This is a genomic window from Pseudomonas sp. (assembly GCF_035554175.1).
Classification (GTDB): domain Bacteria; phylum Pseudomonadota; class Gammaproteobacteria; order Pseudomonadales; family Pseudomonadaceae; genus Aquipseudomonas.
This window is the reverse complement of the sequence record NZ_DATMIV010000002.1, coordinates 1-56,982: the sequence shown is the minus strand read 5'-3', so window position 1 is coordinate 56,982 and position 56,982 is coordinate 1. Positions and strand designations below refer to the sequence as shown.

51 protein-coding genes (1 of these 51 only partly in view) are annotated in these 56,982 nt (G+C 60.9%); 26 read left to right on the top strand and 25 right to left on the bottom strand.

Annotated features, from left to right (window positions below):
• A protein-coding gene (gene cobF, locus VNV36_RS01135) for a precorrin-6A synthase (deacetylating) (protein ID WP_325715443.1) crosses the window boundary here: on the top strand, positions 1 to 539 show its 3' portion. The gene continues 217 nt to the left of window position 1, outside the view; only the last 539 of its 756 coding nucleotides appear in the window; the start codon falls outside the window, past its left edge; its stop codon occupies positions 537 to 539.
• 218 nt (positions 540 to 757) lie between these two features.
• Here cobF and VNV36_RS01130 read toward each other — a convergent pair whose 3' ends face one another.
• Genes VNV36_RS01130 through VNV36_RS01120 form a run of 3 tightly spaced genes read right to left on the bottom strand, consistent with a single transcriptional unit; the run spans position 758 to position 3,336 of the window.
• Positions 758 to 1,939, bottom strand: a complete 1,182-nt coding sequence (locus tag VNV36_RS01130; RefSeq protein WP_325715441.1) for an acetyl-CoA C-acetyltransferase — start codon at positions 1,937 to 1,939, stop codon at positions 758 to 760.
• 11 nt (positions 1,940 to 1,950) lie between these two features.
• A complete protein-coding gene (locus VNV36_RS01125) occupies positions 1,951 to 2,616 on the bottom strand; it encodes a CoA transferase subunit B (protein ID WP_325715439.1) in 666 nt (221 codons plus the stop codon).
• Between the two features lie 21 nt (positions 2,617 to 2,637).
• Complete coding sequence (locus tag VNV36_RS01120) at positions 2,638 to 3,336, bottom strand: CoA transferase subunit A (protein ID WP_042609530.1); 699 nt, start codon at positions 3,334 to 3,336, stop codon at positions 2,638 to 2,640.
• Between the two features lie 263 nt (positions 3,337 to 3,599).
• On the opposite strand from VNV36_RS01120, the gene VNV36_RS01115 reads away from it, so the two are divergent.
• Positions 3,600 to 4,535: a LysR family transcriptional regulator gene (locus VNV36_RS01115; RefSeq protein WP_325715436.1), complete on the top strand. Its 936-nt coding sequence runs from the start codon at positions 3,600 to 3,602 to the stop codon at positions 4,533 to 4,535.
• 44 nt (positions 4,536 to 4,579) lie between these two features.
• Here VNV36_RS01115 and VNV36_RS01110 read toward each other — a convergent pair whose 3' ends face one another.
• From VNV36_RS01110 to VNV36_RS01100, 3 genes are read right to left on the bottom strand one after another with little or no spacing between them, the layout of a single operon-like run.
• Positions 4,580 to 5,197 (bottom strand): DNA-3-methyladenine glycosylase family protein, encoded by a 618-nt coding sequence (locus tag VNV36_RS01110; protein ID WP_325715434.1) that lies wholly within the window; start codon positions 5,195 to 5,197, stop codon positions 4,580 to 4,582.
• Complete coding sequence (locus VNV36_RS01105) at positions 5,190 to 5,996, bottom strand: isocitrate lyase/PEP mutase family protein (RefSeq protein WP_325715432.1); 807 nt, start codon at positions 5,994 to 5,996, stop codon at positions 5,190 to 5,192. The genes VNV36_RS01110 and VNV36_RS01105 overlap by 8 nt, the downstream gene beginning before the upstream one ends.
• Before the next feature lie 33 nt (positions 5,997 to 6,029).
• Positions 6,030 to 7,112, bottom strand: a complete 1,083-nt coding sequence (locus VNV36_RS01100) for a bifunctional transcriptional activator/DNA repair enzyme AdaA (RefSeq protein ID WP_325715430.1) — start codon at positions 7,110 to 7,112, stop codon at positions 6,030 to 6,032.
• 108 nt (positions 7,113 to 7,220) lie between these two features.
• Here VNV36_RS01100 and VNV36_RS01095 point away from each other — a divergent pair, with 108 nt between their 5' ends.
• On the top strand, positions 7,221 to 7,652 hold the full coding sequence (locus tag VNV36_RS01095; RefSeq protein ID WP_325715429.1) for a VOC family protein: 432 nt from the start codon (positions 7,221 to 7,223) through the stop codon (positions 7,650 to 7,652).
• Here the strand turns inward: VNV36_RS01095 and VNV36_RS01090 are convergent.
• Complete coding sequence (locus VNV36_RS01090; protein WP_325715427.1) at positions 7,634 to 8,779, bottom strand: carboxylate-amine ligase; 1,146 nt, start codon at positions 8,777 to 8,779, stop codon at positions 7,634 to 7,636. The two genes, VNV36_RS01095 and VNV36_RS01090, sit on opposite strands and share 19 nt — an antisense overlap.
• A gap of 132 nt (positions 8,780 to 8,911) precedes the next feature.
• Here VNV36_RS01090 and VNV36_RS01085 point away from each other — a divergent pair, with 132 nt between their 5' ends.
• The 4 genes from VNV36_RS01085 to VNV36_RS01070 all read left to right on the top strand — a co-directional run bounded on the left by VNV36_RS01085 (position 8,912) and on the right by VNV36_RS01070 (position 13,135).
• Positions 8,912 to 9,190 (top strand): hypothetical protein, encoded by a 279-nt coding sequence (locus tag VNV36_RS01085; protein WP_325715426.1) that lies wholly within the window; start codon positions 8,912 to 8,914, stop codon positions 9,188 to 9,190.
• 194 nt (positions 9,191 to 9,384) lie between these two features.
• Positions 9,385 to 9,990, top strand: coding sequence for a biliverdin-producing heme oxygenase (locus VNV36_RS01080; protein WP_325715424.1), 606 nt, complete (start codon positions 9,385 to 9,387; stop codon positions 9,988 to 9,990).
• Positions 9,987 to 12,224: an ATP-binding protein gene (locus VNV36_RS01075; RefSeq protein ID WP_325715422.1), complete on the top strand. Its 2,238-nt coding sequence runs from the start codon at positions 9,987 to 9,989 to the stop codon at positions 12,222 to 12,224. Before VNV36_RS01080 ends, VNV36_RS01075 begins: the two co-directional genes overlap by 4 nt.
• A gap of 323 nt (positions 12,225 to 12,547) precedes the next feature.
• On the top strand, positions 12,548 to 13,135 hold the full coding sequence (locus VNV36_RS01070; protein WP_325715420.1) for a LysE family translocator: 588 nt from the start codon (positions 12,548 to 12,550) through the stop codon (positions 13,133 to 13,135).
• Positions 13,136 to 13,271: 136 nt separating this feature from the next.
• Here the strand turns inward: VNV36_RS01070 and VNV36_RS01065 are convergent, their stop codons facing one another.
• Positions 13,272 to 14,105, bottom strand: a complete 834-nt coding sequence (locus VNV36_RS01065; RefSeq protein WP_325715481.1) for an AraC family transcriptional regulator — start codon at positions 14,103 to 14,105, stop codon at positions 13,272 to 13,274.
• A 34-nt stretch (positions 14,106 to 14,139) separates the two neighbouring features.
• The gene (locus VNV36_RS01060; protein ID WP_325715418.1) at positions 14,140 to 14,643 is read right to left on the bottom strand and encodes a VOC family protein; all 504 of its coding nucleotides are present in this window, start codon (positions 14,641 to 14,643) and stop codon (positions 14,140 to 14,142) included.
• 142 nt (positions 14,644 to 14,785) lie between these two features.
• On the opposite strand from VNV36_RS01060, the gene VNV36_RS01055 reads away from it, so the two are divergent.
• From VNV36_RS01055 to VNV36_RS01035, 5 genes are all read left to right on the top strand, one after another.
• Positions 14,786 to 15,178 carry a GFA family protein gene (locus tag VNV36_RS01055; protein ID WP_325715416.1) on the top strand — a complete coding sequence of 131 codons (393 nt, stop codon included), beginning with the start codon at positions 14,786 to 14,788 and terminating at the stop codon, positions 15,176 to 15,178.
• 180 nt (positions 15,179 to 15,358) lie between these two features.
• Positions 15,359 to 15,814, top strand: coding sequence for a (2Fe-2S)-binding protein (locus VNV36_RS01050; RefSeq protein WP_325715414.1), 456 nt, complete (start codon positions 15,359 to 15,361; stop codon positions 15,812 to 15,814).
• A gap of 21 nt (positions 15,815 to 15,835) precedes the next feature.
• Complete coding sequence (locus tag VNV36_RS01045) at positions 15,836 to 17,998, top strand: xanthine dehydrogenase family protein molybdopterin-binding subunit (RefSeq protein WP_325715412.1); 2,163 nt, start codon at positions 15,836 to 15,838, stop codon at positions 17,996 to 17,998.
• A 1-nt stretch (position 17,999) separates the two neighbouring features.
• Entirely contained in the window at positions 18,000 to 18,578 is a 579-nt protein-coding gene (locus VNV36_RS01040) for a hypothetical protein (protein ID WP_325715410.1), read from the top strand.
• 54 nt (positions 18,579 to 18,632) lie between these two features.
• Positions 18,633 to 19,595 (top strand): sensor domain-containing diguanylate cyclase, encoded by a 963-nt coding sequence (locus tag VNV36_RS01035; RefSeq protein ID WP_325715408.1) that lies wholly within the window; start codon positions 18,633 to 18,635, stop codon positions 19,593 to 19,595.
• 135 nt (positions 19,596 to 19,730) lie between these two features.
• Here the strand turns inward: VNV36_RS01035 and VNV36_RS01030 are convergent, their stop codons facing one another.
• The 9 genes from VNV36_RS01030 to gloB form a co-directional block, all read right to left on the bottom strand.
• On the bottom strand, positions 19,731 to 22,976 hold the full coding sequence (locus VNV36_RS01030) for a hypothetical protein (protein ID WP_325715407.1): 3,246 nt from the start codon (positions 22,974 to 22,976) through the stop codon (positions 19,731 to 19,733).
• A gap of 32 nt (positions 22,977 to 23,008) precedes the next feature.
• Positions 23,009 to 23,803 (bottom strand): enoyl-ACP reductase FabI, encoded by a 795-nt coding sequence (gene fabI / locus VNV36_RS01025; protein WP_003202751.1) that lies wholly within the window; start codon positions 23,801 to 23,803, stop codon positions 23,009 to 23,011.
• A 19-nt stretch (positions 23,804 to 23,822) separates the two neighbouring features.
• Positions 23,823 to 25,433, bottom strand: coding sequence for an ABC transporter ATP-binding protein (locus VNV36_RS01020; protein WP_325715405.1), 1,611 nt, complete (start codon positions 25,431 to 25,433; stop codon positions 23,823 to 23,825).
• A gap of 1 nt (position 25,434) precedes the next feature.
• Complete coding sequence (locus VNV36_RS01015) at positions 25,435 to 26,454, bottom strand: ABC transporter permease (protein ID WP_325715404.1); 1,020 nt, start codon at positions 26,452 to 26,454, stop codon at positions 25,435 to 25,437.
• A 1-nt stretch (position 26,455) separates the two neighbouring features.
• A complete protein-coding gene (locus VNV36_RS01010; protein ID WP_130909525.1) occupies positions 26,456 to 27,529 on the bottom strand; it encodes a microcin C ABC transporter permease YejB in 1,074 nt (357 codons plus the stop codon).
• A 4-nt stretch (positions 27,530 to 27,533) separates the two neighbouring features.
• On the bottom strand, positions 27,534 to 29,375 hold the full coding sequence (locus tag VNV36_RS01005) for an extracellular solute-binding protein (RefSeq protein ID WP_325715399.1): 1,842 nt from the start codon (positions 29,373 to 29,375) through the stop codon (positions 27,534 to 27,536).
• Complete coding sequence (locus VNV36_RS01000; RefSeq protein WP_325715397.1) at positions 29,372 to 31,204, bottom strand: extracellular solute-binding protein; 1,833 nt, start codon at positions 31,202 to 31,204, stop codon at positions 29,372 to 29,374. The genes VNV36_RS01005 and VNV36_RS01000 overlap by 4 nt, the downstream gene beginning before the upstream one ends.
• A gap of 173 nt (positions 31,205 to 31,377) precedes the next feature.
• On the bottom strand, positions 31,378 to 32,841 hold the full coding sequence (locus VNV36_RS00995) for a transglycosylase SLT domain-containing protein (RefSeq protein ID WP_325715395.1): 1,464 nt from the start codon (positions 32,839 to 32,841) through the stop codon (positions 31,378 to 31,380).
• Between the two features lie 99 nt (positions 32,842 to 32,940).
• Positions 32,941 to 33,708 (bottom strand): hydroxyacylglutathione hydrolase, encoded by a 768-nt coding sequence (gene gloB / locus VNV36_RS00990; RefSeq protein ID WP_325715393.1) that lies wholly within the window; start codon positions 33,706 to 33,708, stop codon positions 32,941 to 32,943.
• A 66-nt stretch (positions 33,709 to 33,774) separates the two neighbouring features.
• On the opposite strand from gloB, the gene VNV36_RS00985 reads away from it, so the two are divergent.
• The 4 genes from VNV36_RS00985 to VNV36_RS00970 all read left to right on the top strand — a co-directional run bounded on the left by VNV36_RS00985 (position 33,775) and on the right by VNV36_RS00970 (position 36,993).
• Positions 33,775 to 34,533 carry a class I SAM-dependent methyltransferase gene (locus VNV36_RS00985; RefSeq protein ID WP_325715391.1) on the top strand — a complete coding sequence of 253 codons (759 nt, stop codon included), beginning with the start codon at positions 33,775 to 33,777 and terminating at the stop codon, positions 34,531 to 34,533.
• Positions 34,534 to 34,624: 91 nt separating this feature from the next.
• On the top strand, positions 34,625 to 35,095 hold the full coding sequence (gene rnhA / locus VNV36_RS00980) for a ribonuclease HI (RefSeq protein WP_007910572.1): 471 nt from the start codon (positions 34,625 to 34,627) through the stop codon (positions 35,093 to 35,095).
• 206 nt (positions 35,096 to 35,301) lie between these two features.
• Positions 35,302 to 36,060, top strand: coding sequence for a DNA polymerase III subunit epsilon (gene dnaQ, locus VNV36_RS00975; RefSeq protein WP_325715387.1), 759 nt, complete (start codon positions 35,302 to 35,304; stop codon positions 36,058 to 36,060).
• Between the two features lie 318 nt (positions 36,061 to 36,378).
• Positions 36,379 to 36,993 (top strand): GNAT family N-acetyltransferase, encoded by a 615-nt coding sequence (locus tag VNV36_RS00970; protein WP_325715385.1) that lies wholly within the window; start codon positions 36,379 to 36,381, stop codon positions 36,991 to 36,993.
• Here the strand turns inward: VNV36_RS00970 and VNV36_RS00965 are convergent.
• Positions 36,959 to 37,852 (bottom strand): LysR family transcriptional regulator, encoded by an 894-nt coding sequence (locus tag VNV36_RS00965; protein WP_325715383.1) that lies wholly within the window; start codon positions 37,850 to 37,852, stop codon positions 36,959 to 36,961. The genes VNV36_RS00970 and VNV36_RS00965 overlap by 35 nt on opposite strands.
• An 85-nt stretch (positions 37,853 to 37,937) precedes the next feature.
• On the bottom strand, positions 37,938 to 38,174 hold the full coding sequence (locus VNV36_RS00960) for a hypothetical protein (protein WP_325715381.1): 237 nt from the start codon (positions 38,172 to 38,174) through the stop codon (positions 37,938 to 37,940).
• Positions 38,175 to 38,357: 183 nt separating this feature from the next.
• Between VNV36_RS00960 and VNV36_RS00955 the strand changes: the two genes are divergently transcribed.
• Both VNV36_RS00955 and VNV36_RS00950 read left to right on the top strand, forming a co-directional pair.
• Positions 38,358 to 38,915: an NADPH-dependent FMN reductase gene (locus VNV36_RS00955; RefSeq protein ID WP_325715379.1), complete on the top strand. Its 558-nt coding sequence runs from the start codon at positions 38,358 to 38,360 to the stop codon at positions 38,913 to 38,915.
• 148 nt (positions 38,916 to 39,063) lie between these two features.
• Positions 39,064 to 40,347, top strand: coding sequence for an arsenic transporter (locus tag VNV36_RS00950; protein ID WP_325715377.1), 1,284 nt, complete (start codon positions 39,064 to 39,066; stop codon positions 40,345 to 40,347).
• A gap of 86 nt (positions 40,348 to 40,433) precedes the next feature.
• Here the strand turns inward: VNV36_RS00950 and VNV36_RS00945 are convergent, their stop codons facing one another.
• Positions 40,434 to 41,384 carry a DUF1853 family protein gene (locus tag VNV36_RS00945; protein WP_325715375.1) on the bottom strand — a complete coding sequence of 317 codons (951 nt, stop codon included), beginning with the start codon at positions 41,382 to 41,384 and terminating at the stop codon, positions 40,434 to 40,436.
• Between the two features lie 114 nt (positions 41,385 to 41,498).
• On the opposite strand from VNV36_RS00945, the gene VNV36_RS00940 reads away from it, so the two are divergent.
• Genes VNV36_RS00940 through pepN form a run of 6 tightly spaced genes read left to right on the top strand, consistent with a single transcriptional unit; the run spans position 41,499 to position 48,016 of the window.
• A complete protein-coding gene (locus VNV36_RS00940) occupies positions 41,499 to 42,389 on the top strand; it encodes an NAD(+) kinase (RefSeq protein WP_041480619.1) in 891 nt (296 codons plus the stop codon).
• Positions 42,389 to 43,360: a metallophosphoesterase gene (locus VNV36_RS00935; RefSeq protein ID WP_325715371.1), complete on the top strand. Its 972-nt coding sequence runs from the start codon at positions 42,389 to 42,391 to the stop codon at positions 43,358 to 43,360. The genes VNV36_RS00940 and VNV36_RS00935 overlap by 1 nt, the downstream gene beginning before the upstream one ends.
• A complete protein-coding gene (locus VNV36_RS00930) occupies positions 43,357 to 44,226 on the top strand; it encodes a rhomboid family intramembrane serine protease (protein ID WP_325715369.1) in 870 nt (289 codons plus the stop codon). Before VNV36_RS00935 ends, VNV36_RS00930 begins: the two co-directional genes overlap by 4 nt.
• A 34-nt stretch (positions 44,227 to 44,260) precedes the next feature.
• Positions 44,261 to 44,521, top strand: coding sequence for a YeaC family protein (locus VNV36_RS00925; protein ID WP_007919229.1), 261 nt, complete (start codon positions 44,261 to 44,263; stop codon positions 44,519 to 44,521).
• The gene (locus VNV36_RS00920; protein ID WP_325715364.1) at positions 44,518 to 45,348 is read left to right on the top strand and encodes a DUF2797 domain-containing protein; all 831 of its coding nucleotides are present in this window, start codon (positions 44,518 to 44,520) and stop codon (positions 45,346 to 45,348) included. Before VNV36_RS00925 ends, VNV36_RS00920 begins: the two co-directional genes overlap by 4 nt.
• Before the next feature lie 10 nt (positions 45,349 to 45,358).
• A complete protein-coding gene (gene pepN / locus VNV36_RS00915) occupies positions 45,359 to 48,016 on the top strand; it encodes an aminopeptidase N (protein WP_325715362.1) in 2,658 nt (885 codons plus the stop codon).
• A gap of 169 nt (positions 48,017 to 48,185) precedes the next feature.
• Here pepN and katG read toward each other — a convergent pair whose 3' ends face one another.
• Both katG and VNV36_RS00905 read right to left on the bottom strand, forming a co-directional pair.
• Positions 48,186 to 50,459, bottom strand: a complete 2,274-nt coding sequence (gene katG / locus VNV36_RS00910; protein WP_325715360.1) for a catalase/peroxidase HPI — start codon at positions 50,457 to 50,459, stop codon at positions 48,186 to 48,188.
• A 253-nt stretch (positions 50,460 to 50,712) separates the two neighbouring features.
• Positions 50,713 to 52,923 carry an LTA synthase family protein gene (locus VNV36_RS00905; protein ID WP_325715358.1) on the bottom strand — a complete coding sequence of 737 codons (2,211 nt, stop codon included), beginning with the start codon at positions 52,921 to 52,923 and terminating at the stop codon, positions 50,713 to 50,715.
• Positions 52,924 to 53,252: 329 nt separating this feature from the next.
• Here VNV36_RS00905 and VNV36_RS00900 point away from each other — a divergent pair, with 329 nt between their 5' ends.
• Entirely contained in the window at positions 53,253 to 54,269 is a 1,017-nt protein-coding gene (locus VNV36_RS00900) for an ABC transporter substrate-binding protein (protein WP_325715356.1), read from the top strand.
• Between the two features lie 282 nt (positions 54,270 to 54,551).
• Here the strand turns inward: VNV36_RS00900 and VNV36_RS00895 are convergent, their stop codons facing one another.
• The gene (locus VNV36_RS00895; protein ID WP_325715354.1) at positions 54,552 to 55,031 is read right to left on the bottom strand and encodes a copper chaperone PCu(A)C; all 480 of its coding nucleotides are present in this window, start codon (positions 55,029 to 55,031) and stop codon (positions 54,552 to 54,554) included.
• Complete coding sequence (locus VNV36_RS00890) at positions 55,031 to 55,636, bottom strand: SCO family protein (RefSeq protein ID WP_325715352.1); 606 nt, start codon at positions 55,634 to 55,636, stop codon at positions 55,031 to 55,033. Before VNV36_RS00890 ends, VNV36_RS00895 begins: the two co-directional genes overlap by 1 nt.
• Before the next feature lie 273 nt (positions 55,637 to 55,909).
• Between VNV36_RS00890 and VNV36_RS00885 the strand changes: the two genes are divergently transcribed.
• A complete protein-coding gene (locus tag VNV36_RS00885) occupies positions 55,910 to 56,836 on the top strand; it encodes a Gfo/Idh/MocA family protein (protein WP_325715350.1) in 927 nt (308 codons plus the stop codon).
• Positions 56,837 to 56,982: the final 146 nt, after the last annotated feature.

Below are 56,982 nucleotides of genomic sequence, written 5' to 3'. Positions count from 1 at the left end.
GCGACGTCGACTACACGGCGAGTGTCGATGCGCTGAACCGCGCCAAGCAACAGACTTTCGAACGGCTGATCAATGATGAATTGTCCGACGGCCAGTGTGGCGGTTTGCTGATATGGGGCGATCCGATGTTGTACGACAGCACGCTGCGGATCCTTCAAGCGATTCAGGCGTCAGGTCGCTGTGCGTTCGAGTACGAGGTGATTCCCGGGATTACCAGCGTGCAGGCTTTGGCGGCGCAGCACAAAGTCCCGCTGAATACGATTGGCCGCAGCGTGGAAATCACCACGGGACGACGGCTGGCGGCGGGACGGGTGAGTGAGGCGGACAGCGTCGTGGTCATGCTCGATGCCGAGGATGCCTATCAGCGGGTGGCAGATCGGCAGACCGAGATATTCTGGGGAGCTTACCTGGGCACGCCGGACGAAATACTGATCAGCGGCCGATTGGCGGATGTCGCCGACGAAATCGAACGGGTGCGCAAAACGGCGCGGGCTGAACACGGGTGGATCATGGATACCTATCTGCTGCGCAAGCCTTAGCTTTTCGCTGGCTGATCCGGCCCTTTCGCGAGCAAGCTCGCTCCCACAGTGGCATGCATTGCAAAATGTGGGAGCGAGCTTGCTCGCGAAGGGGCCGGAATATCCAAAGCACATTCCGAATGAGCAAAAGAAACCCGGTCCACCGCAAGGCGCACCGGGTTTTTTGTTGCCAGCCAACAGCGGATGTCGTGGATCCGCCGCTGGCCTTGAACTCCGTATCAGGCCCGTTCCAGCGCCAGCGCCACACCCTGGCCGCCGCCAATGCACAAGGTCGCCAGACCTTTTTTCGCATCACGCTTGAGCATCTCGTGCAGCAATGTCACCAGCACGCGGCAGCCCGATGCACCGATCGGGTGACCGAGGGCGATGGCGCCGCCGTTGACGTTGACCTTGTCCAGATCCCATTGCAGGTCCTTGGCCACGGCCAGCGATTGCGCGGCGAATGCTTCGTTGGCTTCGATCAGATCGAGTTGACCGATATCCCAGCCGGCCTTGTCCAGGCAGCGGCGGGTGGCCGAGACCGGGCCGATGCCCATGATCGCCGGGTCGACGCCAGCGTTGGCGTATGCGGCAATGCTGGCCAGCACCGGCAGGCCCAGTGCTTTGGCTTTCTCGGCGCTCATCAGAATCACGGCGGCGGCGCCGTCGTTGAGCGAAGAGGCGTTGCCAGCGGTGACGCTACCGTCCTTTTTGAATGCCGGGCGCAGTTTCGCCAGGGATTCGGCGGTCGTGTCGCCGCGTGGCTGCTCGTCGACCTTGAACGCGACCGGATCACCCTTGCGCTGCGGGATCAGGATCGGGGTGATTTCATCGACGAAGCGCCCGGTCTCGATGGCAGCCGCGGCTTTCTGCTGAGAAGCGGCGGCAAAGGCGTCCTGCTGTTCGCGGCTGATCTCGTACTTGTCGACCAGATTTTCTGCGGTGATGCCCATGTGGTAATCGTTGAATGCGTCCCACAGGCCATCGCTGATCATGGTGTCGACGATCTGCGCGTGACCCATGCGCAAACCGGTGCGCGCGCCCGGCACGATGTAGTTGGCCAGACTCATGTTTTCCTGGCCGCCGGCGATGATCACCTCGGCGTCGCCGCAGCGGATCGCCTGCGCGCCCAGATGCAGGGCCTTGAGGCCCGACCCGCAGACCTTGTTCAGGGTCATTGCCGGCACCGCGTGGGGCAGGCCGGCCTTGATCGCGGCCTGACGCGCCGGGTTCTGCCCGGCACCGGCGGTCAACACCTGGCCCATGATCACTTCATCGACCTGCGCACCGTCCAGGCCGGTCTGTTCGAGCAACTGGCGGATCACCGCCGCGCCCAGATCAACCGCGGAGACATTGGCCAGGGAGCCCTGAAAACTGCCGATCGCGGTACGCGTGGCGGCAACAATGACGACGTCTTGCATTTTCGAACTCCTCACTCGGCAGCGAACTGCATTTCCGGTACGTGATCCGGGACGATCAGTTTACCAGCGGTTTTGGCGACGATTTCCTCGACGCTGACGCCAGGTGCGCGTTCCTTGAGGACAAAAGCGCCATTTTCGATTTCCAGATAGGCGAGGTCGGTCAGCACGCGCTTGATGCAACCGGCGCCGGTCAGCGGCAGGCTGCATTTGGCCAGCAGCTTGGACTCACCGTCCTTGGACGCGTGGGTCATGATCACGATGATGTTGTCGGCACCGGCCACCAGATCCATCGCGCCACCCATGCCCTTGACCAGTTTGCCGGGAATCATCCACGAGGCAATGTTGCCTTCGACGTCCACTTCGAACGCGCCGAGTACGGTCAGGTCGACGTGGCCGCCGCGGATCATCGCGAAGGATTCGGCGGAATTGAAGATCGACGCGCCGATTCGCGCGGTCACCGTTTGTTTACCGGCGTTGATCATGTCGGCATCAATGGTTTCTTCTGTGGGAAAAGGCCCCATGCCGAGCAGGCCGTTTTCCGATTGCAGCATGACTTCCATGCCATCGGGGATGTAGTTGGCGACCAGGGTCGGAATGCCGATGCCGAGGTTGACGTAGTAGCCGTCCTGCATTTCGCGGGCGACGCGCTGAGCCATTTGTTCGCGGGTAAGTGCCATGTTGTTCTCCGTAGCCCTGGATTATTTGCGGATGGTGCGCTGTTCGATGCGTTTTTCGAACGTGCCGCAAATGACTCGATCGACGTAGATGCCCGGGGTGTGGATCTGGGTCGGGTCGAGTTCACCGGGTTCGACGATTTCTTCGACTTCGACCACGGTGATCTTGCCGGCGGTGGCGGCCAGCGGGTTGAAGTTCTGCGCGGTGTGGCGGTAGACGACGTTACCGAAATGGTCGGCCTTCCAGCCTTTGACGATGGCGAAGTCGCCGGTGATGGATTCTTCCATCAGGTATTTGCGGCCTTTGAATTCACGCACTTCCTTGCCCTCGGCAACCGGAGTGCCTACGCCGGTGGCGGTGAAGAAGGCCGGAATGCCGGCGCCGCCCGCGCGCATTTTCTCGGCGAGGGTACCTTGCGGGGTCAGGATGACTTCGATGTCCCCCTTGAGCAATTGTTCTTCGAACAGCTTGTTCTCGCCGACGTACGAGGCGATGACTTTGCTGATCTGACGGTCGGTGAGCAGTACGCCAAGGCCGAAACCATCGACGCCGCAGTTATTGGAAACCACGGTGAGGTCGCGAGTGCCCTTGCGCTTGATCTCGGCGATCAGGTTTTCCGGAATGCCGCACAGTCCGAAGCCGCCGGCGATGACGGTCATGCCGTCTTCCAGCCCGGCCATCGCTTCCTCGTAGGAACTCACACGCTTGTCGAAACCTGCCATAGGTACCTCTTTTATTATTTGCGGGCGGCTGGCTAGCCGGATGACGGGAGTGTCTCTCTGAGGAATATATTTGTTAAGTTGATTTTTGCGGTTGATTGATTGATAAATCTTGATAATTAATTTTTTGGCGATCTCCTGTAGGCGCTGCCGAAGGCTGCGATCTTTTGATCTTGAAAATCAACGGCAAAAGATCGCATCCTTCGGCAGCTCCTACATCGGGCCATCGCGTTACGGCTTGCAGCTACAACCGGAGCAAAGCGACCATGACCATCAAACAGATCCGTGCCTTTCTCGCCGTGGCCAACAGCTTGAGTTTCGCCGTAGCCTGCGAGCGTCTGCACCTGTCGCAGTCCGCGTTGAGCCTGACGATCAAAGCACTGGAGGAGGGGCTGGGCGGGCGTTTGTTCAGCCGCAATACGCGCAACGTCGCGCTGACCCCGGAAGGCGAGTCCTTGTTGCCGCTGGCGCGCCGGCTGATCGCCGACTGGGACAACGCCGAAGACGAAATGCGTCAGCGTTTCAGCCTGCAGCGCGGGCGGGTGACGCTGGCGGCGATGCCGTCATTTGCCGGCAATCTGCTGCCACCGATCCTCAAGAATTTTCGCGCGCGTTATCCAAACGTCAACGTCACGGTCAATGACGTGATCAATGAACAAGTGCTGGAAATGGTCCGCGATCGGCAGGTGGAACTCGGTGTGGCGTTCGCGCCGATGCAGAACACATCGATGACGTTTACGCCTTTGTATGTGGATCGCTTTGTCGCCGTGGTGCCGGCGGATTCAGCCCTGGCGGAGCGCGCGGATATCGATTGGCAAACCTTGTTGCAGGAGCCGTTCATCACCTTGCAGCGGCCATCGACGGTGCGGGTGATGCTTGAAGAGCATTTGCAGGCGCGCGGGATGAAACTGCCGGTAGAGTTCGAGAGCCATCAATTGGCGACAGTCGGCCGGATGGTGGCCAGCGGGCTCGGGGTCAGCGCGGTGCCGGCGTTGTGCGCGGGGCAGATGCAGGAGCTGGGCGCGCATTGTCTGACCTTGAACGATTCGGTCGAACGGGCGATTGGTGTGTTGACCGAGCCGGGCAATGAATTGTCGGCGGCGGCGCAGGCGCTGTTCGACATTCTCAAGGCTGAAAATTTGCAGCGCCAGTTCGATTTTCCCGTCACCCCAGCAAGAGAGGAACAGGCAGTCGAACGCTGATTCAGTGTGGGAGCGAGCCTGCCCGCGAAAAACGGTAACGCGATCTAAACCTTCGCCATCCGCCATAGATACCACGCCGCCACTGTCCGGTAAGGGCTCCAGGCCTGGCCGATTTCGATCATCTGCTTGCGCGTCGGCTGCGCTTCGAGGCCTTTCAAGCGCCGATAACCCTCGCGCACACCGAAGTCGTCGGCCGGCAGGATGTCCATGCGTTCAAGGCTGTAGATCAGCAGCATTTCCACGGTCCAGCGGCCGACGCCGCGCAGGCTGGTCAGACGTTCGATCAGGGTTTCATCGTCCATCGCCCGCGCCGTCGGGTAATCTGGAACCACGCCATCGAGCGTCGCCTGGGCAATCCCCTGAATCGTCGCAATCTTGCTCGCCGAAAATCCACAGCTACGCAGTTGCTCGACCTCAGCCGCCAGAAGCTGCGCCGGACGAGGAAAAGCCAGGCCGGGAAACAACCGGGTCAAGCGCCCGAGAATCGCGTCGCCGGCCTTGGCATGCAGCTGTTGATAGGCGATCGCCCGCACCAGCGACTCATACGGATCGCGCGCCGGATGCGGCTGATGCAGGCAGGGGCCGACGGCGCTGATGTGGCGCTGCCAGTCGCAATCCACTGCGGCCAGAAAGGCACTGGCCGCGTCATAAACGTCAGCCATGCTGTTTCAGCAAACCATTGACTTCGCTGTAGGTAAATGCCTTGAGTTCGCGGGTATCGAGGGTGCCAGTGGCAAGGAAGCTTTTCACCAGGCCACCCATCGCGCCGTAGAGGAATTCGGCAATCCCGGAGCCGGCACTCAGGCGGCGCACACCAATATCTTGCAGTTCCTGCGGTGAAGGCAGGCCCGGCAAGCCGAGCACGTTCACCGGCAGCGCCGTGCCCTGGCAGATCGCCGCGATTTCGTCAGCCGCCATGACCCCGGCGGCAAACAGCCCATCGGTGCCGGCAGCCTGATACAGCGCAGCGCGGCGCAAGGTTTCGGCCACGCGCTGCTCGGCCGGCACCAGAGCGCGCAGGTAAACATCGGTGCGCGCGTTGATGAACAGCTTCACACCGCGCTTGCCCGCCACCTCGCGGGCCAAGGCGATCTTGCTTGCGAGCAATTCAGGATCGCCCGAGCCGTCCTCGATGTTGATCCCCACCGCGCCAGCGGCAATCACCGCGTCCAGCACTTCAGCTACGCCGCCGAGATCATCGGAATAACCGGCCTCGACATCCACGCTCAGCGGCACGCTGACCACCCGTGCAATCGATTCCACCGTCGCCACCAAACGTTCGAGGGGCAGGGCGTTGCCGTCCGGATAGCCATGGGCCCAGGCCACCGCCGCGCTGCTGGTGGCGACAGCCTGACCGCCCAGGCTCTCGACCAGCCGCGCCCCAGTAGCGTCGGCCACGTTGGTCAGAATCAACAGGCCCTGCTGGTGCAATTGGTGAAACTGCGCATCGAGCGTAGTCATCGAAATCCCTTCTCGTTTGATTGATTGAATGCTTCAGAAAGCCAGTTGTCGGGTCATTTGCAGCGCAGCGTTTTCCAGCCTGAGCAGGAAGGCCTTGCGCGGCTGTCCTCCACCATAGCCGGTCAGCGAGCCGTCCGCGCCGATCACCCGGTGACACGGCACCACGATCGACAACCGATTGTGCCCGTTGGCCAGGCCCACCGCACGGCTGGCACCGGGTTTGCCCAACGCCGCCGCGATAGCGCCGTAGGTGCTGGTGTGACCGTAGGGGATTTGCAGCAGCGCCGCCCACACCTCGCGGGCGAACGCGCTGCCGGGCAGATGCAATGGCACGCTGAATTGCTTGAGTCTGCCGGCAAAGTAATCGGCCAACTGCGCCTCGATTTGTTGCAGATGCGCATTGTGACCGGGTGCGATCGCGTAACCATAACGGTTCTGCAACGCTTCGACTTCGCGGGTCAGCGCCGGTCGATCGAGGAACTCCAGCAGCACCAGCCCCCGACGCTCGGCCATGGCTATCATCGGTCCCAGCGGTGTCGTTAGGCGGCTGAACAGCAACGGTTCACTGTTGGCCGTGCGGCCCGGGGTGATGTGGAAGGACTTCTGAAACGCGTCGCGAAAACCACTGAGCGATTCATAACCGGAATCGAATGCAGCGTGATCGATCGAAGCACCTTGCTTGATCCCGCCCAGCGCCATGCCCAGACGGCGGGTGCGCAGCCACGCGTGGAAGGTCATGCCGAAATGTTGCTTGAACCAGCGCCGCAGCTTCAGCGGCTCGATGCCTTCATCGAGCAACTGTGCGTCGCTCCAGCGTCGTTCGGGCATGGCGTCCACTGCATTGAGCAGGCGCTGCACCCAGTCTGGCGCGATGGCCGCAGCGTCCAGTGGCTTGCAGCGCAGGCAGGCGCGATAACCGGCACACAGGCACTCATCGGCGTGAGCGAAGAATTCAACGTTTTCAGGTTTCGGCTTGCGTGCGGTGCAGCTGGGGCGGCAGAAGATCCCGGTGGTTTTCACGGCCGTGAAGAATACGCCTTCATAGGCAGTGTCGCGTTCGAGCATGGCGCGAACCATCTCGGCGTGTGGGGGCAGGACAGCGGCTGGTATGTTCATGGCCTGAGGGTAAATCCGCTTGTTCGATGGCTCCACCGAAAAATCGACAGTGAATTTTTTTGATTGTGCACCACAATGAGCGGGTTGCCGCATTCGAGGAAGCGAAGCATGCATCCGTTCTCCATTCATCACATCGATCACATCGTCCTGCGCGTTGCCGACCTGCAACGCAGCATCGATTTCTACCGCCAGGTGTTCGGCGCCGAGGTGGTCAGGCACAACGAGCCCTTGGGGCTGGTGCATCTGCGTGCCGGCACGTCGATGATCGATCTGGTCGACCTGCAGGGCGAACTGGGGCGCAAGGGTGGCGGCGCGGCCGAAGCCCGGAAGCGCAACGTTGATCACTTCTGTCTGCGCGTCGAACCGTTCGACGAAGCGGCGCTTATTGCGCACTTGCAATCGTTCGGTTTGACGGTCGAAAAAGCTGCCCGGCGCTTCGGAGCCGAAGGTTACGGCCTGTCCTTGTACTGTTTCGATCCGGACGGCAATCAGGTCGAACTCAAAGGTCCGTCCGAAGGCGCTCAGCCAGTCGTTTCCTGAAGCAGCAGGTCGGTCACTTGCAGCAAGGCCGAGCGGCCGATCTGCGGATGTTGCAGTGCCCGGCTGAACAGCGCCAACTGCCGGTCGGCGCTGGTGCCGCTGGCGATGATTGCCCGGGCCTGCTCAAACAACTGCGGCGCGCCCAGTGCCTGCGCGGTATCGGCAAAGCGCTGTTCGGCCGACTGGAGCCATTGCCCGATCGAACAATCGCCATCGATGCCCTCGACCAGAAAGCGCGCATGAACCCCCAAACGCTTGGCCCGCCAACGATTCTCCGTGAGCATCGCACGAGCCGTCTGGTCGTACAGCAGGCCCGGCCGTCGCTGTGAGCTGGCGTGAGCCACCAACACCCGAAAAAACGCCGCGATCACCAGCGTATCTTCCACCCGAGGGCAGGCGTCGGTCATGCGCAGTTCGAGGGTCGGATAGCGCGCCGACGGGCGCACGCCCCACCAGCACTCGCCAGGATGCCTGATTGCGCCGATACGCGTCAGAAACGCCAGATGCTCGTCGTAATGGCGCTGATCGGCAAACAGTGGAGGAATTCCCATACGGGGCCACTCGTCACAGGCCGTCTGGCGATAACTCATGAAACCGCTGGCGGCGCCGCACCAGAGCGGCGATGAACAACTCAGTGCCAGCAACAGCGGGGTCCACGGCAGCACCTCGTTCATTACCGCGATGCGATCCAGCGACTCCGCCACCTCGACGTGCACGTGCAAGCCCGAGAACACGCTGCGCCGGGCAACGTGACCGTAGTGTTCGAACAAATGCCGGAAATGTTCCTCGTCGGTGGGGACCTGCTCGCGCCAGTCGGCCAGCGGATGACTGCCAGCGCTGAGCACGCCCATGCCAAACGGCGCAAGGGCGGCGCGCAAGGCCTGACGGCTGCCGCGCAGAAAATCGCCCGCGTGCGCGAAATCGCTGAACACTGGCGAGGCCACTTCGATCTGTCCTTGAAACATCTCCGTGGCAAACCACACGCCCATCGTCTCTCGGCAAGCCTCGATGGCCTGGGCCGGCGGGCTACCGACCATGGTCAGGGTTTGCAGGTCAGTGAGGAAATACTCTTCCTCGATGCCAAATCGCGGGGCGGCCATGGTGGTACTCACGCGCGTGTTTCTCATGGGAACCGCGCGTGGCAGTGGTGGTTCAAGCCAGGCGACCAGTGCCGTGGATGCACCGTTGGTCTTTTCCATTGCACTTGGGCTGCGACGACGTTTCCAAACAAGTTCGATGAAACTGCTCCGGAGGCAGACATGAACGACCCATCCAGCAAAGACAAGGCGCTCAATGAGACCGTCAACCCGAACGACGACGGTTTCGTTCTGGGCACTGCCGGGCGTGATGAAGATCCCAACGCCACCACCGACTGGGACGTCAGCCGTGACAACGAAGATGTCATGAAACCGGACGATACTCGCGGTTTGCCTGGTTATCCGGGTGGCGAAAAGGCCGACCCGTCACGCCCCGTGCCCGACACCCGGGTGCCGGCCAATGGTGATCCATCCGTGCAGAACGACAGCGCTGCCGAGTAAGGTGCTGCGGGGTGGCGAGATAGTGGCGCGGGTCGAACTTTTTCGATTCGGCGCCACTCAGAACGAGGCATAGGGTTGCGGTTCGGCAGAAAAAACCATGCTGGCGGTCAGAAACGCTGTCTGGCGTGATAAATTCCCCTCACGTCGTGCCCACCCAGAATGGCCCCTGCCGGGTCCCACCAAGAGCGATCTACATGCAAGCAAAGGCCCGTGAGGTTTATGTGCCACCGGTGCTGCAAGATCTGCGGGCCGGCACAGCCGAACTGCACATCGCACTGGAAAAACGCCTTCCTTTTTTCTCCGATACCCTCGATACCCACGCTTTCGAGCGGTTGATGCAGGCCTATTACGGTTTCTATCAGCCGCTGGAGCACGCGTTGCTCACCAGCGGCGCCATCCCTGATGACTTCGACCTGACTCCTCGCCTGAAGACCGAAACACTGCGCGCCGACCTGCGGGCGCTGGGCGCGGCGGCCAACGAGCTGCCGTTGTGCGCGCAACTGCCCGTGATCGATTCCAGCGCCTCCAGCCTCGGCGTGCTGTACGTGCTCGAGGGCGCCACCCTTGGCGGGCAGATCCTGCGCCGGGAAATCGCCGCTCGACTGAACCTGGATGCGGACAATGGCGCCGCGTTTCTTGATATCTATGGCGCCGCCACCGGACGCCGCTGGCGCGAGTTCATCGAATACCTGAGCAACCGCCCCATGGATGCCACCGAACGCGCGGCCGTCGTCAGCGCAGCACAAACCACATTCAGCTGTTTCGAGCAGTGGCTCGAGCGCCAGGAGGTACTGGCATGAACCTGCAAGACCAACAAGCCTTCGAAGAACTGCTGGCCAACTGTGCCGACGAGCCGATCCGCTTCCCCGGCGCGATTCAGCCCCATGGTTTGCTGTTGACCCTGACCGAGCCTGCGCTGCAGATCATTCAGGTCAGCGCCAACGTCGAAACCCTGCTGGCCCGTGACCCGCAATCGTTGATCGGCGAGCCGCTGCACAGTCTGATCGGCGCCGGGCATACCGCGCAAATCCTTGAGGCGTTGCAGCAATCGGCCTTTTCCGAGGCGGGGCCACTGCATTTCGACCTCAATGGCACCGCGTTCGAAGGTTTGCTGCACCGGCATCAGGGCGTACTGATTCTCGAGCTGGAAATCCACGTAAAGAATTTCCAGCCGCGCAATGTCGCTGGGGTCAAGACCCATTTGGGGCGGATGCTCCAGCGCCTGCAAGCGGCGACCACGCTTCAGGCGCTCTACGACGTCAGCGTCAAGGAAATCCAGGCGATGACCGGTTACGACCGGGTGCTGATCTATCGCTTCGAGGAGGAGGGCCACGGTCAGGTCATCGCCGAGGCCTCCGATCCGTCGATGGAGGTGTTCAATGGCCTGTTCTTCCCGGCCTCGGACATCCCCGAGCAGGCGCGCGAGCTGTATCGCACCAACTGGCTGCGGATCATCCCCAACGCCGATTACCAGCCGGTGCCATTGGTGCCGAAACTGCGCCCCGACACGCACACGCCGCTGGATCTGAGTTTCGCCACTCTGCGCAGCGTGTCGCCGATTCACTGCCAGTACATGAAGAACATGGGCGTGCTGTCATCGATGAGCATTTCCCTGCTCAAAGGCGACAAGCTATGGGGCCTGATCAGCTGCGGCAACCGCCAGCCGCTGCACGTGCCGCATGAATTGCGCATGGCCTGCCAGACCATCGGCCAGGTCCTGTCGTTGCAGATCAGTGCAATGGAAACCCTCGAACTGACCCGCCAGCGCGAGGAAAAACTCGAGGCGCTGGCGCGGCTCAATCAGGCCATGATCGAGTCGCCGCAAAACGTTTTCGATGGCCTCGCGCAGCAGCCTGCAACGTTGATGGCGCTGGTCGATGCCGGCGGCATCGCGATCATCGAAGACAAGCAATTGCACCGTTACGGCAACTGCCCGGCGCCGGAAGAAATCCGCGCATTGCACAAATGGTTGCAGGAGCGCGGCGAGCCAGTGTTTGCCAGCCATCATCTGTCCAGCGTTTATCCGCCGGCCGCGCAGTATCAGTCGGTGGCCAGCGGTTTGCTCGCCATGAGTCTGCCCAAACCGGTGGACAACGGCGTGCTGTGGTTTCGCCCGGAAGTGAAAGCAAACATCAACTGGAGCGGTGATCCGCGTAAACCGCTGGATCTGGAAAACTCCGACGCCGGACTGCGCCTGCGTCCGCGTACCTCGTTTGAAATCTGGAAGGTCGAGATGGCCGGGATTTCCACCAAGTGGAGTCACGGTGATCGCTTCGCAGCCAACGATCTGCGCCGCTCGGCGCTGGAAAACGATCTGGCGCGCCAGGTCCGCCGTGAGCAGGAAGCCGTGCAGGCGCGGGATGACCTGGTCGCGGTGGTTTCCCATGACTTGCGTAACCCGATGACTGTCATTTCCATGCTGTGCGGCATGATGCAGAAGGCTTTCAGCTCGGACGGCGCGCATACTTCGCGGCGCATCTCCACGGCAATCGACACCATGCAGCAGGCCACTGCGCGCATGAACACGCTGCTTGAAGACTTGCTCGACACCTCGAAAATCGACGCCGGGCGTTACTCCATCACTCCGCAACCGCTGGATGTCGGGCTTATCTTCGAAGAGGCCCAGGCCTTGCTGCTGCCGCTGGCGCAGGTCAAGGACATCAGCATTTCGTTCCAGGCCGATCCTGACCTGCGCATCCACGGCGATCCCGAGCGGCTGTTTCAGGTGCTGTCGAATCTGGTCGGCAATGCGATCAAATTCACCCCGCGCATGGGTACGGTGGGCGTGCACGCCAAATCGGTCGGCGATGAGATTGTCTTCACTGTGCGTGACAGCGGCGAGGGCATACCCAAGGAGCACTTGCCGTATGTGTTTGATCGGTACTGGACGGTGAAGGAGGGCAATCCGACCGGTACGGGCTTGGGCTTGTATATCACCCAGGGCATCGTCGAAGCCCACGGCGGGCAGATCTTCGCCGAGAGTGAGCCCGGGCAGGGCAGTGAGTTCCGCTTTACCGTGCCGCGTCTGGCCTGAGGGTTTTTGTGAGAGCGAGCCTGCTCGCCAAGGCGTCCATCCCGTCAGCACTGGGTTGAATGACCCACCGCAATCGCGAGCAGGCTCACTCCTACAGGTTTTGCGGTGTGTTCGGGATTTGAGTCTCACCCGAAACCCTGTGGGAGCGAGCCTGCTCGCGAAGGCGCCAGTCCCGTCAGCGCCGGGTTGACTGACGCACCGCTTTCGCGAGCAGGCTCGCTCCCACAGGTGATTCGCTTTCTCAGGGGCATTTTCTTCAATACCGCGAATCCCGCGCTCGTTACCGTGGCCACCTCGTTCCTCGTTCTGAAGCAGGTATGCAAATGAGTCTGATCGTTTCAATGGCGGCGTTTGCCCTGGCCGCGTCCATTACTCCCGGGCCGGTGAACATCGTTGCGTTGAGCTCAGGCGCACAATACGGCTTTCGCGCCAGCCAGCGCCATGTGGCCGGGGCGACGCTGGGTTTTGTGCTGTTGCTGGTGCTGATGGGTCTGGGCCTGCATGAAGTACTGCAACTGTGGCCGTTCATGACCCGCGTGGTGCAGTGGGCCGGGGTGGCTTTTTTGCTGTTCATGGCCTGGAAACTGGCCAGCGATGACGGCCAGTTGAACACCAGCGATTCTGCCCGGGCGCCGTCGATGCTCTACGGCGCGGTCATGCAATGGCTCAACCCCAAGGCCTGGCTGGCGTGCGTGGCCGGCATGGGCGCGTTTGTCGCCGACGGCGAGGCGCGGCTGGTCTGGCAATTTGCAGCGGTGTATCTGGTGATTTGCTACCTGTCGGTAGGCTGCTGGGTGTATGCCGGTACGTTCTTGCGCGGGTACCTGAGCAACGCGGCGGGGATGCGCTGGTTCAATCGGTTGATGGCTTTGTTGTTGGCAGTCAGCGCGATCTACTTGCTGTTCACTTGATCGCCTGACCGCTGTAGGAGCTGACGAGTGCAACGAGGCTGCGATCTTTTGATCGTTAAAAGCAAAATCAAAAGATCGCAGCCTCGTTGCACTCGTCAGCTCCTACCGGGGGATCGGGGTTGATCGTGGAACGGGGTCAGCCGCGATACTGCCCCGGTGTCGCGGCCAGATGTTGTTTGAACGCCCGCTGAAAATGCGCCTGGTCGGCAAATCCGGCTTCCAGCGCCACATCGGCAATCAACTGGCCGCTTCGCAAACGCTCGCGGGCGAACTGGATGCGCTGGTTGACCACGAAGGCATGTGGCGTTATCCCGTAACGCTGCTTGAACGCACGAATCAGGTACGACGGCGACAGCTGTGCCGCCGCGCAAATTGCGTCAAGGCTCAATACCTCGGTGCAATGTTCGCGGATGAAGTCAGCCGCGCGTTCGAGCTTGAAATTGGGCTCACCGACTGACTGACCGGCCGGGTTGAGGCGCCCCTGCAACTCACTGAAAAACTCCACGGCCGCGCTGTGTTTGCGCAGCGTCTCCTGCTGATCGTCGACCAACACCCCGTACAACGCCATCAATTTGCCGAACAGCTCGGCATCGGTCAGGTGCGTGTCCGAAAACCGGCGCAATTGCAGCTGCGCCGCAAATCCCGACTGATGCTGCAAGTCCGTCAACCACGGCGTCTCGACATACAGCATTACATACGACCAAGGCTGATCATCGATCGGATTGCAGGCATGTACATCGCCCGGATTCATCAGCACCACCGTGCCCGCCGCCACTTCGAACTGCGCATTTTCATGCACATACGTGCTGCGCCCGGCAGTGATTGCGCCGATGGAGAAGTGCGCGTGGGAATGCCGCGCGTAGCAGACTTCACGGCCATCGGCGATGCCTCGTGCCTCGATGAAGGGCAGGGCATCGTCGCGCCAGAAAAGTGGAGCTTTTTCAGGGTTCTTCGCAGCGGCGTGTTTCATCGTGGTCATCCCGGCTGGTCTGTGCCCGAGTGTATTAGCTCTGGCCGTCGAATGCCCGTTGCAGTGCAGCGACATCGAGCTTTTTCATCTGGAACATCGCCTGCATCGCCCGCTGCGACTTGCGTGTGTCCGGGTCTTGCAGCATTTGCAGAAACCCGACATGGACGATCTGCCACGACACGCCAAACTTGTCCTTGAGCCAGCCGCATTGCTGTGCCTCCACCGGGCCACCGGCGGACAGGTGGCCCCAGAAATGGTCGATTTCTTCCTGGTCCTGGCAATTGACCTGAAACGAAATCGCCTCGTTGAAGGTAAACACCGGCCCGCCGTTGAGTGCGGTAAAGGAATGGCCGTCGAGCTCAAAGCTCACGGTCATCACCGCACCGTCCGGCTGCCCGTGAAATTCCTGGCCGACCTTGCTGTAGTGGGTCAGAGCGGTGATTTTCGAATGATCGAAGATGGAACAGTAAAACGCCGCAGCGGCTTCGGCCTGATCATCGAACCACAGGCACGGCGTGAGTTTCTGAACGCGTTGCATGGCAGTCACCCTCGGCAGGTTGCAGGCTGGACTATCAGCGTAGCCATTTGCGAGGCGGCGGGTGATGCCGTAGATCGGCCCGTCGAGCACATCGGCAGGTGGTCGTCTAATTGTGTTATCGACGATGCAAAGGAGAGAAACCATGAATGCTTTTAGCGGCGGATGCTTGTGCGGCGCTGTGCGTTTTCAAATCACTGGCGAGCCCTATCGCGTCGGGCTCTGTCATTGCCTCGACTGTCGCAAATTCCACGGCGCGCTGTTTCATGCCTCGGCAATTTTTCCCGAAGACGCAGTGACCATCCGTGGCACAACCCATGAATACGCCGGGCGACATTTTTGCCCGCGCTGTGGCTCGTCAGTGTTCAACCGCAGTGGTGATGAGGTCGAGGTGAACCTCGGCGCGCTCGATGCGCCGGATCAGCTGAAGCCGACCTATGAAAGCTGGACGGTACGCCGCGAGTCGTGGCTGCCACAGTTTCCGCTGACCAGGCATTACCGCGGTGACCGGGAGGGCACGGGACGCAGCGAGGAATAAAGGATTCATCGCATTCACCGGCTGATCCCCGTCCAGGCGGGATCCGCATGACCGCTGGTCACAACGTCTGGCTTCGTGCGCAATTTAGGCTTTGCTGAAAGGGATAAGCGCGGCCGTCCGCAGGTTTTATGGCCACAGTGACGTCCCTTCGCAACACCGTGAGTCTGAGGAAATTCACCGATGCTGACCCTCAATATCAATGGCAAGGATCAGGAGCTCGATGTCCCCGCTGACATGCCGCTGCTCTGGGTACTGCGCGATGTCGCGCACCTGACCGGGACCAAGTTTGGTTGTGGCATGGCCCAGTGCGGCGCCTGCACTGTGCACGTCGACGGTGCGCCCTTGCGCGCCTGCATCACCCCGGCTACCGCTGTCGCCCACGGCCAGAAAATCCTCACCATCGAAGGCTTGTCCACGGATGGGTCGCATCCGGTACAGCAGGCCTGGGCCGAACTCGACGTGGTGCAGTGCGGGTACTGTCAGTCCGGGCAGATCATGTCCGCCGCCGCATTGCTGGCGAAAATCCCCAAACCCACTGACAGCGATATCGATCAGGCGCTCGCCGGCAATATCTGCCGCTGCGGCACCTATCCACGGATCCGCGCAGCGGTCAAACGCGCGTCGGAACTCGGCTGATTGATTGTGGGGAGAGGGATGATGAACAGTCCTGTATCGCGTCGGGGGTTTCTCAAAGGCAGCGCCGTGCTGGGCGGCGGCCTGATGGTCGCGTTCGTGGTGCCCGGAGCCAACCGCTTTGCCCGGGCGGCGGAGAATGAAAACACGGTGTTTGCGCCGAATGCGTTTCTGCGCATCGCGGCGGACAACAGCGTCACCGTGTTGCTCGGTCATTCGGAGATGGGCCAGGGCATCTGGACCGGCCTGACCATGCTGATTGCCGAAGAACTGGACGCCGACTGGTCGAAAATCCGCGTCGAACATTCGCCAGCCTCAGCGGCGGATTACGGCTTGCCGGCGTTCGGCGGCATGCAGATTACCGGGGGGTCGACCTCGACGTCGATGGAGTTCGACCGCTATCGACTGGCCGGCGCGACGGCGCGGCAGATGCTGGTGGAAGCTGCGGCGAAGCGCTTCGACGTGGCACCCTCGGCGATTCGCACCGAATCCGGCGTGGTGATTGCCGCAGACAAACGCGCAACCTACGGCGAACTGGCCGATGCCGCCGGGCAATTGCCGGTGCCCGATCCGCACACCATTCAATTCAAGCACGCCCAGGACTGGAAGGTCATCGGCAAACCAACCAAGCGCCTCGACACGCCGGAGAAAATAACCGGCCGCGCCAAATTCGGCATGGACGTGCAGTTCGAAGGCTTGATGACCGCCATGGTTGCCCGCGCACCGGTGTTCGGCGCCACGGTCAAATCCTTCGAGGGCGCCGCAGCGCTGGCGATTCCCGGCGTGCACAAAGTGCTGCAGGTGCCCAGCGGGGTCGCGGTGGTGGCCGAGCATTTCTGGGCAGCAAAGCTGGGCCGCGATGCGCTGAAGGTCGATTGGGATCTCGGGCCGCTCGCCGACATGAGCAGTGAAAAGCTGCTGGAGAGTTTTCGCAAACTCGCGGCGACACCGGGTACGTCCGCCACTCAGGCCGGGGACGCCAAGGCCGGTTTCGGCAAAGCCGCGAAGAAGATCGACGTCGAATACAGCGTGCCGTACCTGGCCCACGCGCCGATGGAGCCGCTCAATTGCACGGTGAAAATCAGCGCCGGCAAATGCGAAATCTGGACTGGCACGCAGTTTCAGACCCTCGACCAAATGGTCGCCAGCAAGATCACCGGGCTCAAACCTGAGCAGGTGGAGATTCACACAGAATTCCTCGGCGGGGGTTTCGGTCGCCGCGCCAATCCGACCTCGGATTTCGTCGCCGAAGCCGTGCAAGTGGCGAAAGCGGCGGGTATGCCGGTGAAAACCGTGTGGGCGCGGGAAGACGATATACGGGGCGGCTATTACCGCTCGATGTTTCTGCATCGGGCTCAGGTAGGGCTGGGCGCCGATGGCCTGCCGTTGAGTTGGCAGCATGTCCTGGTGGGGCAGTCGATCATGGCCGGGACGATGCTCGAGGCGGCGATGGTCAAGAACGGTATTGATACGACGTCGGTAGAGGGCGTCGCCGACAGTCCCTATATCAAAGACCTGGCGCATCATCAGGTCGACCTGCATTCGCCACAGACCGGTATCAACGTGCTGTGGCTGCGTTCGGTGGGGCACACCCATACCGGGTTCGTCATGGAATCGTTGATCGACGAACTGGCGACGGCGGCGGGCAAGGACCCGGTGGAGTACCGGCGAACGCTGCTCAAGGCGCATCCGCGCCATTTGGGCGTGCTCAATCTGGCGGTGGAGAAGGCCAACTGGGGCGCGCCATTACCGGATGGCCATGCCCTCGGCGTGGCGGTGCACGAGTCGTTCGGCAGCTACGTGGCGCAGGTCGCCGAGGTGTCGCAGGACAACCTGGCGATACGTGTGCACCGGGTAGTCTGCGCGGTGGATTGCGGGATTGCGGTGAATCCGCAGAGCATCGCCGCGCAGATGGAATCGTGCATCACTTTCGGCCTCGGTATGGCCCTGCACAGCAAGCTCACGCTCAAGGACGGCGGCGTCGTGCAGTCCAACTATCACGATTATCAGGTGCTGCGGCTCAACGAAATGCCGGTGGTGGAAGTGCACATCGTTCCCAGCAGCGAGAAACCCGGGGGCATCGGCGAGCCCGGCGTGCCACCCACTGCACCGGCGGTGGCCAACGCAGTGTTTGCCCTGACCGGGCAACGTCTGCGCGAACTGCCACTGCAACTGTCGGGGGTGTGAGATGAAACGACATCTGCTGTTGGGCACCGTGGCGTTGCTCGGTCTTGGCGGCTATGCCCCGGACTTGTTCGCCGAGGATCAGCAAGCGTTGAAAGCCTTCGCTACGGTGCAGAAAGTCTTTCAGAGCCCGCGCTGCCAGAACTGCCACATTCCCGGCGATTCGCCGCTGCAATTCGACGCCGGCATCCCCCACGCGATGAATGTGGTGCGCGGCATGGACGGCAAGGGGGCCGCCGGTCTGCCATGCGCCACCTGCCATGCCGAAAGCAATCCGCCGGCCAGTTACGGCCCCCATGCGCCACCGGGCGCGCCGCACTGGAGCCTGCCACCGGCGGCGCACAAAATGGCCTGGATCGGCCTGCCCGCGGACAAGCTCTGCGCGATGATCAAGGATCGGGCGAGCAACGGTGATCGCGATTTCGCCGCGCTGTTAAAACATGTCAGCGAAGACAAACTGGTGCTCTGGGGCTGGAATCCCGGAGCAGGGCGCGCGCCGGTGCCAGTGCCGCATGACATTTTCGTTACGCAGTTCAAGCTCTGGGTCGATGCCGGCGGGCCGTGTCCGGTGGCGCAAATGTGAAGCCGCGGCGATTTGGCGCTAAGCTCAACGCATGTCTGCCTACGGAGTGTGCGAATGCTGGTGCCCGGAAAACCTGCCAATGAAGCTGCAAGAATTGAAGCGCTGCATAACCTCAACCTCGACGCGGCCCCCGAAGAGCGCTTCGATCGCCTGACGCGCCTGGCCAAGCGCTTGTTCAACGTGCCGATCGCCCTGGTCACGCTGGTCGACAAGGATCGCCAGTGGTTCAAGTCCTGTGTGGGGCTGGAGGCCAAGGGAACCTCGCGGGATGTGTCGTTCTGCGGCCATGCGATTTTGCAGGACGAACTGATGCTGGTGCCTGACGCGCTGGAAGATGTGCGTTTTCACGACAATCCGCTGGTCACCGGCGCGCCGAATATTCGCTTTTATGCCGGGTATCCGCTGACCGTGCCTGACGGCAACAAGCTGGGAACGTTGTGCCTGATCGACACCCGACCCCGTGATTTCGATGATGAAGAGCGGGCTCTGCTGCGTGACCTTGCGCAGATGGCCGAGCAAGAGCTGACGGCGGTGCAGATGGCGAGCATGGACGAACTGACGCTGCTGTCCAATCGCCGCGGGTTCAAGCAACTGGCCCAGCATGCGCTGGACGCCTGTACCCGCCTGAGCCGGCCGGCGACGCTGCTGTTTTTCGATCTCAATGACTTCAAGCAGATCAACGATCTGTATGGCCATGCCGAAGGCGACAGTGCGCTGAAGACCTTCGCTGACGTGTTGCGCATCGCCTTTCGCGAAAGCGACGTGGTCGGGCGTCTGGGCGGCGATGAGTTTGTCGCGCTGCTGACCGGCTCCAGCCACGTCGAAACCGCGGCGATCATGGCACGGCTCAAGGAAATCCTCGAAGAACGCAACGCCACGCTGCACCGAGGGTACGCCATCCGTTTCAGTGTCGGCCAGATCGAATACGATCCCAAACGCCACGAAACGGTGGATCGGCTGCTCGCGGATGCGGACAGTGCGATGTATGAGCACAAGCAGGCGCTGAAGCGCTGTTAGCGCTGGCCGACTCGCTGGCAAGCCAGCTCCCACAGGTAGCGGTGGCGCTGATGGTTTTTGAATCCACCGCGAAACCTGTGGAAACGAGCCTGCTCGCATAGACGTCAGCCCAGTCAACGGGATTTTCGCCAGGGCTCAGGGTTTGGGCGGGCTGAGCTTTTGGTAAAACGCCAGCCATTTCTCATGACAGGCTGCGGCATCCTTGAGCTCGGGCACAAGCAGCGCCTCTCGCAAGGCTTGTGCTTCATGGGCTTCAAACAGATGCTGGACAGCAGTGCTGGCAATGGCGTTGACCTTGTCCGACGAAAATGTGTCGGGTACAGCCAGGGGCGGCTTTTGCACCAGCGGAGCTCCGCGAATGTCGAGACGGGTAATGAAGGCATTGCAAGTGGCGTTGGCCACGGGAGGGCTTCCGTGTCGATAAGCCCCGGCATCGACCGGCAGCACTCGCGCTGCTTCATCCTCGGCAAAGGGCAGCAGCAGGCAGATGTCGAGATCGGGACGCGGAATCACTTCCGACCTGCAGGGGAAAATCTCGAATACTCGGGTTGGCCTCTCGTTCAACAGCGCGATTATGCCGAAGGGCGCAGCGTCGGCGGCAGTGAGCTTGTCGGTGGCAGCTGCTACTGGCCGCAGAGCAAACAATTCAAGCTTGTGCACTTCGATGTCGAAGCGTTGCTCCAACGGCAAGCGACAGAACGCTTCCTTGAGAAACGCGATAAGGGCGTCCTTCATTTGCTTGAGGCGTGCAGCCAGTGCCGCATGGAAGAGGGTCGCCACTTTATGCAGCTTGGGCAACGACGCAATCATGGGCGCCAGTTGCAATTGCGCATTGCTCGATTGCCATCCTTGCATGTTGCCCGCCAGCTTGTCGGCAATATGCAGCTCGCTCAGAGAGTAATGCGGTGCCGCAGTCCCAGTGCTCGAGGCTGGAACAGACAAAGCCCTGTCGGTCAGATGGGGATTATCGGCGAACACCGTGCGCAGATCCGCAAGGGCAACAGTGGCGGGCGTGGGCGGCGCGCTCAGGAAGGCCCGGCGATACAAATCGTTTATGAGACGATTGTGGTTGCGAAAGACTAGATCGGCCTGCTTCAGCGTGGCGGCGTCATAAACCGTTACCGCGCACTCGGCGTCGCGCTGGATCAGCCCTCTGGCAACCGCCCAGTCGACTACGAGTGAGGCACAGGAATCCTTGCGCAGGAAGTTGTAGAAGTGCGTGGGGGCCGGGCCTTTCGTCAGTTGGCTCAGCTGCTCGTAGGTCATCAGGCGTGCCACGCCCGGCATTTGGCTTTCGATATACAGCACGACCTGCTTGATCCTTACCCAGCGCAAACAGCTCATGTAAGCGAGCGATGCAGGAATATTCCGGGTCAGAAACTCCGGGGCAATGCCTGACAGTAACAGGTGGGTTGCCAATGTCTTGTTCTTGATGGGTGCAAGGTGCGGCTGCGAATCGATGATCCGGCGTACCTCGTCATAACTCTGGCCCCACGTGTCAGAGCCCTCCAGTCGATGGGTGACGATGCGGTTCAAATCTTCGCCGGCGCTTGGCTCCAGGCTGAGAATCAATGCTGCGAGTAACAGGCGGTCGCGATTGGTGGCCATAAGGCGTTTCGAGTGAGTCGGAGCGCCCAACTTCTTTACTAACAGATTGCTAAGCGTGCGGGCGCGTGGCGTGATCAGGATACGGCTGATCAGGTAGTCGGCTTTGGCTTTGAGCGTATTGAGCGGCAGATCGGTATCGACTCCTTCACTGAGGTAATCGATCAACGTTGAGTATTTGGGCAAAAACGTTCGAGTGGTGTCGATGATCATCTGCCGTTGCGGCGCAGTGAACCGTTCGGTTTGTGTCCAGGGCTGGCCCAACAGATACCAGTGATTCATGTGCGCGGGACGGGTGTGCAGTTTGATCCTGTACCATTTCGTCAGCGCGAGGGCTTGCTCGACAGTTTTCGGCGAGGGCAGCTTGTAGAAGCGCAACATCTGCCCAAGCGTAACTTTCCCGCTCGAGCGCAGTGCTCCGCCGGCTTTGCTTGCCTTGGCTTTGAGCTGGTCGCGGAAGAGTTTCAGATCAGCTTGTTTTTCCACATTCGCCGTCAGGGTTACCCAGCCTTTTGCACTGGCGGTACCGACATGACCGGATTCGGTGATCAGCAACTGGCTGTCGGCGGGCAAGCCGTGCAGCCGCAAAATGGCTTTAAAATCCACGTCGGCGCTGAGTGTCTGCAATTGACGTTGGCCATACTTCATCCATTCCGCCAGCGCAGAATCCGGATTTGGCTCGCTTAACTCCTCATAATCGATTTTGGTCTCGGGTGCCTTGTTCCAGCTCAGCGCTTCAAGACGTCTGACGATGTGCCGGACGTCTTCCAGATTGGCAAACTCTTCGCGAAAACTGCCGATCGGCTTGCTGGTTTGAACGTACTCGCTGACGTAGGGCAGCTCAGGCCAGGTATGCTGGCGCAGGCGTTGCGCGAGCGCTTTGGCCTCCCCGGCATCTTCCGGCACAGCAAACTCATAGCGACCCAGCAGCTCGCCCAGTTTGCGCCGTGGCCCTCTGACAGGCGCGGAAACCGAGGACGAGGTGAGCGTTACCGGGGTGGCGAGAAAGCTCCGCTGCTCGAACGGATCGCTCGCCAGCAACACCTCATCGATCCGATCGGCGATGGCCCGAAAGTCTTCCAGTTGCGCGTTTCGCTCCTTCACCACAGCCGAAGTGGTGTGACCGTTTTCATCGATGGCGGCCAGACCTTTGGTCTTCAACTCGGCGACAATGACTCGGGCCTGAACTTCGTTTTGCGGTTCCGGATAACCGTAGAACGCCAGTACCACTTGTCGTGGAAACCGATACAACGGGTTGGCGGATTTACCGCCAATATAAGGCAGGCCCAGGCCCGCAGGATCGATACGCTGGGAAATCGCCAGCAGCATCGGCGCCATCTGCCACCAGCCGGAATCGTCCTCCAGCGTGAAGATGCGCTCCCCGGCCGAGCCATTCGAGGGGATCTGCGCTTGCAGGGTGTCACCCTTGATCCGCAGGGTATCCAGATCGATGTGGAAGCCGCTGGCCCAGTCGAGAAATTCGGGACGTTCGAGAGCGTTCCAGTAAAGCTCCATCCATTCACGCAGCATGCATGGCCGCGGGACGTCAAGCGTACGTGCTGGTTCAGCGGCAGCGACCACCGGTTTGGCAGTCAATTCGGCAATGAGATTCTGGATCAGCGTCTGTTCGGGTACCGGTGTGTCGTTCATCTGTGCCTCCCTGGCGGTTGATAAGCATCGAGCGCCGAGTATCGAAGGGAGGGCAGGGTCGGGGGTGGTACATATGTAGTGCAGTAACGTTTTTCTCCCGGCATGAAAAAACCGCCAGATCGTCACCGATCGGCGGTTTTTTGCTGGCTAGGCGAAGATCACTCTTCGATGTTGCCCATCGCGGTGGTGTTGAAGCCGCCGTCGACGTACATGATTTCACCGCTGATGCCCGACGCCAGGTCGGAGCACAGGAAGGCGCCGGCGTTGCCGACTTCTTCGATGGTGACGTTGCGGCGCAGTGGAGTCTGCGCTTCGTTGGCGGCCAGCATCTTGCGGAAGTTCTTGATGCCGGAAGCGGCCAGGGTGCGGATCGGGCCGGCCGATACGCAGTTGACGCGAGTGCCGTCCGGACCGAGGGAACCGGCCAGGTAACGGACGCCGGCTTCCAGCGAAGCCTTGGCCATGCCCATCACGTTGTAGTTCGGCATGGTGCGCTCGGCGCCCAGGTACGACAGGGTCAGCAGGCTGCCGTTGCGGCCTTTCATCATTTCGCGACCGGCCTTGGCCAGGGCCACGAAGCTGTAGGCGCTGATGTCGTGAGCGATGCGGAAGCCTTCACGAGTGGTGGCTTCGGTGAAGTCGCCGTCCAGCTGGTCGCCCGGGGCGAAGCCTACGGAGTGCACGATGCAGTCCAGGCCGTCCCACTTCTTGCTCAGTTCTTCGAAGACCTTGGCGATTTCTTCATCGCTGGCCACGTCGCACGGAAAGCACAGCTCAGGGCTCGAACCCCAGCCTTGTGCGAACTCTTCGACGCGACCCTTGAGTTTGTCGTTCTGATAAGTGAAGGCAAGCTCAGCGCCCTCGCGATGCATGGCGGCAGCGATGCCGGATGCGATGGACAGCTTGCTGGCGACACCGACGATCAGTACGCGCTTACCGGCGAGAAAACCCATGTGTTGCTCCTCTTTCAGGTTATTGCGCAGTGGCTGGTGCCAGAAAAGCGGCTTCCAGCAACTGCTGTGTATACGGATGTCGGGGGGCGGCAAAGATACTTTGCGCGTCTCCCTGTTCGACCACTTGGCCATGCTTGACCACCATCAACTGGTGGCTCAGCGCTTTGACGACAGCCAGGTCATGGCTGATGAACAAATACGTCAGGTTGTACTTGGCTTGCAGTGAACGCAACAGCTCCACCACTTGCCGCTGTACCGTCCGGTCGAGCGCCGACGTCGGCTCGTCCAGCAGGATCAGCGCCGGTTTCAGCACCAAAGCCCGGGCAATGGCGATACGCTGCCGTTGCCCACCGGAAAATTCGTGGGGGTAGCGGTGCCGGGTTTCCGGATCCAGACCTACCTCCTTCAATGCCGCGATGATCGCCGCTTCCTGCTCGGTCGCGGTGCCCATCTTGTGTATCCGCAGGCCTTCGCCAACGATGTCATTGACGCACATGCGCGGGCTCAGGCTGCCAAACGGGTCCTGAAACACCACCTGCATCTCCCGTCGCAACGGGCGAACCTCGCTCTGGGTCAGGCAGTCCAGCTGCTTGCCTTCAAAGCGGATCGCGCCTTTGCTGCCGATCAAACGCAAAATCGCCAGACCGAGGGTGGATTTGCCGGAACCGCTTTCGCCCACAATCCCCAGGGTCTGGCCCTGAGGCAGGCTGAAATTGATGCCGTCCACTGCCTTGACGTAATCCACCGTGCGCTTGAGCAGGCCTTTCTTGATCGGGAACCAGACTTTCAGGTCCTCGACTTCAAGCAGCGGCGCGCCGATTTCATTGCTTGCCGGGCCACCGCTGGGCTCAGCGCCGAGCAATTCCCGAGTGTACGGATGCTGCGGCGAACGGAACAGCTCTGCGCACGATGCCTGTTCGACGATGCAACCGCGCTGCATGACACATACACGGTGCGCAATTCTTCGCACCAGGTTCAAATCATGACTGATCAGCAGCAGCGACATGCCCAATCGAGCCTGAAGTTCCTTGAGCAAATCGAGGATTTTCAGCTGAACGGTCACGTCCAGCGCAGTGGTCGGCTCGTCGGCAATCAGCAGTTCCGGCTCGTTGGCCAGGGCCATGGCGATCATCACCCGCTGGCGCTGCCCCCCGGATAATTCGTGAGGCAGGGCCTTGAGGCGCTTGTGCGGCTCGGGGATGCCGACCATTTCCAGCAGCTCGAGGGTGCGCCTGGTCGCGACTTTACCGCTCAGGCCTTTGTGGATGCCGAGGATTTCGTTGATCTGCTTCTCGATCGAGTGCAGCGGATTCAACGAGGTCATTGGCTCCTGAAAGATCATCGCAATGCGGTTGCCGCGAATATGGCGGATGGTCTTTTCGCTCAGGCCCAGCAGATTTTGTCCGGCGTAATTGATGCTGCCGGCGGGATGGCGGGCCATGGGGTAGGGCAGCAGACGCAGGATCGAATGCGCCGTCACCGACTTGCCCGAGCCTGATTCGCCGACCAGCGCCAGGGTTTCGCCGCGCTTGATATCGAAGCTGACGCCTTCGACTACGCGGTGTACGCGTTCGCCGACACCGAATTCGACGGCGAGGTCGCGCACTTCGATCAGATTGTCCTGATTCATTTCACTTCCTCGGGTCGAAGGCATCGCGAGCGGACTCGCCGATGAACACCAGCAGGCTCAACATCAATGCCAGCACGGCAAACGCGCTCATGCCCAGCCACGGCGCCTGCAGGTTGGATTTGCCCTGGGCGACCAGTTCGCCCAGCGACGGACTACCGGCCGGCAAGCCGAAGCCGAGGAAGTCCAGCGCAGTCAGTGTGCCGATGGCGCCGGTGAGGATGAACGGCATGAAGGTCATCGTCGAGACCATCGCATTGGGCAGGATGTGACGGAACATGATCGCACCGTTCTGCATGCCCAGCGCCCGCGCCGCGCGCACGTATTCGAGGTTGCGACCCCGCAGGAACTCGGCACGCACCACGTCGACCAGGCTCATCCACGAGAACAGCAGCATGATCCCCAGCAGCCACCAGAAATTCGGCTGGACGAAACTGGCGAGGATGATCAGCAGGTACAGCACCGGCAGCCCCGACCAGATCTCCAGAAACCGTTGCCCAGCCAGATCGACCCAGCCGCCGTAGAAACCCTGTAACGCGCCGGCAATCACACCAATGATCGAACTCAGCACGGTCAGCGTGAGGGCGAACAGCACGGAAATGCGGAAACCGTAGATAACCCGCGCCAACACGTCGCGGCCCTGATCGTCGGTGCCCAGCAGATTGTCCGCCGAGGGCGGCGCCGGCGCCGGGACTTTCAGGTCGTAGTTGATGCTCTGGTAGCTGTAGGGGATCGGCGCCCACAGGATCCACGCGTCCTTGGCCTTGAGCAGTTCGCGGATGTACGGGCTCTTGTAATTGGCTTCCAGCGGGAATTCGCCGCCGAAGGCGGTTTCCGGGTAGCGCTTGATCGCCGGGAAATACCAGTTGTTGTCGTAGTGCACGATGAGCGGCTTGTCGTTGGCGATCAGCTCGGCGCCCAGACTCAGGCCGAACAGAATCAGAAACAGCCACAGCGACCACCAGCCACGCTTGTTGGCCTTGAACAGTTCGAAGCGCCGGCGATTGAGGGGGGACAGGTTCATCTCAATGCTCCCGGCTTGCGAAGTCGATGCGCGGATCGACAAAGGTGTAGGTCAGGTCGCCGATCAGTTTCACCACCAGCCCCAGCAGGGTGAAGATGAATAGCGTGCCGAACACCACCGGGTAATCGCGGTTGATCGCCGCTTCGAAACTCATCAGACCGAGGCCGTCGAGGGAGAAGATCACCTCCACCAGCAACGAGCCGGTGAAAAAGATGCCGATGAACGCTGAGGGAAAACCGGCAATCACCAGCAGCATCGCGTTGCGGAACACGTGGCCGTAAAGCACGCGATGGCGGGTCAGGCCTTTGGCCTTGGCGGTGACCACGTACTGTTTGTTGATTTCATCGAGGAAGCTGTTTTTGGTCAGCAGGGTCATGGTCGCGAAGTTGCCGATCACCAGCGCGGTCACCGGCAATGCCAGGTGCCAGAAGTAATCGATGATCTTGCCGCCCAGGCTCAGCTCATCGAAGTTGTTCGAGGTCAGGCCGCGCAGGGGAAACCAGTCGAGATAACTGCCGCCGGCGAACACCACGATCAGCAGGATCGCAAACAGAAACGCCGGGATCGCGTAACCGACGATGATCGCCGAACTGGTCCAGACGTCGAAGTGGCTGCCGTGCCGCGTAGCCTTGGCGATGCCCAGCGGAATCGACACCAGGTACATGATCAGCGTGCTCCACAGCCCCAGCGAGATCGACACCGGCATCTTTTCCTTGATCAGGTCGATGACCTTGGCGTCGCGGAAGAAACTGTCGCCGAAATCCAGCTGCGCGTAGTTCTTGACCATGATCCACAGACGTTCCGGGGCCGATTTGTCGAACCCGTACATGTGCTCGATTTCCTTGATCAGCGCCGGATCCAGCCCCTGTGCGCCGCGATAGGACGAGCCGGCCACCGCCACTTCGGCACCGCCGCCGGCAATCCGGCTGGTGGCGCCTTCGAAGCCTTCGAGCTTGGCGATCATCTGCTCGACCGGCCCACCGGGCGCGGCCTGGATGATCACGAAGTTGATCAGCAGAATGCCGAACAGGGTCGGGATGATCAGCAGCAGTCGCCGAAAGATATACGCCAGCATCTGATTACTCCGTTCCCGCAGGGTCGGCTTGCAGTTGGGTTTCGACTTCTACGGCAGGCTTGGCGTCGGGCTTGACCCACCAGGTATTGATGCCGATGTCGTACTTGGGCGAGGTTTTCGGGTGGCCGATGTGGTTCCAGTAGGCCACGCGCCAGCTCTTGATGTGCCAGTTGGGCACCACGTAGTAGCCCCATTGCAGCACCCGGTCCAGGGCGCGGGCGTGGGCTACCAGGCTGTTGCGTGAGTCGGCGTTGATCAGGCTTTCGACCAGTTGATCGACGGTCGGATCCTTCAGGCCCATGCTGTTGCGGCTGCTCGGTTTGTCGGCGGCGGCGCTCATCCAGTATTCGCGTTGCTCGTTGCCCGGTGAGTTGGACTGCGGAAAGCTGCCAACCATCATGTCGAAGTCCCGCGAACGCACGCGGTTGATGTACTGCGAGACGTCGACGCGGCGGATCACCAGGTCGATGCCGAGGTCGCTGAGGTTGCGCTTGAACGGCAGCAGCACGCGTTCGAATTCGGTCTGAGCGAGGAGAAATTCGATCACCACCGGCTTGCCGGTGGCGTCAACCATTTTGTCGTCGACGATCTTCCAGCCCGCCTCTTGCAGCAGTTGATACGCCTCGCGCTGCTGGGTGCGGATCATGCCGCTGGCGTCGGTCTTCGGGTTTTCGAAGGCTTCGCTGAACACCTGGGCCGGCAGTTTGCTGCGGAACGGTTCGAGGATCGCCCGCTGATCGGCGTCGGGCAGGCCGGTGGCGGCCATTTCCGAGTTTTCGAAATAGCTGCGGGTGCGCACGTAGGCGCCGTTGAACAGTTGCTTGTTGGTCCACTCGAAATCGAACAACAGACCGAGCGCCTGGCGCACGCGCACATCCTGGAACACCGGGCGGCGCAAGTTGAAGACGAACCCCTGCATGCCGGTAGGGTTGCTGTTCGGGATCAGTTCCTTGATCAAACGGCCCTCGGTAACCGCGGGAACGTTATAGGCGCTGGCCCAGTTCTTCGCGGTCATCTCCAGCCAGTAATCGAACTGCCCGGCCTTCAGTGCCTCAAGGGCGACAGTGTTGTCGCGGTAGTAATCGGTGGTCATCGTGTCGAAATTGTAGAAACCCCGGTTGACCGGCAGATCCTTGCCCCAGTAATCCTTGACCCGCTCATATCGCACCGAACGCCCGGCCTTGACCTCGGTGACCTTGTACGGGCCGCTGCCCAGCGGGATTTCCAGATTGCCCTTGTTGAAGTCGCGACTGGCCCACCAGTGTTTCGGCAGGACCGGCAATTGACCGAGGATCAACGGCAGCTCGCGATTGTTGCTGTGCTTGAACTTGAACAGGACTTTCAGCGGGTCTTCAGCGACGGCTTCGGCGACGTCGTTGTAGTAGCCACGAAACATCGGCGAGCCTTCTTTGGTCAGCGTCTCGAAGCTGAACACCACGTCTTCGGCGCGCACCGGGTGGCCGTCGTGAAAGCGCGCTTCAGGGCGCAGGTAGAAACGCACCCAGCTGTTGTCGTCGGCTTTCTCGATCTTGCTGGCGATCAGGCCGTATTCGGTGAAGGGCTCGTCCAGGCTGTGTCTGGTCAGGGTGTCGTAGATCTGGCCAATGTCATCGGCGGGCACGCCTTTATTGATGAACGGATTGAGGCTGTCGAACCCGCCGAAACCGGCCTGACGGAACACGCCGCCTTTGGGCGCGTCGGGGTTCACGTAGTCGAAATGCTTGAAATCGGCAGGGTATTTCGGCGGCTCGTTGTACAGGGTCACGGCGTGTTGCGGGGCGGCGCAAGCCAGCCCGGCGAACAGCAAGCCGCTGGCCTGCACGAGCAGGGCGCGAACAGGGTTCATCGATCTTTCTCCGAAGACTTCAGCCACCACGCGCTCAGGCCCAGGGTGTAGGGCGGCGTGGTGACAAAGGCCAACCGGTTGCGGTAGGCCAGACGGTGATAATTGAGGTACCAGTTGGGAATGCTGTAGTGCTGCCAGAGCAGCACGCGGTCGAGCGCCTTGCCGGCGGCGACCTGTTCGTCGCGGGTGCGTGCGGCGAGTAATTGTTCGAGCAGATGATCGACCACCGGGTTGGCGATGCCGGCGTAATTCTTGCTGCCCTTGACGTTCACCTGACTGGAGTGGAAGTACTGCCACTGCTCAAGGCCCGGGCTCAAGGTCTGGCCCAGTGTCATCGAGATCATGTCGAAATCGAATTGATCGAGGCGCTGTTTGTACTGCGCCCGATCCACGGTGCGCAGGCGCGCGTCGATGCCGATGCTGTTGAGGTTCTCGATATACGGCTGATAGAGACGCTCCAGGCTCGGATTGACCAGCAGCAGTTCGAAGCGCAGCGGTTGGCCTTCGGCGTTCTGCAGGCGCTGACCGTTGAGCTTCCAGCCGGCTTCGGCGAGCAGGGCGAGGGCCTTGCGCATGGTCTCGCGCGGAATGCCGCGGCCGTCAGTTTTCGGCAGGGTGAACGGCTCGGTGAACAGCCTGGCCGGGAGCTGATCCTTGTACGGCTTGAGCATCAGCCATTCATGGCCGACCGGCAGGCCGGACGCAGTGAATTCGCTGTTGGGGTAATAGCTGGTGGCGCGTTTGTAGGCATCGCTGAACAGCGCGCGGTTGGTCCACTCGAAGTCGAACATCAGGCCCAGCGCTTCGCGAGTCCTGACATCGGCGAAGGTCGCGCGGCGGGTGTTCATGAACAGACCTTGGGTCTGGGTCGGGATCTGATGCGGGATCTGCGCCTTGATCACCTCGCCACGCCGTACGGCAGGGAAGTTGTAACCGTTGACCCAGTTTTTCGCCTGATGCTCGATGTAGATGTCGAACTCACCGGCCTTGAACGCTTCGAAGGCCACGTCGCTGTCGCGGTAGAACTCGACTTCCATTCGATCGAAATTGTACTTGCCGCGATTGACCGGCAAATCCTTGCCCCAGTAATCCTTGACCCGTTCGAAGATCAACTGCCGCCCCGGCGTGACTGAAGTGATGCGGTACGGCCCGCTGCCCAGTGGTGGCTCAAAGGTGGTGGCCTTGAAGTCACGGTCTTTCCAGTAATGCTGGGGCAGCACTGGAAGTTCACCGAGACGCAGGATCAGCAACGGGTTGCCCGAGCGCTTGAGTACGAAGCGGATGCGCTGCTTGTTGAGGATGTCGACCCGCAGCACTTCCTGCAACGCGGTGCGATACAGCGGGTGACCTTCCTTGAGCAACAGACGATAGGAAAACGCTACGTCGTAAGCGGTAATCGGCGCGCCGTCGTGGAATCGCGCCTCAGGGCGCAGATTGAATACCACCCAGCTGCGATCTTCGCTGTACTCCACCGATTGTGCGATCAATCCGTAACTCGACGCGGGTTCGTCGCCGGACGGCGAATACTGCCCGGTGCCGACCATCAGCGGCTCGTTCAGTTCGTTGATGCCGTACTGGAGGAAATTTGCTGTAGTGACCGGGCTGGTGCCCTTGAACGTGTACGGGTTGACCGTATCGAAGGTGCCGAACGCCATCACCCGCAACGTACCGCCCTTGGGCGCTTGCGGGTTGACCCAGTCGAAGTGGGTAAATCTGGCCGGGTACTTGAGCGTGCCGAACTGCGCATAACCATGACTTTCGGTAATCGTCGCGCTTGCGGTAGAGCTCAAGGCCAGGCTGATCAGGAGCAGGGAGAGGGCACGCTTCAAGTCAGATCCGATCCAGCGGCTTGGGCTTTGTGGGCCGTACAGTAACAGCTTGTCTGGACAGGAAAAAGATGCGGGTTAATGCCGCGTTAATGCAAAAAAAGATCGCAACCTCCGGCAGCTCCTACAGGGATCGATGTAGGAGCTGCCGAAGGCTGCGATCTTTTGATTTCAAATCAGTGCGGCTGATAAACCGTGAGCATCTGTCCAGGCTTCAACGCCTTGCCCGCACCCGGGTTCCAGCGCTTGAGATGTTGCATCTCGACGTTGAACCGCTTGGCCACCACGTACAGGGTGTCGCCACGCTTGACCTTGTACTGGGTCTGCTGCTTGCTCTCGTCCTTGCCTTTGCTCTTGCTGTTGGCCGCGATCACAGTATTGACCCGGCCGGACTTGCGCGCCGGCGCTCGCTTGGTGTTGTCCTGCATGACCAGGGTCTGGCCGACCTTGAGATTCTTGCCGGTCAGCTTGTTCCAGCGCTGCAGATCCTTGACTTCGACCTTGTTGGCCTTGGCGATGGAGCCGAGGTTGTCGCCACGCTTGACCCGATAGGCACGCTTGAGCTGCGCTACCTCGGAAGGATCAGCACCCTCGAACACCGGTTTCAGCGAGCGCGGGCTGATCAGTTCGTCCGGGCGCATGGTCTGCAGACTCGCCGTCAGCAGTTGCGCCTTGGACGTCGGCACCAGCAGATGCTGCGGGCCGTCGATGGTGGTGCGCTGTTTGAACGCCGGATTGAGCTGGAACAGTTCGTCCTCGTCGATATTGGCCACGGCAGCGACCTTGGACAGGTCCATGCGCTGGTTGATTTCGACGACCTGGAAGTACGGCTCGTTGGCGATCGGGTTGAGATTGACACCGTAGGCTTCTGGCGCCAGTACCACTTGCGACAGCGCCAGCAGTTTCGGCACGTAGGCCTGGGTTTCTGCTGGCAGTGGCAGGTTCCAGTAATCGGTGGGCAGGCCGAGCTTTTCGTTGCGCTCGATGGCGCGACTGACCGTGCCTTCACCAGCGTTATAGGCTGCCAGGGCCAGCAACCAGTCGCCGTTGAACATGTCGTGCAGACGGGTCAGGTAATCCATCGCCGCAGTGGTGGAGGCGGTGATGTCGCGACGGCCATCGTAGAAACGGGTCTGGCGCAGGTTGAAGTAACGTCCGGTGGAAGGAATGAACTGCCACAGGCCCACGGCATCGGCGCGGGAGTACGCCATCGGGTTGTAGGCGCTCTCGATCACCGGCAGCAGGGCCAGCTCCAGCGGCATGTTGCGCTCTTCGAGGCGTTCGACGATGTAATGAATGTAGAGGCTGCCGCGTTCGCCGGCATTCTCAAGAAAAGAGGGGTTACTGGCGAACCACAGGCGCTGTTGCTCGATGCGCGGGTTCACGCCAAGGCCTTCCTGCAGCTGGAAGCCCTGGCGCATGCGCTCCCAGATGTCCTGGGGCGCCACTGGTGTGGGCTTCTCGGTCAGCCAGATGGGCTTCTGCTTGGCTCGCGCAGCAATGTTCGGCGTATGCGTCGCTTCAGGCTGCGGAGCGTGGCTGGAACAGCCCGCCAGCGTGGCGGACACAGCCACCGCGATGGCTTGCGCCAGGCGGGTCAATGCATCTGAATTGACGGACTTACGTATGGATGACGACATTGGCTGGAAGTAAGTTCCGGGCAAAAATGTCGGGCGATTCTAGAAAGCGCACCCCCTGCGGTCAACCATTGAGAATTTGGCCACCCGCCAGCGCGGGCATCAGAACGTGTCTTTCCAGGCGCGCAACACTGCAAACACCTCGCTCGGCGCCCGGTCTTGAGCGCCTTCCCGTTCGTCCACTTTTTGTGTAACCAATGTTTCAGAAGTGCGTAAAAACGGATTGGTGAGCTTTTCCAGGGCCAGGGTCGACGGCAGGGTCATGACGCCGTTCTGTCGCTGTTGGGTGACCTTTTCCAGACGGGCGGCTATGTGCGGGTTGCCTGGCTCGACCGCGGCGGCAAACTTGAGATTGCTCAAGGTGTATTCATGGGTGCAATAGACCAGCGTATCTTCGGGCAGGGCGGCAAGACGGCTGAGCGATTGATGCATCTGCTGCGGCGAGCCTTCGAACAGGCGACCGCAACCGGCGGCGAACAGGGTATCGCCGCAGAACAGCAGACCGTGGCGGTAGTAGGCGATGTGCCCCAAAGTGTGACCGGGCACCGCATGGACCGCGAAATCCCAGCCGAGCACGCTGACGCTGTCGTTGTCCTTGAGCGCTACGTCGCGCCCCGGGATCTTTTCGCTGGCCGGACCGTAGACTTTTGCGCCGGTCGCCGCTTTCAGGCGCTCGACGCCGCCGACGTGGTCATGGTGATGATGAGTGATCAGAATATCGCTGAGCACCCAGCCCGGATGCGCATCGAGCCACGCCTGCACCGGAGCGGCCTCGCCCGGATCGACCACCGCGCAGCGCTGGCTCTGGTGATCCTGTAACAACCAGATGTAGTTGTCGGTGAACGCGGGCAGGGCACTGATCTGTATCATCGTCGGAATTCGCCAAGCGGAAAACATTGGCGCATCTTAGTAGTTCCTGGCGCGTTGGAGAATGACATGACCGATAAAGCGTTCGCTCAGGCCGATCCCGAATGGCTGGAATTGATCAGCGCCGCCCGTGAATGGCTGGCGGGGCCGCTCGGGCAGTTTCTGCTGGATGAAGAGCGGCGCATGCTCGACGACGAGCTCGGGCGTTTCTTCGGCGGCTACCTGGTGCATTACGGCCCGTCCGCCGAAACCCCGCCGGCTGCCCCGCAAGTGCAGCGCAACGTGCGTCTCGGCGCGCCGTTGCCCGGGGTCGAGATCGTCTGCGAGGAGCAGGCCTGGCCGTTGAGCGAGCACGCCGCCGACGTGGTGGTGATGCAGCACGGTCTGGACTTTTGCCTGTCGCCCCACGGTTTGCTGCGTGAAGCGGCCAGCAGCGTGCGTCCCGGTGGGCACCTGCTGATCATCGGCATCAATCCCTGGAGCACCTGGGGCCTGCGCCATTTCTTCGCCAATGATGCCCTGCGCAAGGCGCGCTGCATCTCGCCGTCGCGGGTGGCTGACTGGCTCAATCTGCTGGGCTTCGCGCTGGAGAAACGCCGCTTCGGGTGCTATCGTCCGCCGCTCGCGTCGCCCAAGTGGCAGAATCGTCTGGCCGGCTGGGAACGCAAGGCCGGTGACTGGCAATTGTCCGGCGGTGGCTTCTATCTGCTGGTGGCGCGCAAGATTGTGGTGGGGCTCAGGCCGTTGCGCCAGGAGCGCCGCGAACCGATGGGCAAGCTGATTCCGTTGCCGATGGCCAAGGTCAATCGCCGCCGCATCGAACCGTAAAACCTCTTCTATTCAGTGGCCGGGCTTGTCCCGGCCACGGTCATTGTCGATCCGTGATTGGCAGGACAGGCATTTTTCTGGAAAGACTGGCATGAGCGAAAGCGTTGAAAGCGTCGACACCGTAGAACTGTTCACTGACGGCGCCTGCAAGGGCAACCCCGGCCCTGGCGGTTGGGGCGCTCTGCTGGTGTGCAAGGGCGTGGAAAAGGAACTGTGGGGCGGCGAGGCCAATACCACCAACAACCGCATGGAGTTGCTCGGCGCAATCCGCGGCCTCGAAGCACTCAAGCGCCCCTGCGAAGTGCTGCTGGTGACCGACTCGCAATACGTGATGAAAGGCATCAACGAGTGGATGGCCAACTGGAAGAAGCGCGGCTGGAAAACCGCTGCGAAGGAACCGGTAAAAAACGCCGATCTGTGGAAAGAGCTGGACGAGCAGGTCAACCGCCACAAAGTCACCTGGAAATGGGTGCGCGGGCACATCGGCCATCATGGCAACGAGCGGGCCGACCAGTTGGCCAACCGTGGTGTGGATGAGGTGCGCGGGTACAAGCAGAGCTGACTATCAGTGGCGCGCCCATTCGCGAGCAGGCTCGCTCCCACATTGGAATGCATTCCCCTGTAGGAGCTGCCGAAGGCTGCGATCTCTTGATCTTGGTGTAGGAAAAAATCAAAAGATCGCAGCGTGCCGCAGCTCCTACAGGGTTCGAGTCCAGCGTGTTAACATCCGCGCTTTTGCACGATTGACCCGTTGAGAGCTGAGCACTGATGGCCACCAGATCCGTTGTACTCGATACCGAAACCACCGGCATGCCGGTGACCGATGGTCACCGGATCATTGAAATCGGTTGCGTCGAACTGATCGGTCGGCGCCTGACGGGCCGGCACTTTCACGTTTATCTGCAACCGGATCGCGAGAGTGACGAAGGTGCGATCGGTGTACACGGCATCACCAACGAATTCCTCGTCGGCAAGCCGCGCTTTGCCGAGGTCGCCGACGAGTTCTTCGAATTCATCAAAGGCGCGCAGCTGATCATCCACAACGCGGCGTTCGACGTTGGCTTCATCAACAACGAATTCGCCTTGATGGGCCAGCACGATCGCGCCGACATCACCCAACACTGCACGATCCTCGACACCCTGATGATGGCCCGGGAACGTCACCCAGGGCAGCGCAATAGCCTCGATGCGTTGTGCAAACGTTATGGCGTCGACAACTCCGGTCGTGAACTGCACGGCGCCTTGCTCGACTCGGAGATTCTCGCCGACGTCTACCTGACCATGACCGGCGGCCAGACCAGCCTGTCGCTGGCCGGCAATGCGTCCGACGGCAATGGTACGGGCGAGGGCGCGGATAACTCGGCCACGGAAATCCGCCGTCTGCCGGCCGATCGTCAGCCAGCGCGGATCATTCGCGCGACCGAAGAAGAACTGGCGGCGCATCTGGTACGGCTGGAGGTCATAGCCAAATCGGCGGGTGCGCCGGCGTTGTGGACGCAGATTGCCGAAGCTGATGCGCAGGCCTGAAAGCTCGAAAAATCAAAGGATCAGAGGATCAAAAGATCGCTGCCTTCGGCAGCTCCCGCGGGGATCGCATTCCAAAGTCAAGAGACGAGGAAGGTCGCGATCTTTTGCGTCTGGCGACATGAAGCCAAGTTGCCACCCTCGCCACAACCGCTGCAACCTTCTACCCTGAGTGCATTGGCAGAAGCGAACCTGCCGCCTCAGGACACTGAGTCTCATGTACAAAGATTTGAAATTTACGCTGGCGATCATCCATCGCGACATCAACGTCGACCCTGTTGTCACCGTCGACTGCGTCAAGGAATGAGGACTTTCCCCAGTATGCAACCGGTCATGAATCCAAAATATCCAGGGTTGTCGGTGCGCGTCGCCGACGAAGGCTTTGCGCCGTACATCTGGGGCAGCGACTTCAGTTTCGAGGTCGCCGCCTATGGCGCCGCCGTGATCGGCAAACCGGTCGAGCAATGGCCGGTGACGCCGATCGTGCCGTACCGCAAATGCTATGGAATCGATCCCGAAGAGTTCAGCGCCTTCCACAACGCGCCCGACAGCGCGATTTTCATGGCGTATCTGGACGATGAGCCGGTCGGCCACCTGGTGATCAGCACCAACTGGAACGGCTTTGCCCACATCGATGAACTGGCGGTGCATGCACCGGCCCGGCGTCACGGGGTGGCCAAGGCGTTGCTTGATGTCGCGCAATTCTGGAGTCGCAAGAAGAAGCTGCCGGGCATCATGCTCGAAACCCAGAACAACAACCTTGGCGCCTGTCGCCTGTACGAACGCTGCGGTTATGTGATTGGTGGCATCGACCAGTTGCGCTATCGCGGCATCGATCCGCACACCGCCGAAGTGGCGTTGTTCTGGTATCGGCTGTTCGATAACCCGCTGGAAAACCCGCTCAGATCGACAGCATCGCCTCGGCTTGTTCCGTGACGATTGCCAGCAAGGTCTGAACCGCCGATGACGGCGCGGCGTGTTTCAAGGTCAGGGCGTAGAGACTGACAGGCACAGCGGGCGACAGCGGGCAGACGTCGAGGCCGGCAGCGCGTGCACCCAGTGCGGTGAACGGGTCGACGATACCCAGGCCTTCGCCGGCCTCGACCATGCTGCGCATCATCTGGTGGGTCTGCACGCGGGTTTGAATGCTCGGTGCCGGACGCAAGGCCTGCAGTTTGTTTTCCAGCGCCGGGCTCAGCGGATCCTGCCCTTCGAGGCCGACCATGGCTTGGCCAGCCAGGTCCGCCAGCGAAATATATTTCTGTTTCGGCTGTAGCCAGCCATGCGGCGCGAGCAGTTGCAGCTTGCCCTGGGCCAGCGGCTGGCAATGGATGTCGGGATGTTCGGGATTGTGCAGGCTCAGGCCCAGATCGCTCTCGCGCAGTAACAGGCTGCGGACGATGTCGCGAGTCGGCGCACTGAGCAGGCTGCAGGGTGCCTCGGGCAAGCGTCGGCGCAGGGCGGCCAGGCTTTGCGGCAACAGGTGCTGGGCCAGCGGCGGGGTACCGATGATGCGCAAGGGCGGGGCGAGGTATTGCTTGAGGCTGCTGGCCAGACGCTGCACCGGTTCCAGTGCCTCATAGACGTGCGCGATTTCCACTTGCAGAGCCCGCGCTTCGGAGGTCGGTTGCAAGCGCCCGCGGACGCTGGCGAACAACATGAACCCCAACTGACTCTCGGCTTCGCGCAAACGCTCTTCGACCTCGGTCACCGGCAGTTGCAGCCATTCGGCGGCGGTACCCAGATGACCGGTCTGCAACAGCGCCTGAATCACTTCGATGTGGCGTAAACGCATGCGTGAAGTCCATGTTCAGCAGGTGGGGTCAGAGGCTGAATCCTACCCCAAGTCTGCACGCATGACTTCTGCTCATGACAGCCAGTTATGAAGCAACGTATGGCTCAGGTTCACGGGTCAGGGTAATGCCCGACTGAACCAGCAGGAATTCGCTCTCGCTGACCTTGTTGATGCGGTCGCCGATGGCCAATTTATAGGTGGTAACGGGCTCCGTGCCGCTGAAGCCGTCTGCAGACGGGTTCGATTCCTGGAATTCATGCACCGAATAAACGCGGCCTTCCGCATCTCTTGCATGAAACTGACCGACGAGTACTGCTGCCATCTGCTTAGAACCTCTGGAGATAAAACGCTTGATTTGCGGCTTTGTAGACCGCCATCAGGCTCGGTAAGTTTTCTTACAGGAAAAAAATATTCTTGCCGCAGGAAAATCCAACGACCGCTGGTGAAATTGTCATCGGATCATCTATAACTAGCGATTCTTCCCACAGACCATCGAGAGTCTTCCATGAGCAATGTCTACAACGTCGCTGTAGTAGTCGGTAGCCTGCGCAAAGCATCGATCAATCGCAAAGTCGGCCTGGCCCTGGCCGAACTGGCGCCGGCCAATCTCAACCTCGAGATCGTCGAAATCGGTGATTTGCCGCTGTACAACGAAGACATCGACGGCGCTTCCCCGCCAGCAGCCTACAGCACTTTCCGTCAGAAAGTGGCGTCATCCGACGCGGTGCTGTTTGTAACCCCCGAGTACAACCGCTCGATTCCTGCGCCCTTGAAGAACGCCATCGACGTCGGCTCCCGTCCCTACGGCCAGAGCGCGTGGAGCGGCAAGCCCGGCGCGGTGATCAGCGTTTCGCCTGGCGCCATCGGCGGTTTCGGCGCCAACCAGCACCTGCGTCAGACCTTCGTGTTCCTCGACATTCACTGCCTGCAGCAGCCGGAAGCGTATCTGGGCGGCGCGGGCAATGCGTTTGACGAAGCGGGCAAGTTGAGTGATTCGGTGAAGCCGTTTCTGCAGAAATTCATCGATGCCTATGGCCAGTTCGTAGAGCAACACAAGAAATAACCGCACCGAGACTCACTGTGGGAGCGAGCCTGCTCGCGAAGGCGGTCTGTCGGACAGGAAAATGTTATCTGACACTCGGCCTTCGCGAGCAGGCTCGCTCCCACATTTATTCGATCTCCACCCATTTCGATATTGAAGGCTTCTGCGAATGCTCGCTGCGTCACTGATTTTCCTGCTGACCATCACCCTCGTCATCTGGCAACCCAAAGGGCTCGGCGTCGGCTGGAGTGCAACGTTGGGCGCTGTGCTGGCGTTGATTTTCGGCGTCGTCCACCTCACGGATATTCCGCTGGTCTGGCAGATCATCTGGAACGCCACCGGCACCTTCGTCGCGCTGATCATCATCAGCCTGTTGCTCGACGAGGCTGGCTTCTTCAATTGGGCAGCGCTGCACGTGGCGCGTTGGGGGCGGGGCAGTGGGCGCAAGTTGTTCGCGTTCATGGTGCTGCTCGGCGCGCTGGTCTCGGCGCTGTTCGCCAATGACGGCGCGGCGCTGATCCTCACGCCGATCGTGATTTCAATGCTGCTGGCGCTGCGCTTTTCCCCGGCGGCGACGCTGGCATTCGTCATGGGCGCCGGGTTTATCGCCGATACGGCGAGTCTGCCGCTGGTAGTGTCGAACCTGGTCAACATCGTTTCGGCGGACTTCTTTCACATCGGCTTCAACCGCTACGCCGCGGTGATGGTGCCGGTCAACTTCGTCAGCGTTGCAGTGACGCTGGGCATGTTGCTGTGGTTCTTTCGCCGTGACATTCCTGCGGCTTATGACCCTGAACAGCTGGAAAACCCGCACACCGCGATCCACGACAAGGCGACGTTCTATGCCGGTTGGGCGGTGTTGGTGATCCTGTTGATTGGCTGCTTCGCCCTGGAACCGCTGGGCATTCCCATCAGTGCGATTTCCGCCGTGTGCGCCGCGCTGCTGCTGGCTATCGCCGCCCGTGGCCACAAGATCTCGACGCGCAAGGTGATGAAAGAAGCGCCGTGGCAGATCGTGATTTTCTCGTTGGGCATGTACCTGGTGGTGTACGGGCTGCGCAATGCCGGGCTCACTGGTTACCTCGCCGGTTGGCTGGATGTGTTCGCCGGTCACGGCGTTTGGGGCGCGGCGATGGGCACCGGGGTACTGACGGCGCTGCTGTCGTCGATCATGAACAACCTGCCGACCGTGCTGATCGGCCTGCTGTCGATCGATGCCAGTCAGGCGAGCGGGGTGATCAAGGAAGCGATGATCTACGCCAACGTCATCGGCAGCGACCTGGGGCCGAAGATCACGCCGATCGGCAGTCTGGCGACGTTGTTGTGGTTGCATGTGCTGGAGCGCAAGGGCATCCATATTGGCTGGGGCTATTACTTCCGGGTGGGGATTGTGTTGACCGTGCCGGTGTTGCTGGTGACGTTGGCGGCGCTGGCGGTGCGGTTGTCTTTTTAGAAGCGAGATCAAAAGATCGCAGCCTTCGGCAGCTCCTACATTTGGAATGCGTACACCCTGTAGAAGCTGCCGAAGGCTGCGATCTTTTAAGCTTGGCCGGGGACATTCGGCCAAAGATCCGCCACCAGAAACAACCGTTCGGCCTCTTCCCATTCCCCCAGGGCATTCTCGGTCAGGCGCACCATCAACTGCGCCGGGGCCAACGCTGGCAGGTCTTCCAGCCACAAACGCAAATGCTCATCCGCCCAGACCTGGTCCGCCGGATAGTGCGCCGGCGCCAGCCAGGCGTGGCGGGGCAGCGGTTGCCAGCGTCCCGGCGGGCGTTGCGCGACGAACGCCGGCCAGTTCTTCTGGTGCAGCCAGCTGCCGCGCAAATGGTGTGGATGCGCGCCGTGCGGTGAAGCACAGGTTCCCGGCCACGGGTACAGCAGATAACCGCCGAGCCACAACTGTGCGCTGAACTTCTCGATGTCCAGCGCCGCCAGCACTTCGCGGCTTTCCGGGCGCGCCGAGATCGGCAATTGATGCTCGGCCAGATGCGCCAGTTTGCGATCCAGTCGATCATGGCAGCCCGGCCCCAGCCACTGCGCCGGATCGCGGCCGTCACCCGCCTGCGGGCCGAGGTAGAGCTTGATCGCCAGTTCCAGATGATGCACGCCGTCGCGGTCACGCAGCAGCATGTCCAGTTCGCCGAGCGTATGGCCGCCGCGGCGAATCGGCAGGTTGGCAGCGATCAGTTCGATGCCCGGCGCATGCTCCACGGCGAACTGCCACAGCCGCTCGTAATACAGCCCCAGGCGTCGGGTGCGCGCCTGCGCCAGCCACTGCAGCAGACCGTAACTGTCACGGTCGAGCTGACGCAGCCAGTGTTCGAGACGCTGCGGGTCTTGCACCCAGTCGCTGCCGGCCAGCGGGTGGCGTTGCGGCCACGGCGTGGTGGCGAGCATCGGCGGCGCGAGGATTACCCACGCCAGGTCCCGCACTTCGGGATGGCGTAATTGATGGGGCAGCTGAAGCAAATCGGGAAACAGGATCATCTTGCGAGCATAGCCTTAAACCTGAGCCCACCCTTGAGGCTGAAAGGATTTTGTCTATCTGGCGCTTTCGCCCATAATCGGGTTTTCGCGTTTTCGATTGTCCGCAGAGGTCCCATGGAGCAATTTCGTAATATCGGCATCATCGGTCGCCTGGGCAGTTCCCAGGTGCTGGATACCGTCCGCCGACTGAAACGCTTTCTGCTCGACCGTCACCTGCACGTGATCCTCGAAGACACCATCGCTGAAGTTCTGCCGGGCCACGGCCTGCAAACTTCGTCGCGCAAGATGCTCGGCGAAGTCTGCGACATGGTCATCGTCGTCGGCGGTGACGGCAGCCTGCTCGGCGCCGCGCGGGCGCTGGCCAGGCACAACATTCCGGTGTTGGGCATCAACCGTGGCAGCCTCGGTTTTCTCACCGATATTCGCCCGGACGAGCTGGAAATCAAGGTCGCCGAAGTACTCGACGGCCACTATCTGGTAGAAAACCGCTTCCTGCTGCAAGCCGAAGTCCGTCGCCACGGCGAAGCCATCGGCCAGGGCGATGCGCTCAACGATGTCGTGCTGCACCCGGGCAAATCGACGCGAATGATCGAATTCGAGCTGTACATCGACGGCCAGTTCGTCTGCAGCCAGAAGGCCGACGGCCTGATCGTCGCCACGCCGACCGGCTCCACCGCGTATGCGTTGTCCGCTGGCGGCCCGATCATGCATCCCAAGCTCGACGCTATTGTGATTGTGCCGATGTACCCCCATACCTTGTCGGGACGACCGATTGTGGTCGATGGCAACAGTGAGCTGAAAATCGTCGTGTCCAAAGATATGCAGATCTACCCGCAAGTCTCCTGCGACGGCCAGAACCATTTCACCTGCGCGCCGGGCGACACCATCACCGTGAGCAAGAAAGCGCAGAAATTGCGCCTGATTCATCCGCTCGATCACAACTACTACGAGGTGTGCCGTACCAAGCTTGGCTGGGGCAGCAAGCTGGGGGGTGGAGGCGACTGATGCTCGATCCCGCGCGCAGTTACGACCTGATCGGTGACGTGCACGGATGCGCTCTGACCCTCGAACACTTGCTGGACCGTCTCGGTTATCACAAGCAGGGCGGGGTCTGGCGCCATCCTTCACGCATGGCGGTATTTGTCGGCGACATCATCGACCGTGGCCCGCGCATTCGCGAGGCGCTGCACATCGTTCACGACATGGTCGAGGCAGGGCAGGCGCTGTGCATCATGGGCAACCATGAATTCAACGCGCTCGGTTGGGTGACCCCGGCGCCACCGGGCAGCGGCAAGCAGTTCGTGCGCGAACACACCAAGCGCCATACGCGGCTGCTGCAGGAAACCCTGAGTCAATTCGAAGACCATCCGGGTGACTGGCATGACTTCCAGCGGTGGTTCTATGAACTGCCGCTGTTCGTCGATGCCGAACGCTTTCGCGTCGTCCACGCCTGCTGGGATGCCGGCCTGATCGAACCGCTGCGCGCCTTGTTCCCCGACGGCTGCGTCGATGAGCATTTCCTCCAGGCCTCGGCCGTTCCCGGCAGTTTTGCCTGCACGGTTTTCGACCGCTTGCTGCGTGGCACCGACATGCGTTTGCCGGGTGGCCTGACCATGACCAGCGGCGACGGCCTGGTGCGTTCCTTCTTCCGCACCAAGTTCTGGGAAGATGACCCGAAAACGTACGGCGACATTGTCTTCCAGCCCGATGCGTTGCCGGAACCGGTGGCGCAGACGCCGCTGACTTCAACGGAGAAAAATTCCCTGCTGCGCTATGGCGTCGACGAGCCGTTGCTGTTTGTCGGCCACTATTGGCGCAGCGGCAAACCGGCGCCGATCCGACCGAACCTGGCCTGCCTGGATTACAGCGCGGTGCTCTACGGCAAACTGGTGGCCTATCGTCTGGATCAGGAAACGCGCCTGGATCCGCAAAAATTCGTCTGGGTCGATGTCGAGCGGCCGGAGGTGCTGCAATGAGTGCGGTAGCGGTATTGCGCCTGCCATTGGCGGTGGATTTGAGCGGCTTTGTCAAACTGTTGCAACGCATGCAGGTGCCCCATCGGGTCAGCGAGGAGGCGGGCGAGCAAGTGCTGTGGGCGCCGGAGGAAATCAGCGCGGACGTGCGTTCGTTGTATGAGCGTTTTCCTGCCGGCGATCCCGATCAGCAACTGGACATTCCAGTCGGTCAGACTTTCAAGCGCCCGAGTTTCACTGAACAGTTGAAACACGCCAGAGCCACCGGCTTCATCCTGTTGCTGAGCCTGATCGTCGGCGGGCTTACCTTTCTCGGTGAAAACCTCGAGACGCTGCGCTGGCTGACCTTCCTCGATTTCCGCGTGATCGGCGAGTACATCCAATTCACGCCGCTGGCCGACAGCCTTGCCGCAGGGCAGTGGTGGCGGCTGGTCACGCCGATGCTTATCCACTTTGGCATTCTCCACCTGGCCATGAACGGCATGTGGTACTGGGAGCTGGGCCGGCGCATCGAATCGCGTCAGGGCAGCATCAATCTGATCGGTCTGACGCTGCTGTTCAGTCTCGTATCCAACTATGCACAGTTCGTCTGGAGCGGCCCGACTCTGTTTGGCGGTCTGTCCGGCGTGCTTTATGGTTTGCTCGGGCATTGCTGGATCTTCCAGCTGCTGGCGCCGAACCCGGCTTATCGCCTGCCGCGTGGCGTACTGGTGATGATGCTGGTGTGGCTGGTGGTGTGCATGTCCGGGCTGATCTCGCTGATCGGGTTCGGTCAGATTGCCAACGCCGCGCACCTGAGCGGGTTACTCATCGGATGCTTCACCGGTTTATTGGGCGGTTTGTATAACCGCCGTAAACTGGCCGTCTAACATTTCTGTTTCAGTAAAGAGCGCGGAGACCCTGATGTCCTCTTTTAACGACATGATCAACAACATTACCCCGGACATCTACGAGAGCCTGAAACTGGCCGTGGAAATCGGCAAATGGTCCGACGGTGGCAAACTCACCGCCGAGCAGCGTGAGCTGTCGTTGCAGGCGATGATCGCCTGGGAAATCCAGAACCTGCCGGAAGACCAGCGCACCGGTTACATGGGCCCGCAGGAATGTGCGTCGAAGTCGATCGAAGTGCCGAACATTCTGTTCAAATCGGATGCCATCCATTGATCGAGATTGGCCGCGGTGCAATCAGCAAAATGTCGGCGCGCCTGGACGGGCCCAATGTGCAATACGCGTTTCGTCTGGATGATGTCGAGGTGCCGGTCAACCCGTTGATCGGCACCACCGTGCGTCTGGAATATCTGGGGGCGATCCACTGCACCCATTGCGGGCGCCGGACCAAAACCAGTTTCAGTCAGGGTTATTGCTACCCGTGCATGACCAGACTGGCGCAGTGCGACCTGTGCATCATGAGCCCGGAGCGCTGCCACTTCGACGCCGGCACCTGCCGCGATCCGGTGTGGGGCGAGCAGTTCTGCATGACCGATCATGTGGTGTACCTGGCCAACTCGTCGGGGATCAAGGTTGGCATCACCCGTGCCACGCAGTTGCCTACGCGCTGGCTCGATCAGGGCGCCAGTCAGGCGCTGCCGATCATGCGCGTGTCCACGCGGCAGCAATCGGGATTTGTCGAAGACCTGTTCCGCAGCCAGGTGGCGGACAAGACCAACTGGCGCGCGCTGCTCAAGGGCGACGCGGCGGCGGTGGATCTGGCGCAGGTGCGCGATCAGTTGTTCGAAAGCTGCGCCGAAGGCCTGCAAGGCTTGCAGGAGCGATTCGGCCTACAGGCGATTCAGACGATTGCCGACGTCGAACCGCTGGAAATCCGCTATCCCGTCGAGCAATACCCGGCGAAAATCGTCAGCTTCAACCTGGACAAGAACCCGATTGCCGAAGGCACGCTGCTGGGGATCAAGGGCCAGTACCTGATCTTCGACACCGGCGTGATCAACATTCGTAAATACACGGCTTACCAGCTCGCCGTGCATCAATAAGGATTCCAGCATGCGCACCGAACAACCGAAGATGATTTACCTCAAGGACTATCAGGCGCCCGAGTACCTGATTGACGAAACGCACCTGACCTTCGAGTTGTTCGAGGACCACAGTCTGGTCCACGCGCAACTGGTGATGCGCCGCAATCCGGAGCGCGGCGCGGGCCTGCCGCCGCTGGTGCTCGACGGCCAGCAACTGGAGCTGCTCTCGGTGACGCTGGCGGACAAAGAGCTGAGCGCTGCTGACTATCAAGTCTCCGACAGCCATCTGACCCTGCAGCCGACCAGCGCAACCTTCACGGTTGACACCAGCGTGCGCATTCATCCGGAAACCAACACCGCACTGGAGGGGTTGTACAAGTCCGGCACGATGTTCTGCACCCAGTGCGAGGCCGAAGGCTTCCGCAAGATCACCTATTACCTCGACCGCCCGGACGTGATGAGCAAGTTCACCACCACGGTCGTGGCCGAACAGCACAGCTACCCGGTGCTGCTCTCCAATGGCAACCCGATCGCGTCCGGTCCCGGCGAAGACGGTCGGCACTGGGCGACCTGGGAAGACCCGTTCAAGAAACCGGCGTACCTGTTTGCGCTGGTCGCCGGTGATCTGTGGTGCGTCGAAGACACCTTCACCACCATGAGCCAGCGCAACGTCGCGCTGCGCATTTATGTCGAGCCGGAAAACATCGACAAGTGCCAGCACGCAATGAACAGCCTGAAGAAATCCATGCGCTGGGACGAAGAGGTCTACGGTCGCGAGTACGATCTGGATATCTTCATGATCGTCGCGGTCAACGACTTCAACATGGGCGCAATGGAGAACAAAGGCCTCAACATTTTCAACTCCAGCGCCGTGCTGGCCCGCGCCGAAACCGCCACCGACGCCGCGCACCAGCGGGTCGAGGCGATCGTCGCCCACGAATATTTCCACAACTGGTCGGGCAACCGCGTGACCTGCCGCGACTGGTTCCAGTTGTCGCTCAAGGAAGGCTTCACGGTGTTCCGCGACGCCGGCTTCTCCTCGGACATGAACTCGGCGACGGTCAAGCGCATTCAGGACGTCGCCTATCTGCGCACCCATCAGTTCGCCGAAGATGCCGGCCCGATGGCCCACGCCGTACGCCCGGACAGCTTCATCGAGATTTCCAACTTCTACACCCTGACCGTGTACGAAAAGGGCTCGGAAGTGGTCGGCATGATTCACACTTTGCTCGGCGCCGAAGGCTTCCGTAAGGGCAGTGATCTGTACTTCGAGCGCCACGACGGCCAGGCCGTGACCTGCGATGACTTCGTCAAGGCCATGGAAGATGCCAATGGCGTCGACCTCAGCCAATTCAAACGCTGGTACAGCCAGGCCGGCACGCCACGTTTGGCAGTGACCGAGTCCCATGACGCGGCCGCGAAAACCTACAGCCTGACCTTCCGCCAAAGCTGCCCGCCGACCCCCGACAAGGTGGAAAAACTGCCGTTCGTGATTCCGGTCGAGCTCGGGCTGCTTGATAGCCAGGGCAACGAAATCGCCCTGCGTCTGGCTGGTGAAGCTTCGGCGCAAGGCACCACCCGGGTGATTTCGGTGACCGAAGCCGAGCAGACCTTCACCTTCGTCGACATCAACGAGCAACCGCTGCCGTCGCTGCTGCGTGGCTTCTCGGCGCCGGTGAAACTGAGCTTCCCGTACAACCGCGATCAACTGATGTTCCTGATGCAGCACGACAGCGACGGCTTCAATCGTTGGGATGCCGGTCAGCAGTTGTCGGTGCAAGTGCTGCAGGAATTGATCGGTCAGCATCAAAAGGGCGAGAGCCTGACGCTCGACCCGCGTCTGGTGTCGGCGCTGCGCACGGTGCTGTCCGACGAGTCGCTGGATCAGGCGATGGTTGCCGAGATGCTCTCGCTGCCGGGTGAGGCCTATCTCACCGAGATCAGCGAAGTCGCCGACGTCGAGGCGATCCATGTCGCTCGCGAATTTGCCCGCAAGCAACTGGCCGAAGGTTTGTTCGAAGCGCTGTGGCTGCGTTATCAGGCTAACCGCGATCTGTCGAAGAAAACCCCGTACGTGGCCGAGGCTGAGCATTTCGCCCGTCGCGCGCTGCAGAACATTGCCCTGTCGTACCTGATGCTCAGCGGCAAGCCAGAAGTGCTGGCGGCGGCGCTGGAGCAGTTCGAGACTGCCGACAACATGACCGAGCGCCTGACCGCGCTGGCGGTGCTGGTCAACTCGCCGTTCGAAGAACAGAAGGCCCTGGCACTGGCCAGCTTCGCCGAGCACTTCAAGGACAACCCGCTGGTCATGGATCAGTGGTTCAGCGTACAGGCGGGCAGCACTTTGCCGGGCGGACTGGAGCGCGTGAAGGCGTTGATGCAGCACCCGGCGTTCAACATCAAGAACCCGAACAAGGTGCGTGCGCTGGTCGGCGCGTTTGCCGGGCAGAACCTGATCAACTTCCACGCGGCGGACGGCTCGGGCTATCGTTTCCTCGCCGATCTGGTGATCGAACTGAACGGCTTCAATCCACAGATCGCCTCGCGCCAACTGGCCCCGCTGACCCGCTGGCGTAAATACGACAGCGCCCGTCAGGCGTTGATGAAGGCTGAACTGGAGCGGATTCTGGCGTCGGGAGCCTTGTCCAGTGATGTGTATGAAGTGGTGAGCAAAAGCCTGGCTTAACCCCGATCAAATGTTGGGGCGTTTGATTGATCGTTCCCACGCTGAGCTTGGGAACGATCAAAATCAGATGTAGGAGCTGTCGAGTGAAACGAGGCTGCGATCTTTTGATTTTGAAGATCAAAAGATCGCAACCTTCGGCAGCTCCTGCATGGGGGGTGAGTTTCGTCAGTTATCTCAGGTCAAACCGATCCAGATTCATCACCTTCGTCCAGGCTTTAACGAAATCATTGACGAACTGCGTCTTCGCATCAGCGCTGGCATACACCTCGGCCAATGCGCGCAACTGTGCATTGGAGCCGAACACCAGATCCACCCGGGTCGCCGTCCATTTCGCCGCCCCGGTCTTGCGATCGCGGCCTTCGAACTGGTCGGCATCCCGTGACGTTGGCGTCCACTCCACGCCCATGTCCAGCAGGTTGGTGAAGAAGTCATTGGTCAGCGCTTCGTTTTTATCGGTGAACACACCGTGCCGCGTTTGCCCGACGTTGGTGTTCAACATTCGCAAACCACCCAGCAGCACAGTCATTTCCGGTGCGGTGAGGGTGAGTAATTGCGCCTTGTCGATCAGCAAGGTTTCCGCCGCAACGGTGTATTTGCCTTTGCTGTAATTGCGGAAACCATCGGCGATCGGCTCCAGGAAACCAAACGATTCGACATCGGTTTGCTCCTGCGAAGCATCGACGCGGCCCGGTGAGAACGGCACCGACACCGAATGCCCGGCGTTCTGCGCGGCTTTCTCTACCCCGGCGTTGCCGGCCAGGACGATCAGGTCTGCCAACGAGATCTTCTTACCATTGGCAGCAGAACCGTTGAACTCGTTCTGAATGCCTTCCAGTGTGCTCAGCACCTTGTCCAGTTGCTCGGGCTGGTTGGCTTGCCAGAACTTCTGCGGGGCCAGCCGCAAACGCCCGCCGTTGGCGCCGCCGCGCTTGTCCGAACCACGGAAAGTCGACGCTGACGCCCACGCAGTAGAAACCAGTTGCGACACCGACAGCCCTGAGGCCAGCACCTTGTTTTTCAACGCTGTGGCGTCGCTGTCGTCGATCAGCGGGTGCGTCACGTCGGGCAGCGGGTCTTGCCAGAGCAGTTCTTCTTGCGGCAATTCCGGGCCGAGATAGCGGGACAGCGGACCCATGTCGCGGTGGATCAACTTGTACCAGGCACGGGCGAACGCGTCGGCAAGCTGATCGGGATTGGCCAGGAAACGTCGCGAGATCTGTTCGTAGGCCGGATCGAAGCGCAGCGCCAGGTCGGAGGTGAGCATGGTCGGTGACAGGCGTTTGTTCGGGTCGTGGGCGTGGGGCACGGTACCGGCTCCGGCGCCGTTTTTCGGTTGCCACTGATTGGCGCCTGCCGGGCTCTTGGTCAGTTCCCACTCGAAGCCGAAGAGGTTTTCCAGATAGTTGTTGCTCCATTGCGTCGGCGTGGTGGTCCAGGTCACCTCCAGACCGCTGGTGATGGTGTCGGCGCCTTTGCCGGTGCCGAAGGCGTTTTTCCAGCCCAGGCCTTGTTGCTCGAGGCCAGCCGCTTCCGGCTCGGGGCCGACGTTGTCCGCAGGGCCGGCGCCGTGGGTCTTGCCAAACGCATGGCCGCCGGCGATCAACGCCACGGTTTCTTCATCGTTCATGGCCATGCGGCCGAAGGTTTCGCGAATATCCTTGGCCGAGGCCACCGGATCCGGGTTGCCCTCAGGGCCTTCCGGGTTTACGTAGATCAGGCCCATCTGCACGGCGGCGAGGGGGTTTTCCAGGTTGCGTTCGCCTTGATCGGTGCGGCTTTCTTCACGGCCATGCAGATCCGGCTCGGCCACGAGCGTACCGTCGCCGGGCTCCTGCACCGGGCCGTTGCTTTTGCCATAACGGTTATCGCCGCCCAGCCACTCGGTTTCCGAACCCCAGTAGACGTCTTCATCCGGTTCCCAGACATCGGCGCGGCCACCAGAAAACCCGAAGGTCTTGAAACCCATGGATTCCAGCGCGACGTTGCCGGTGAGAACTATCAAGTCGGCCCAGGAAATGTTGCGCCCGTATTTCTGCTTGATCGGCCACAGCAGGCGGCGGGCCTTGTCCAGGCTGACGTTATCCGGCCAGCTGTTCAGTGGCGCAAAGCGTTGCTGACCAGAACCAGCGCCGCCACGGCCATCGGCAGTGCGATAGGTCCCGGCGCTGTGCCAGGCCATGCGCACGAACAGCGGGCCGTAATGACCAAAGTCAGCGGGCCACCAGTCCTGCGAATCAGTCATCAGCGCTCTGAGGTCTTGTTTCAGGGCCTGGAAGTCGAGGCTTTTGAAGGCTTTGGCGTAGTCGAAGTCCTGGCCCAGCGGATCGGACTTGGCTGAGTGCTGGCTGAGGATTTTCAGGTTGAGTTGATTCGGCCACCAGTCACGGTTCGTCGTACCACCACCGGCAGCGTGGTTGAACGGGCATTTCGATTCGTTTGCCATGTTCGGTTCCCTGTCAGGTCGTCTGCGGCCGGCTCGTGCCGGCTTCGGACTGGTAAGGCTAGACCCGAGTTGGCGAGTCGGCTAATAGCCCGACTATTGCTTGCCAATAGACAAACTCTCTCACCGCACATGTAGGAGCTGCCAAAGGCTGCGATCTTCTGCTTTTGTTTGATCGTTCCCGCTCTGCGTGGGAATACAGCCGGGGACGCTCTGCTTCCCAAAAGATCGCAGCCTGCGGCAGCTCCTGCAGGGGTTAGCTGGATTGCGCGGTTTCGTCCTCTGGCCCATCGTCGAGGATGTCTTCCTGGCCAGGCAATTGGGTGATGACGCTGAAGTCGCTGACTTCAACCGCGCCATTCCCATACCCCAGCAAATGAAACGAGAAGGCTTTGCGCGGCTGCGGGTTTTCAAAGCTGAAATCCATCTCCAGCGGTTGATCCGCAGTGGCGACCATTTCTGCCGGCAGGCCCAGTTGCACGTCCTGTTCGAATTCCTTGGCCTTGAGCTGGATGTACGCCGCCTGCTGCGGATCGACCGAGCGCACGGTCAGGCGCACGCGGGTGTGCGAGCCTTTGGGCATTTCCAGGTATTGCGCGCCGATCAGGTTGTCGGCCCAGTCATCCTTGATCTGCGCTTGCAGGGGAATGATATTGTTGCTGCCGAACTGGTAGCGATGGTTGAGCGGGGTGCGCAGCAGGGACAGGTCCAGCGCATCGGCGCGCGCGGCGATCTGTCGGGCCGGATGGCCGCTGTAGGTGCCTTTGTAAATGGCGCTTTCGGCGATGAAACCGGCGCTTTGGTAGTAGCGGCAGCGGCGTGGCAGATCGCACTCGGAGAAGATGCCCTGACCGTCGTGGTAGCGCAATTTGCCGTTGGTGAACGACATGATTTCGCGCCCCGAATCGTAGTCGCGAAACAGCGAACGGCCGCTCAGCGCAGCCGGCACCGGCAGGTCGAAATAGTCGAGGATCGAGGTGCTCAGATCGACGTGACCATAAACGCCGGCATTCAGGCGTGGCAGTTGCGCCTGTTCCGGCGCCAGCGTCAAGTTGAAGCCCCACGACGAGGCCAGACGTACGCCATCGATGCCGTGGGATTCATCGGAGGTGATCACCACCAGTGTGTCCTTGAGAACGCCTTGGCGCTCCAGCCCTGAGAGAAACTGATCCAGCGCATCGTCGAGATAACCGACGGCGGCCTGTTTTGGCGTTTCGTATCGTTCCAGATAGTCGTCCGGTGCGGAGTAGGGCTGGTGGGTACCGACCGTCAGCAGGGTGAGCATCCACGGTTGCTTTTGCTTTTTCAGTTGGCCAACGTAATCCAGCGCACCTTCGAAGAAAGCCTTGTCATCCTTGCCCCACGGAAATTCCAGATAGTTGCTGTTGCTGAACCACTCCAGCCCGTGGGTCGCATCGAAACCGATGTGCGGCATGATCTTGTCTTTGGCCATGAAACGCAGTCCCGCGCCCTGTAAATAATGGGTGCTGAAACCATGCTCGCGCAGCTGCGCCGGCAGGCAGGCCTGATTGCGCTCATTCAGGGTGAGCATTTCCACGCCCTTGGGCGTGCCGTTGTTGAGCTTGTCGTAATCGCCGCAGAGCATGGCGTACAGGCCACGAATGGTCTGATGGGTGTGCAGCACGTAATCCGGTGTGTTCATGCCACGCTCGGCCCAGCGGCTGAGGTTGGGCATCAGGTCTTCCTGATAGTGGCTGCCAATTGCCTCGCGGTTGGCGCGGATGTAGGCGCCGGGAATTCCCTCAAGCGCGATGATCAGCACATTGCGCGCCTGACCTGGCGCGGCCAGCAGTTTCTGGCCGTTGAGGTCGACATCGGTAAGTCCGGCCATCGCTGGCGTCGGTTCTTTGGTATCGCCGTCGAGCCATTCCTCGGCCTGGATCTGCAGGTCGGCGACTTCGCTGGCGAGCAGTTGGTGCGGCAGGTTGTACAGACGCCAGGCGTCGCCGTCGTTCGGCCAGAGGTTTTGCGCTGCCCAGTGTGCGGCGAACAACACTATGGGCGCGGCCCACACGGAGCGCGGCAGAGTCGGGCGAGGCACGTCGCGCGCGACAAATCGGGTCAGCAGCCAGACAACCAGCGCCACCAATAAAGCGATGGCCAGGGCCGGATGCGCAAGCCCGCCACCTGTGGAGTTCTCCACGAACTGCGGGTCGATCAGATAATGAATATCGGAAGGCGTTGGCAGACGGCCGACCGCGCTGACCAATTCCGCAGTGGCGATCGCCAATAGCGCCCAGAACAACAGCACCGGCAAGGCCAGCCACCACGCGCGGCGATGCAGCGCTGCGACCAGCAGACTGCCGACGGCCAGATCCGACAGAAAGCCCAGCGCTGTCGACCAGCCCAGGGCCGCGCGCAAGCACACCGGTACGATCAGCACCAGGACGATGAGGGAAAGGAGACGGGCATCCGGCCGGCGCGGCCAGTTAAAAAGAGCGCTCACAAAAAAAAGGCCTGCATGTCATCAAAGGGTCAAAAAAGTGTGGGTGATGATACCAAGGGTCGAAGGGCTGATCGGCTTTTTAAACGTGTGCCCTACGCTGGGTAAAACGCTGGGCGGCCAGTGTGGCTGGGCTTTTCGGTCATCAGGGCGGCTTCCTGCAACTCGGTTTTTTTGTTTCAGGCTGTTGTTCGAGCAATCCCGCTCGCGTTGTCCGTGGAGAGAATGGCAAACGGCTCAGTGCTATCGATATGCAATAAAGATATTTAATTTCTATTTTTTATATCGATAAAGTCAGGCCTTTCAGCCCATTCCCATGCTGCGAGGTAGTCATGGCCACACCGTTCAAACGTTCTGCGCTGACTTTGTTGGCCGCTACTCTGGCAGCGGGTGCGCTGTTCAGTAGTGGCGCCCGGGCCGAGGGCAAGATCAGCATCGCCCAGCAATTCGGCATTGGTTACCTGATTCTCGATGTCGTGCGCGACCAGCAGCTCATCGAGAAACACGGCAAGGCCCAGGGGCTGGAGATCAAGGTCGACTGGAACAGCATTTCCGGCGCCACGGCGATGAACGAAGCGCTGCTCACCGGGGCGCTGGACGTGGTATCAGCAGGCGTGCCGCCGATGCTCACCGTGTGGGATCGCACCAAGGGCAAACAGAACGTCAAAGCCATCGCCGCGCTGGGCTCGATGCCCAATTACTTGCTGACCAACAACCCGGACATCAAAACCCTCAAGGACTTCAGCGACAAGGACCGCATCGCCGTGCCTGCCGCAGGCGTGGGTTTCCAGTCGCGCACCTTGCAGATCGAAACCGCCAAGGAGTTCGGCGACGACCAGTTCAAGAAATTCGATAACATCTCGGTCAGCCTGCCGCACCCGGACGCTACCGCCGCGCTGATCGCCGGCGGCTCGGAGATCAATTCGCATTTTTCCAGCCCGCCTTTCCAGTACCAGGCGCTGCAAAACCCGAACGTGCACAAAGTGCTGAGTTCCTACGACATCCTCGGCGGCCCGGCGACGTTCAACGTGCTCTACACCACAGAAAAATTCCACGACGAAAACCCGAAAACCTATAAAGCGTTCTACGACGCATTGGCCGAAGCCGAGAAGATCATCAAGGCCGACAAACCTGCCGCTGCACAGGCCTACATCCGCGTAGAACAATCGAAACTGCCGCTGGCGCTGGTCGAGCAAATCGTCAAAGACCCGGAAATCGACTTCACCGTCGTGCCGCAGCGCACGTTTATTTATGCGCAGAAATTGCAGGAACTGGGTGTGTTGAAAAACAAGGCGGCGAGCTGGAAGGATTACTTCTTTGAAGAGGCGCATGGTGATGCCGGGAGTTGAGGGATCGGGCATCACCCAGAACTACTGTAGGAGCGAGCCTGCTCGCGATTGCGTCAGGTCATTCGACCTTTTCGTGACTGACACTCCGTGATCTCGAGCAGGCTCGCTCCTACAGGGGGATTTGTGGCGGATGCGCAACGGCATCACTAGAACTACTGTAGGAGCGAGCCTGCTCGCGAAAGCGGAGTTTCAGCCACAGATGATTTGGCTGACCTGACGCAATCGCGAGCAAGCCCGCTCCCACAGGTTTTTCTGTCAGGCGAACAATATTTCCGTCAGCGATCAATGCATCTTGCTGTGATCGTGGCCGCCCATGTTGGTCAGCCCGCGAACCGGCGCCTTGACCTCGATGGTTTCTTTCTCGCCCTTGGCGTTTTCCACGGTCAGGGTCAGCGGCACGCTGTCGCCTTCCTTCAATTGTCCGGTCAGGCCCATCAGCATGACGTGGTAGCCGTTCGGGTCGAAGCTCACGGCTTTGCCGGCAGGCAGCTCAACCGACTGCACCGGGCCCATGTTCATGACGTCATTTTTCATGGTCATTTCATGGATCTGCACGTCCTTGGCCACTGGCGAGGCAACGCTGAGCAGCTTGCTGTCGCTGTCAGCGGTGACGGTCATGAACGCGCCGCTGGCGGACTGGGTCGGCACGGTGGCGCGCACCCAGGCGTCGTCGACCTTGGTCTGGGCCGACACCTGGAAGGCCAGGCCGAGCAGGGACAGTACGCACGCGGCGCGTTTGATGTGATTCACAACGGGATGCATCAGCAGACCTCCATAACAGTAAGCAAATCTTCCGTGCACTCTTGGGCCGTCAACGAGGTGGACAGGCCCAGGCGCAACTCACCACGCGAGTCATAGACGTAGCTGGTGGACGTGTGGGAGATGGTATAGGTGTCGCCGGCCGGGACTTTTTCGTAGAACACGTCGAATTCCTTGGCGGTGGCCCTGGTTTCCTCAAGCGTGCCGTACAGCGCAACGAAGCTCGGGTCGAAGGCTTTGACGTAGGCGTCGAGGATCTGCGGAGTGTCGCGTTCGGGGTCGAGGGTGATGAACACCACTTGCAGGCGGTCGCCGTCGCGCCCCATCAGTTTCTTGATTTGCGCGGCGCGGGCCAGGGTCGTGGGGCAGACGGCCGGGCACTGGGTGAAACCGAAGAAGATCATCGGCATCATGCCGCGAAAGCTCGACAGCGACATGGTTTCGCCTTCGGGGTTCTTCAGCTTGAAGGTGCGTCCGAGGATCTTGTCGCTCAGATCCTTGCCGTACTTGTACGACAGTTGGCCACGGGTATCGCAACCGGCGAGCAGGCCGAGCCCGAGCACGCCCATTCCCGCAAGTACCTTGCGGCGAGTCAACAAAGCCGTCATCTAATACCGCCTTTTGCAGCCCGCAAGTCGACAGGACTGGCGGGGGGTTAACCGTAAAAGCGGCGCATGATAGCAAACTGAGCCTGATCGCCGGCCGCCGATCGCCGCGCGGTGCAGGATCGGGCGACAAAAGGTGTAAGAAAAAATGACGTATACGCAAATACGCCCACCGCCACCATCTGGATTTAAATAGTATGACGATTGGAGCGCAGCGCAGAAACACGTACTCTTGCCGCTGCGCTGCAAAGACCAGAACAACAACAGGAGTCTGTAATGCAACCGATTCGTCTCGGCTTGGTGGGCTACGGCAAGATCGCCCAGGATCAACACGTCCCCGCCATCCTCGCTAACCCGGCGTTCCAGTTGGTGGCGGTCGCCACTCAGGGCAAACCCTGTGCAGGGGTGGAAAACTTCCAGTCCCTGGGCGAGTTGCTCGAAAACGGTCCCACCGTCGACGCGATCGCGTTCTGCACGCCGCCGCAGGGGCGGTTCGCGCTGGTGCAGCAGGCATTGGCGGCCGGCAAGCACGTACTGGTGGAAAAGCCGCCCTGCGCCACCTTGGGTGAAGCCATGGCTCTGGTCGATCAAGTCGCCGGGCAAGGCGTCAGCGCGCTGTTCGCCTGGCACTCGCGCTACGCACCGGGCATCGTCGCCGCCCGCGACTGGCTGGCGAGCCGCACCCTGCAAAGCGTGCGAATCGATTGGAAGGAAGACGTGCGCAAGTGGCACCCGGGTCAGGCGTGGATCTGGCAGCCGGGCGGTCTTGGTGTGTTCGATCCGGGCATCAATGCGCTGTCGATCGTCACCCACCTGCTGGCGCTGCCGCTGTTCGTCGAAGCCGCCGAGCTGCGCGTGCCGAGCAACTGCCAGTCACCGATCGCTGCATCGATCAAGATGTCCGATGCGCGTCAGCTGGACGTCCGCGCTGAATTCGACTTCGACCATGGTCACGATGAACTGTGGAGCATCGAGATCCGTTGCGCCGAAGGCGTCCTGCGTCTGGACAACGGCGGCGCCTTGCTGAGCATCGACGGCCTGCGGCAGGCCGTGTCGGAGGAGGGCGAGTACGCAGCGGTCTATCGTCACTTCCAGCAATTGATCGGGGATAAGACCAGCGATCTCGATCTGCAGCCACTGCGCCTGGTGGCAGACAGTTTTTTTGTCGGCAGCAGGGCGTTGGTCGAGCCGTTTTATGACTGAAGCGAATTGTCCTGTTTGAGTGGACGGTGAAACGCTTTTCAGGCGATTTATCCCTTCGGTGTGCGTCAGTAATCTGTACCCAACTTGAACGCAACAACAAACTTCAAACTTCAAAAGGGACGCACACCATGACCACTCCAGCCTAC

Coding starts and splice junctions, on each gene's coding strand:
- fabI (WP_003202751.1), bottom strand. CDS start 23,803: ATGGGTTTTCTCGCCGGTAAGCGCGTACTGATCGTCGGTGTCGCCAGC.
- VNV36_RS01130 (WP_325715441.1), bottom strand. CDS start 1,939: ATGCAAGACGTCGTCATTGTTGCCGCCACGCGTACCGCGATCGGCAGT.
- VNV36_RS00900 (WP_325715356.1), top strand. CDS start 53,253: ATGGCCACACCGTTCAAACGTTCTGCGCTGACTTTGTTGGCCGCTACT.
- VNV36_RS01105 (WP_325715432.1), bottom strand. CDS start 5,996: ATGACTACGCTCGATGCGCAGTTTCACCAATTGCACCAGCAGGGCCTG.
- VNV36_RS01035 (WP_325715408.1), top strand. CDS start 18,633: ATGCTGGTGCCCGGAAAACCTGCCAATGAAGCTGCAAGAATTGAAGCG.
- VNV36_RS01050 (WP_325715414.1), top strand. CDS start 15,359: ATGCTGACCCTCAATATCAATGGCAAGGATCAGGAGCTCGATGTCCCC.
- VNV36_RS01095 (WP_325715429.1), top strand. CDS start 7,221: ATGCATCCGTTCTCCATTCATCACATCGATCACATCGTCCTGCGCGTT.
- VNV36_RS00925 (WP_007919229.1), top strand. CDS start 44,261: ATGTCCTCTTTTAACGACATGATCAACAACATTACCCCGGACATCTAC.
- katG (WP_325715360.1), bottom strand. CDS start 50,459: ATGGCAAACGAATCGAAATGCCCGTTCAACCACGCTGCCGGTGGTGGT.
- VNV36_RS01045 (WP_325715412.1), top strand. CDS start 15,836: ATGAACAGTCCTGTATCGCGTCGGGGGTTTCTCAAAGGCAGCGCCGTG.
- VNV36_RS00960 (WP_325715381.1), bottom strand. CDS start 38,174: ATGGCAGCAGTACTCGTCGGTCAGTTTCATGCAAGAGATGCGGAAGGC.
- VNV36_RS01005 (WP_325715399.1), bottom strand. CDS start 29,375: ATGAACCCTGTTCGCGCCCTGCTCGTGCAGGCCAGCGGCTTGCTGTTC.
- VNV36_RS00985 (WP_325715391.1), top strand. CDS start 33,775: ATGACCGATAAAGCGTTCGCTCAGGCCGATCCCGAATGGCTGGAATTG.
- VNV36_RS00950 (WP_325715377.1), top strand. CDS start 39,064: ATGCTCGCTGCGTCACTGATTTTCCTGCTGACCATCACCCTCGTCATC.
- VNV36_RS01020 (WP_325715405.1), bottom strand. CDS start 25,433: ATGAATCAGGACAATCTGATCGAAGTGCGCGACCTCGCCGTCGAATTC.
- VNV36_RS00955 (WP_325715379.1), top strand. CDS start 38,358: ATGAGCAATGTCTACAACGTCGCTGTAGTAGTCGGTAGCCTGCGCAAA.
- VNV36_RS00885 (WP_325715350.1), top strand. CDS start 55,910: ATGCAACCGATTCGTCTCGGCTTGGTGGGCTACGGCAAGATCGCCCAG.
- rnhA (WP_007910572.1), top strand. CDS start 34,625: ATGAGCGAAAGCGTTGAAAGCGTCGACACCGTAGAACTGTTCACTGAC.
- VNV36_RS01060 (WP_325715418.1), bottom strand. CDS start 14,643: ATGCAACGCGTTCAGAAACTCACGCCGTGCCTGTGGTTCGATGATCAG.
- VNV36_RS01090 (WP_325715427.1), bottom strand. CDS start 8,779: ATGAGAAACACGCGCGTGAGTACCACCATGGCCGCCCCGCGATTTGGC.
- pepN (WP_325715362.1), top strand. CDS start 45,359: ATGCGCACCGAACAACCGAAGATGATTTACCTCAAGGACTATCAGGCG.
- VNV36_RS00930 (WP_325715369.1), top strand. CDS start 43,357: ATGAGTGCGGTAGCGGTATTGCGCCTGCCATTGGCGGTGGATTTGAGC.
- VNV36_RS00890 (WP_325715352.1), bottom strand. CDS start 55,636: ATGACGGCTTTGTTGACTCGCCGCAAGGTACTTGCGGGAATGGGCGTG.
- VNV36_RS01075 (WP_325715422.1), top strand. CDS start 9,987: ATGAACCTGCAAGACCAACAAGCCTTCGAAGAACTGCTGGCCAACTGT.
- VNV36_RS00970 (WP_325715385.1), top strand. CDS start 36,379: ATGCAACCGGTCATGAATCCAAAATATCCAGGGTTGTCGGTGCGCGTC.
- VNV36_RS00895 (WP_325715354.1), bottom strand. CDS start 55,031: ATGCATCCCGTTGTGAATCACATCAAACGCGCCGCGTGCGTACTGTCC.
- VNV36_RS01085 (WP_325715426.1), top strand. CDS start 8,912: ATGAACGACCCATCCAGCAAAGACAAGGCGCTCAATGAGACCGTCAAC.
- VNV36_RS00940 (WP_041480619.1), top strand. CDS start 41,499: ATGGAGCAATTTCGTAATATCGGCATCATCGGTCGCCTGGGCAGTTCC.
- VNV36_RS00935 (WP_325715371.1), top strand. CDS start 42,389: ATGCTCGATCCCGCGCGCAGTTACGACCTGATCGGTGACGTGCACGGA.
- VNV36_RS01070 (WP_325715420.1), top strand. CDS start 12,548: ATGAGTCTGATCGTTTCAATGGCGGCGTTTGCCCTGGCCGCGTCCATT.
- gloB (WP_325715393.1), bottom strand. CDS start 33,708: ATGATACAGATCAGTGCCCTGCCCGCGTTCACCGACAACTACATCTGG.
- VNV36_RS01120 (WP_042609530.1), bottom strand. CDS start 3,336: ATGGCAGGTTTCGACAAGCGTGTGAGTTCCTACGAGGAAGCGATGGCC.
- VNV36_RS01080 (WP_325715424.1), top strand. CDS start 9,385: ATGCAAGCAAAGGCCCGTGAGGTTTATGTGCCACCGGTGCTGCAAGAT.
- VNV36_RS01110 (WP_325715434.1), bottom strand. CDS start 5,197: ATGGCTGACGTTTATGACGCGGCCAGTGCCTTTCTGGCCGCAGTGGAT.
- dnaQ (WP_325715387.1), top strand. CDS start 35,302: ATGGCCACCAGATCCGTTGTACTCGATACCGAAACCACCGGCATGCCG.
- VNV36_RS01065 (WP_325715481.1), bottom strand. CDS start 14,105: ATGAAACACGCCGCTGCGAAGAACCCTGAAAAAGCTCCACTTTTCTGG.
- VNV36_RS01040 (WP_325715410.1), top strand. CDS start 18,000: ATGAAACGACATCTGCTGTTGGGCACCGTGGCGTTGCTCGGTCTTGGC.
- VNV36_RS01010 (WP_130909525.1), bottom strand. CDS start 27,529: ATGCTGGCGTATATCTTTCGGCGACTGCTGCTGATCATCCCGACCCTG.
- VNV36_RS00995 (WP_325715395.1), bottom strand. CDS start 32,841: ATGTCGTCATCCATACGTAAGTCCGTCAATTCAGATGCATTGACCCGC.
- VNV36_RS01100 (WP_325715430.1), bottom strand. CDS start 7,112: ATGAACATACCAGCCGCTGTCCTGCCCCCACACGCCGAGATGGTTCGC.
- VNV36_RS01115 (WP_325715436.1), top strand. CDS start 3,600: ATGACCATCAAACAGATCCGTGCCTTTCTCGCCGTGGCCAACAGCTTG.
- VNV36_RS00945 (WP_325715375.1), bottom strand. CDS start 41,384: ATGATCCTGTTTCCCGATTTGCTTCAGCTGCCCCATCAATTACGCCAT.
- VNV36_RS01015 (WP_325715404.1), bottom strand. CDS start 26,454: ATGAACCTGTCCCCCCTCAATCGCCGGCGCTTCGAACTGTTCAAGGCC.
- VNV36_RS01055 (WP_325715416.1), top strand. CDS start 14,786: ATGAATGCTTTTAGCGGCGGATGCTTGTGCGGCGCTGTGCGTTTTCAA.
- VNV36_RS00965 (WP_325715383.1), bottom strand. CDS start 37,852: ATGCGTTTACGCCACATCGAAGTGATTCAGGCGCTGTTGCAGACCGGT.
- VNV36_RS01125 (WP_325715439.1), bottom strand. CDS start 2,616: ATGGCACTTACCCGCGAACAAATGGCTCAGCGCGTCGCCCGCGAAATG.